53 protein-coding genes and 3 pseudogenes (1 of these 56 running past the window's edge) are annotated in these 56312 nt (G+C 57.7%); 27 read left to right on the forward strand and 29 right to left on the reverse strand.

The features are described from left to right. Window positions 1-149 precede the first annotated feature (149 nt). A pseudogene (locus tag ACZ3HH_RS26465) lies at window positions 150-374 on the reverse strand (hypothetical protein); the annotation flags it as partial. 483 nt (window positions 375-857) lie between these two features. On the opposite strand from ACZ3HH_RS26465, the gene ACZ3HH_RS26470 reads away from it, so the two are divergent. The 7 genes from ACZ3HH_RS26470 to ACZ3HH_RS26500 all read left to right on the forward strand — a co-directional run bounded on the left by ACZ3HH_RS26470 (window position 858) and on the right by ACZ3HH_RS26500 (window position 8350). Beyond that, window positions 858-1934: an LLM class flavin-dependent oxidoreductase gene (locus ACZ3HH_RS26470; RefSeq protein WP_367375521.1), complete on the forward strand. Its 1077-nt coding sequence runs from the start codon at window positions 858-860 to the stop codon at window positions 1932-1934. 27 nt (window positions 1935-1961) lie between these two features. After that, entirely contained in the window at window positions 1962-2573 is a 612-nt protein-coding gene (locus ACZ3HH_RS26475; protein ID WP_465809101.1) for a cysteine hydrolase family protein, read from the forward strand. Beyond that, window positions 2570-3625, forward strand: coding sequence for an anthranilate phosphoribosyltransferase (gene trpD, locus ACZ3HH_RS26480; RefSeq protein WP_465809103.1), 1056 nt, complete (start codon window positions 2570-2572; stop codon window positions 3623-3625). Before ACZ3HH_RS26475 ends, trpD begins: the two co-directional genes overlap by 4 nt. Then, a complete protein-coding gene (locus ACZ3HH_RS26485; RefSeq protein ID WP_367375524.1) occupies window positions 3622-4842 on the forward strand; it encodes a phosphoribosylanthranilate isomerase in 1221 nt (406 codons plus the stop codon). Before trpD ends, ACZ3HH_RS26485 begins: the two co-directional genes overlap by 4 nt. A gap of 122 nt (window positions 4843-4964) precedes the next feature. Beyond that, window positions 4965-6185, forward strand: coding sequence for an MFS transporter (locus ACZ3HH_RS26490; RefSeq protein WP_465809106.1), 1221 nt, complete (start codon window positions 4965-4967; stop codon window positions 6183-6185). Between the two features lie 14 nt (window positions 6186-6199). After that, window positions 6200-7618: a UbiD family decarboxylase domain-containing protein gene (locus tag ACZ3HH_RS26495; RefSeq protein ID WP_465809108.1), complete on the forward strand. Its 1419-nt coding sequence runs from the start codon at window positions 6200-6202 to the stop codon at window positions 7616-7618. A gap of 33 nt (window positions 7619-7651) precedes the next feature. Beyond that, on the forward strand, window positions 7652-8350 hold the full coding sequence (locus tag ACZ3HH_RS26500) for an HAD family hydrolase (RefSeq protein ID WP_367375527.1): 699 nt from the start codon (window positions 7652-7654) through the stop codon (window positions 8348-8350). Window positions 8351-8549: 199 nt separating this feature from the next. Here the strand turns inward: ACZ3HH_RS26500 and ACZ3HH_RS26505 are convergent. The 9 genes and pseudogenes from ACZ3HH_RS26505 to ACZ3HH_RS26545 all read right to left on the reverse strand — a co-directional run bounded on the left by ACZ3HH_RS26505 (window position 8550) and on the right by ACZ3HH_RS26545 (window position 15381). Further along, window positions 8550-8974: pseudogene (locus tag ACZ3HH_RS26505) on the reverse strand (hypothetical protein). A gap of 47 nt (window positions 8975-9021) precedes the next feature. Further along, window positions 9022-9306, reverse strand: coding sequence for a hypothetical protein (locus ACZ3HH_RS26510; RefSeq protein WP_367375529.1), 285 nt, complete (start codon window positions 9304-9306; stop codon window positions 9022-9024). A 304-nt stretch (window positions 9307-9610) separates the two neighbouring features. Beyond that, window positions 9611-9841 carry a hypothetical protein gene (locus ACZ3HH_RS26515; RefSeq protein ID WP_008012835.1) on the reverse strand — a complete coding sequence of 77 codons (231 nt, stop codon included), beginning with the start codon at window positions 9839-9841 and terminating at the stop codon, window positions 9611-9613. 244 nt (window positions 9842-10085) lie between these two features. Further along, a complete protein-coding gene (locus ACZ3HH_RS26520) occupies window positions 10086-10343 on the reverse strand; it encodes a hypothetical protein (protein ID WP_007900018.1) in 258 nt (85 codons plus the stop codon). 69 nt (window positions 10344-10412) lie between these two features. After that, the gene (locus tag ACZ3HH_RS26525; RefSeq protein ID WP_465809112.1) at window positions 10413-11450 is read right to left on the reverse strand and encodes a DNA topoisomerase IB; all 1038 of its coding nucleotides are present in this window, start codon (window positions 11448-11450) and stop codon (window positions 10413-10415) included. Window positions 11451-11548: 98 nt separating this feature from the next. Then, window positions 11549-12628, reverse strand: coding sequence for a molybdenum ABC transporter ATP-binding protein (modC, locus tag ACZ3HH_RS26530; protein ID WP_465809114.1), 1080 nt, complete (start codon window positions 12626-12628; stop codon window positions 11549-11551). Window positions 12629-12631: 3 nt separating this feature from the next. Then, window positions 12632-13312, reverse strand: a complete 681-nt coding sequence (gene modB, locus ACZ3HH_RS26535) for a molybdate ABC transporter permease subunit (RefSeq protein ID WP_465809116.1) — start codon at window positions 13310-13312, stop codon at window positions 12632-12634. Further along, window positions 13313-14071, reverse strand: a complete 759-nt coding sequence (modA, locus tag ACZ3HH_RS26540) for a molybdate ABC transporter substrate-binding protein (protein WP_465809118.1) — start codon at window positions 14069-14071, stop codon at window positions 13313-13315. A gap of 245 nt (window positions 14072-14316) precedes the next feature. Beyond that, window positions 14317-15381, reverse strand: coding sequence for an NAD(P)H-dependent flavin oxidoreductase (locus ACZ3HH_RS26545; RefSeq protein WP_465809120.1), 1065 nt, complete (start codon window positions 15379-15381; stop codon window positions 14317-14319). 160 nt (window positions 15382-15541) lie between these two features. On the opposite strand from ACZ3HH_RS26545, the gene acuI reads away from it, so the two are divergent. Next, window positions 15542-16525, forward strand: a complete 984-nt coding sequence (gene acuI, locus ACZ3HH_RS26550; protein WP_465809122.1) for an acrylyl-CoA reductase (NADPH) — start codon at window positions 15542-15544, stop codon at window positions 16523-16525. Between the two features lie 53 nt (window positions 16526-16578). Then, window positions 16579-17067 carry a GyrI-like domain-containing protein gene (locus tag ACZ3HH_RS26555; RefSeq protein WP_465809124.1) on the forward strand — a complete coding sequence of 163 codons (489 nt, stop codon included), beginning with the start codon at window positions 16579-16581 and terminating at the stop codon, window positions 17065-17067. Here the strand turns inward: ACZ3HH_RS26555 and ada are convergent. From ada to ACZ3HH_RS26580, 5 genes are all read right to left on the reverse strand, one after another. Then, window positions 17031-18104, reverse strand: a complete 1074-nt coding sequence (ada, locus tag ACZ3HH_RS26560; RefSeq protein ID WP_465809126.1) for a bifunctional DNA-binding transcriptional regulator/O6-methylguanine-DNA methyltransferase Ada — start codon at window positions 18102-18104, stop codon at window positions 17031-17033. The genes ACZ3HH_RS26555 and ada overlap by 37 nt on opposite strands. 87 nt (window positions 18105-18191) lie before the next feature. Then, the gene (gene alkB / locus ACZ3HH_RS26565; protein ID WP_465809128.1) at window positions 18192-18872 is read right to left on the reverse strand and encodes a DNA oxidative demethylase AlkB; all 681 of its coding nucleotides are present in this window, start codon (window positions 18870-18872) and stop codon (window positions 18192-18194) included. After that, on the reverse strand, window positions 18862-19572 hold the full coding sequence (locus ACZ3HH_RS26570; RefSeq protein WP_465809130.1) for a 2OG-Fe(II) oxygenase: 711 nt from the start codon (window positions 19570-19572) through the stop codon (window positions 18862-18864). The genes alkB and ACZ3HH_RS26570 overlap by 11 nt, the downstream gene beginning before the upstream one ends. 127 nt (window positions 19573-19699) lie before the next feature. Then, on the reverse strand, window positions 19700-19870 hold the full coding sequence (locus ACZ3HH_RS26575) for a hypothetical protein (RefSeq protein WP_465809267.1): 171 nt from the start codon (window positions 19868-19870) through the stop codon (window positions 19700-19702). Window positions 19871-19898: 28 nt separating this feature from the next. Then, window positions 19899-20201: a DUF1883 domain-containing protein gene (locus ACZ3HH_RS26580; RefSeq protein ID WP_123358511.1), complete on the reverse strand. Its 303-nt coding sequence runs from the start codon at window positions 20199-20201 to the stop codon at window positions 19899-19901. Between the two features lie 212 nt (window positions 20202-20413). On the opposite strand from ACZ3HH_RS26580, the gene ACZ3HH_RS26585 reads away from it, so the two are divergent. Then, window positions 20414-20770, forward strand: a complete 357-nt coding sequence (locus ACZ3HH_RS26585) for a hypothetical protein (protein WP_465809133.1) — start codon at window positions 20414-20416, stop codon at window positions 20768-20770. A gap of 76 nt (window positions 20771-20846) precedes the next feature. Further along, entirely contained in the window at window positions 20847-21077 is a 231-nt protein-coding gene (locus ACZ3HH_RS26590; protein WP_007935641.1) for a hypothetical protein, read from the forward strand. Between the two features lie 11 nt (window positions 21078-21088). Here the strand turns inward: ACZ3HH_RS26590 and ACZ3HH_RS26595 are convergent, their stop codons facing one another. Then, window positions 21089-21370, reverse strand: coding sequence for a hypothetical protein (locus ACZ3HH_RS26595; protein WP_465809135.1), 282 nt, complete (start codon window positions 21368-21370; stop codon window positions 21089-21091). Window positions 21371-21495: 125 nt separating this feature from the next. After that, window positions 21496-21708 carry a hypothetical protein gene (locus ACZ3HH_RS26600; RefSeq protein ID WP_050683079.1) on the reverse strand — a complete coding sequence of 71 codons (213 nt, stop codon included), beginning with the start codon at window positions 21706-21708 and terminating at the stop codon, window positions 21496-21498. A gap of 233 nt (window positions 21709-21941) precedes the next feature. Between ACZ3HH_RS26600 and galU the strand changes: the two genes are divergently transcribed. Both galU and gorA read left to right on the forward strand, forming a co-directional pair. Beyond that, window positions 21942-22781: a UTP--glucose-1-phosphate uridylyltransferase GalU gene (gene galU / locus ACZ3HH_RS26605; protein WP_465809138.1), complete on the forward strand. Its 840-nt coding sequence runs from the start codon at window positions 21942-21944 to the stop codon at window positions 22779-22781. Window positions 22782-22910: 129 nt separating this feature from the next. Next, on the forward strand, window positions 22911-24269 hold the full coding sequence (gene gorA, locus ACZ3HH_RS26610) for a glutathione-disulfide reductase (protein ID WP_465809139.1): 1359 nt from the start codon (window positions 22911-22913) through the stop codon (window positions 24267-24269). Here the strand turns inward: gorA and ACZ3HH_RS26615 are convergent. After that, on the reverse strand, window positions 24266-25285 hold the full coding sequence (locus tag ACZ3HH_RS26615; protein WP_465809141.1) for a DNA-binding protein: 1020 nt from the start codon (window positions 25283-25285) through the stop codon (window positions 24266-24268). The genes gorA and ACZ3HH_RS26615 overlap by 4 nt on opposite strands. A gap of 177 nt (window positions 25286-25462) precedes the next feature. On the opposite strand from ACZ3HH_RS26615, the gene ACZ3HH_RS26620 reads away from it, so the two are divergent. From ACZ3HH_RS26620 to ahpF, 3 genes are all read left to right on the forward strand, one after another. After that, window positions 25463-26401 carry a site-specific integrase gene (locus ACZ3HH_RS26620; RefSeq protein ID WP_465809143.1) on the forward strand — a complete coding sequence of 313 codons (939 nt, stop codon included), beginning with the start codon at window positions 25463-25465 and terminating at the stop codon, window positions 26399-26401. A 138-nt stretch (window positions 26402-26539) separates the two neighbouring features. After that, window positions 26540-27103: an alkyl hydroperoxide reductase subunit C gene (gene ahpC, locus ACZ3HH_RS26625; protein ID WP_008155117.1), complete on the forward strand. Its 564-nt coding sequence runs from the start codon at window positions 26540-26542 to the stop codon at window positions 27101-27103. Window positions 27104-27239: 136 nt separating this feature from the next. Beyond that, window positions 27240-28802 carry an alkyl hydroperoxide reductase subunit F gene (gene ahpF, locus ACZ3HH_RS26630; RefSeq protein WP_465809146.1) on the forward strand — a complete coding sequence of 521 codons (1563 nt, stop codon included), beginning with the start codon at window positions 27240-27242 and terminating at the stop codon, window positions 28800-28802. A 93-nt stretch (window positions 28803-28895) separates the two neighbouring features. Here the strand turns inward: ahpF and gloA are convergent, their stop codons facing one another. Beyond that, window positions 28896-29417 (reverse strand): lactoylglutathione lyase, encoded by a 522-nt coding sequence (gene gloA, locus ACZ3HH_RS26635; protein WP_465809148.1) that lies wholly within the window; start codon window positions 29415-29417, stop codon window positions 28896-28898. Window positions 29418-29559: 142 nt separating this feature from the next. On the opposite strand from gloA, the gene ACZ3HH_RS26640 reads away from it, so the two are divergent. After that, a complete protein-coding gene (locus ACZ3HH_RS26640; RefSeq protein ID WP_465809261.1) occupies window positions 29560-30084 on the forward strand; it encodes a DUF4946 domain-containing protein in 525 nt (174 codons plus the stop codon). Between the two features lie 174 nt (window positions 30085-30258). Here the strand turns inward: ACZ3HH_RS26640 and ACZ3HH_RS26645 are convergent, their stop codons facing one another. The 3 genes from ACZ3HH_RS26645 to ACZ3HH_RS26655 form a co-directional block, all read right to left on the reverse strand. Next, window positions 30259-30624 carry a histone-like nucleoid-structuring protein, MvaT/MvaU family gene (locus ACZ3HH_RS26645; protein WP_008075430.1) on the reverse strand — a complete coding sequence of 122 codons (366 nt, stop codon included), beginning with the start codon at window positions 30622-30624 and terminating at the stop codon, window positions 30259-30261. A 234-nt stretch (window positions 30625-30858) separates the two neighbouring features. Further along, window positions 30859-32394 carry an EAL domain-containing protein gene (locus ACZ3HH_RS26650; RefSeq protein ID WP_465809150.1) on the reverse strand — a complete coding sequence of 512 codons (1536 nt, stop codon included), beginning with the start codon at window positions 32392-32394 and terminating at the stop codon, window positions 30859-30861. A gap of 103 nt (window positions 32395-32497) precedes the next feature. Further along, complete coding sequence (locus tag ACZ3HH_RS26655; protein WP_465809152.1) at window positions 32498-33370, reverse strand: LysR family transcriptional regulator; 873 nt, start codon at window positions 33368-33370, stop codon at window positions 32498-32500. A 78-nt stretch (window positions 33371-33448) separates the two neighbouring features. On the opposite strand from ACZ3HH_RS26655, the gene ACZ3HH_RS26660 reads away from it, so the two are divergent. After that, window positions 33449-34396 carry a DMT family transporter gene (locus ACZ3HH_RS26660; protein WP_465809154.1) on the forward strand — a complete coding sequence of 316 codons (948 nt, stop codon included), beginning with the start codon at window positions 33449-33451 and terminating at the stop codon, window positions 34394-34396. A gap of 246 nt (window positions 34397-34642) precedes the next feature. Next, window positions 34643-35719 carry a 4-hydroxyphenylpyruvate dioxygenase gene (gene hppD / locus ACZ3HH_RS26665; protein ID WP_465809155.1) on the forward strand — a complete coding sequence of 359 codons (1077 nt, stop codon included), beginning with the start codon at window positions 34643-34645 and terminating at the stop codon, window positions 35717-35719. A 148-nt stretch (window positions 35720-35867) separates the two neighbouring features. On the opposite strand, the gene rarD is transcribed toward hppD, so the two are convergent. Together rarD and ACZ3HH_RS26675 are read right to left on the reverse strand one after the other, a co-directional pair. After that, window positions 35868-36755 carry an EamA family transporter RarD gene (gene rarD / locus ACZ3HH_RS26670; RefSeq protein ID WP_465809157.1) on the reverse strand — a complete coding sequence of 296 codons (888 nt, stop codon included), beginning with the start codon at window positions 36753-36755 and terminating at the stop codon, window positions 35868-35870. A 291-nt stretch (window positions 36756-37046) separates the two neighbouring features. Beyond that, window positions 37047-38060, reverse strand: coding sequence for an aldo/keto reductase (locus tag ACZ3HH_RS26675; RefSeq protein WP_465809159.1), 1014 nt, complete (start codon window positions 38058-38060; stop codon window positions 37047-37049). A 621-nt stretch (window positions 38061-38681) separates the two neighbouring features. On the opposite strand from ACZ3HH_RS26675, the gene ACZ3HH_RS26680 reads away from it, so the two are divergent. Then, a complete protein-coding gene (locus ACZ3HH_RS26680; RefSeq protein WP_465809161.1) occupies window positions 38682-39035 on the forward strand; it encodes a DUF6124 family protein in 354 nt (117 codons plus the stop codon). A 226-nt stretch (window positions 39036-39261) separates the two neighbouring features. On the opposite strand, the gene ACZ3HH_RS26685 is transcribed toward ACZ3HH_RS26680, so the two are convergent. Next, window positions 39262-40572 (reverse strand): MFS transporter, encoded by a 1311-nt coding sequence (locus ACZ3HH_RS26685; RefSeq protein ID WP_465809164.1) that lies wholly within the window; start codon window positions 40570-40572, stop codon window positions 39262-39264. A 169-nt stretch (window positions 40573-40741) separates the two neighbouring features. Here ACZ3HH_RS26685 and ACZ3HH_RS26690 point away from each other — a divergent pair, with 169 nt between their 5' ends. The 4 genes from ACZ3HH_RS26690 to ACZ3HH_RS26705 all read left to right on the forward strand — a co-directional run bounded on the left by ACZ3HH_RS26690 (window position 40742) and on the right by ACZ3HH_RS26705 (window position 46508). Continuing rightward, window positions 40742-41863 carry a sugar diacid recognition domain-containing protein gene (locus ACZ3HH_RS26690; protein WP_465809166.1) on the forward strand — a complete coding sequence of 374 codons (1122 nt, stop codon included), beginning with the start codon at window positions 40742-40744 and terminating at the stop codon, window positions 41861-41863. 287 nt (window positions 41864-42150) lie between these two features. Then, window positions 42151-43293, forward strand: a complete 1143-nt coding sequence (locus tag ACZ3HH_RS26695; RefSeq protein ID WP_465809168.1) for a glycerate kinase — start codon at window positions 42151-42153, stop codon at window positions 43291-43293. Window positions 43294-43654: 361 nt separating this feature from the next. Continuing rightward, window positions 43655-45280: a methyl-accepting chemotaxis protein gene (locus tag ACZ3HH_RS26700; RefSeq protein WP_465809170.1), complete on the forward strand. Its 1626-nt coding sequence runs from the start codon at window positions 43655-43657 to the stop codon at window positions 45278-45280. A gap of 40 nt (window positions 45281-45320) precedes the next feature. Further along, entirely contained in the window at window positions 45321-46508 is a 1188-nt protein-coding gene (locus tag ACZ3HH_RS26705; RefSeq protein WP_465809172.1) for a pyridoxal phosphate-dependent aminotransferase, read from the forward strand. Between the two features lie 141 nt (window positions 46509-46649). On the opposite strand, the pseudogene ACZ3HH_RS26710 reads toward ACZ3HH_RS26705, so the two are convergent. Next, window positions 46650-46922, reverse strand: a pseudogene (locus ACZ3HH_RS26710) (transcriptional regulator); the annotation flags it as partial. 259 nt (window positions 46923-47181) lie between these two features. On the opposite strand from ACZ3HH_RS26710, the gene ACZ3HH_RS26715 reads away from it, so the two are divergent. From ACZ3HH_RS26715 to ACZ3HH_RS26725, 3 genes are all read left to right on the forward strand, one after another. Beyond that, window positions 47182-47985: a hypothetical protein gene (locus ACZ3HH_RS26715; protein ID WP_465809174.1), complete on the forward strand. Its 804-nt coding sequence runs from the start codon at window positions 47182-47184 to the stop codon at window positions 47983-47985. Between the two features lie 90 nt (window positions 47986-48075). Further along, window positions 48076-50109: a hypothetical protein gene (locus tag ACZ3HH_RS26720; protein ID WP_465809176.1), complete on the forward strand. Its 2034-nt coding sequence runs from the start codon at window positions 48076-48078 to the stop codon at window positions 50107-50109. A gap of 211 nt (window positions 50110-50320) precedes the next feature. After that, a complete protein-coding gene (locus tag ACZ3HH_RS26725) occupies window positions 50321-52570 on the forward strand; it encodes an autotransporter outer membrane beta-barrel domain-containing protein (protein WP_465809178.1) in 2250 nt (749 codons plus the stop codon). Window positions 52571-52629: 59 nt separating this feature from the next. On the opposite strand, the gene ACZ3HH_RS26730 is transcribed toward ACZ3HH_RS26725, so the two are convergent. From ACZ3HH_RS26730 to ACZ3HH_RS26740, 3 genes are all read right to left on the reverse strand, one after another. Beyond that, a complete protein-coding gene (locus ACZ3HH_RS26730; protein ID WP_465809180.1) occupies window positions 52630-53112 on the reverse strand; it encodes a hypothetical protein in 483 nt (160 codons plus the stop codon). A gap of 261 nt (window positions 53113-53373) precedes the next feature. Then, complete coding sequence (locus ACZ3HH_RS26735) at window positions 53374-54015, reverse strand: DUF1345 domain-containing protein (protein WP_465809182.1); 642 nt, start codon at window positions 54013-54015, stop codon at window positions 53374-53376. Window positions 54016-54217: 202 nt separating this feature from the next. Then, window positions 54218-56312, reverse strand: partial view of a multidrug efflux RND transporter permease subunit gene (locus tag ACZ3HH_RS26740; RefSeq protein ID WP_465809184.1) — the 3' portion only. Its footprint extends 1004 nt past the window's final position; only the last 2095 of its 3099 coding nucleotides appear in the window; the start codon falls outside the window, past its right edge — the gene reads right to left on this strand; it ends in the stop codon at window positions 54218-54220.

Consider the following 56312-nt stretch of genomic DNA (forward strand, 5'->3'; position numbering starts at 1 on the left):
TCTCATGCAGGCCTTTGTCGTTTCTGCCACGCAATTTTCGACAGGCGCTATCCTTGATGCGGCGTCGACTGGACGCACCTGCGTGCCAACCCATCTGGTCGCTACCAGGGGCAGCGATCAGGTGAAGATGCCTTCAGCTCATAAAACAGCTACTTCTCCGTCCATTTTCCCCCACCGGTTTCGCAATCGATCCTGGCCTGCGGCAGGTTCTCGACGCTGTAGTAATACGTGATGACCTGGGCATTGTCGGGGATGTTCAGCGGTTTGCTGTTCTTGTCTTTGCTGATGGATTGAGGGTTGGCCAGCGCCTCTGCAGTCAATGTGCCCAGGCAGGTAGCCCGATAGCGATCGCCGCACTGGTGGACTTTTTTCTTGGCGAAAAACTGGACAACGTCACTCTGAGTACGTTTTCAAAAACGCTACGTATCAATTTGGAGCGCGAACTATGGGCGCGCGAAGAGCGGAAAACGCTCTTTCAGCCCAGGAGTGGCGTGACTTGCAGGCTAATAACGGGAGTGCTTTTCAGCGTTTCCCTAAGCTTTTTTGGGCATGGATGACAGGCCGGGTCTGACCTGGACTCGCCATTTTCCAGCACTCTCTTTAGTTGTCACCGCCACGCACTTATTTCCGAGAACTTGTTACCGAGTGTATCGCCGTGGTGCAAAAAAACCTTCGAGCTCATCGGCCCAAAGATCGGTTGGGTCTACTGTTTTCGTTTTTTTTTTACATTGGATCCAATGTCTTATGTGGCGTTCAGGAATTTTGGGTGCGCCCGGACGAAGGCTGGCCGCTAAATTGCATATATGTATATACAAGCCTGTACGACCACCATAGACGGACCTGAGGGGGAACACCCGATGAAGTTGGGAGCATTCATGATGCCGGCGCATCCGCGCCATCGATCTATTCGTGACGGTCATTTCCACGATCTGGATACGCTGGAGTACCTGGACCGCATTGGTTTTGAAGAAGCCTGGATTGGCGAGCATTACATGATGCCGTCAGAGCCATGTCCTTCACCCGATATTCTGATCGCACAAGCCTTACTCAAAACTAAACGCATCAAATTGGCTCCCGGAGCCTTCATGTTGCCTTTCCATCACCCGGCGGAACTGGCTCATCGCATCTGTTTGCTCGACCATATTTCCGAAGGCCGACTCATGGTCGGAATCGGGGCCAGTGGCACCAACCTCGATCTGGAAATGTTCAACATCGATCACAAGTCCGGTGCGCATCGCGAGATGACCGCCGAGTCGATCGCTATCATGACCCGCTTCTGGGAAAGCGAAGGTCCATTCGAGTATCGCGGCAAGTACTGGACGGTACGGCGGCCTGCCGACCAGATGGACAAATGTTCGGGTTACCACCTCAAGCCGCTCCAGCAGCCGTACCCACCGATTGGCGTGACCGGTCTTTCGGCCTCGTCAGCCACCTTGGGGCTTGCCGGTGCCAATGGCTGGATTCCCATCAGTTTTTGCTTCACTCCCCAGTACCTGCATACCCATTGGGCCGCCGTGGAACGCGGAGCCCTTGAGGCCGGACGCGTTGCGCCTTCAAGAGACATGTGGCGGGTGAGCCGCCCCTTCTTTGTCGCCGATACCGATAAAGAGGCATGGAGACGTTCGGTGGGGGGTGAGATGGGCCGCTATTTTCGCGAGGATTATCTGCCAATGCTGGCGGGCAACAACGCCTTGGGGTTGCTCAAGCATCACCCTGATGTGCCGGACAGTGATGTCACTGTCGAGTATGTCGCGCAGCATTGCTGGATCGTGGGCTCGGCTGAAACGGTCAGGCAGCGAATTGAGGACATGCAGGAGCAGTCCGGCGGCTTTGGCGTATTGCACATCATGTGCTTCGACCACCTGGATGACCTTGCGGCTACCCGAGACAGTTATGCCGCCCTGGCCCGGATAGTGGCCACCGATTTTGCCTGACTCACCTCAATGGAATGGAAGAGCACGATGCAATCACCTTTCACAACGGTCAAAGTCCCGCACAACATCGCGCTGGTGGTGATCGATATGCAACACGACTTTGTCGATGATGACGCACCCATCGCCTGCAAGGGCGCCAGCACCATCGTACCGCTGATCCATGAGCTGGCCGGGTTGGCGCGGACCCTGGGGATCCCGGTCATCTATACCCGCGAGTCGCACCGCAAGCAGAAAGTCGATTTCGGGCTGGAACTTGAATATGGCGAAACCGAGCATTGCGTCGAAGACACGCCAGGTGTCGAAATCATCGACGAACTGCGTCCCCATGATAGTGATTATGTCCTGGTGAAACGCCGTTACAGCGGCTTCTTTGCGACCGACCTGGATTTGCTGCTCAAGGGTCTGGGGGTCGATACGCTGGTGTTGACCGGTGTGGCCACTGACGTTTGCGTGCGTGCCACGGCTCAGGACGCCTTGCAGCTGGACTACCGGGTCTGGGTGCCGCGCGAATGCGTGGCCGGCACCAGCGAGGCGCGCCACCTGGCTGCCCTGGAACATATCGGTTATGTCCTTGGGCGGGTCCTGCCTCTGGACTCGGTCATGCAACAGATGCGTTACAGCTACGAGGTACAGGCATGAGTGCGGTGCAGGAAGCCAAAAAGCTGCCTTGTTCCGACTACCACCAGGTGATTCGTCAATTGGTCGAAGAACGCGCCGATTTGTCCAGGCTGGAAACGAGACAGGTGGTCGAGGCCATTCTCAATCGCCAGTTCAGCGATCTGCAGATCGTTGCGACGCTGGTTGCGCTCAGTCGCAAAGGCGAGACGGCGGACGAGGTAGCGGGGGCGGTCGACGCCATTTTGAGCCGCAGTACACCGCTGCAGACCGGTTTCGACAACGCGGTCGATATCGGTGGAACCGGCGGTGATCGCGCGGGCACCTTCAATATTTCCACGACGGCGGCGTTTGTGGTGGCAGCGGTGGGGGTCCCGGTTGTGAAACATGGCAACCGCAGCGTTACCAGTCGTTGCGGCAGCAGTGACATGATTGCTGCGCTGGGTGTGGATATTGAGCGCCACAGCAGTGCGCAGCAGATTCGGGCGGATCTCGCCGCGTACAACTTCGCTTTTGTGGCCACCTCCAGCTTCCACCGTTTTGCTCCGCGTATCGGTGAACTCAGGCGTGAGATCGGGGTGCGCAGCCTCTTCAACCTTGCTGGCCCCCTGGTTCATCCGGCGGGTGTCAAGCGTCAGCTGATAGGCGTTGCACGACACTCTCAGCTTGAGCTCTTGGCCCATACGCTGCTCAGGCTTGGCCGCGAAGAAGCCTTTGTGGTGCATGGAGTCGATGGGCTCGATGAGGTCAGTTGCATCGGCGAAACCCTGATCGCCCATGTTCGCCACGGCACTGTCGAGACGTTCAGCGTACACCCGCGCGACTTCGGCGTTGCGCCTTGTCGTATGGAGGACCTGGCTGGCGGTGACCCTGTTCGTAATGCACAGCTGTGCACCGCCATCATTGAAGGCGAGCGGGGGCCTCGCAGCGATGCAGTGGTCATCGCGGCGAGCGCGTTGTTGGTTTTGAGCGCCAGGGCTGACAGTTTTCTGGAAGGTGCAAGCATGGCCCGCGCGGCGATTGACAGCGGTAAGGCCTATCAGATTTTTCAAGGATTTTTGGGGCAGGGATTATGAAAACAACCGTGAAGATTTGCGGCATCACCACGCTGGAGGATGCGTTGGCGGCAGTGAATGCCGGTGCCGATGCACTGGGGTTTGTCTTCTCGCCAAGCCCGCGTCAGGTCAGTGCAGAGGTGGTGCGCGGGATCGTCGACCAGTTGCCGCCATTTATCAGCACTGTCGGCGTGTTTGTCGATGAGCCGTTGCCCATCGTGCTGGACGCGATCAAGCACTCGGGCATTTCGATGGTCCAACTGCAGGGCGACGAGAGCAATGAATACTGCCAGCAGATTGATAAACCCGTGATCAAGGGCTTTCGTGTCGCCGCTGAAGTGGATGTTGACCTGATCAATAGCTACCAGGTGAGTGCCTACTTGTTCGACACCTACGTTGAGGGCCGGGACGGTGGTACGGGCCAGCGCTTTGACTGGGAACTGCTGCGGCGCAGTCGTTTTTCACGCCCGGTGATAGTTGCTGGTGGCTTGAATGCAAACAACGTTCGGCACCTGATGGAAGCGCTGAACCCTGATGGCGTGGATGTCAGCAGTGGCGTCTCGGCAACCGCCAGCACCAAGGACAGCGTCAAGATGCACGCCTTTGTCTCGGCGGTTGAAAAGGCCGACCAGGGGCAAGGTCTGGAAAAGATCGAATTCGGCAAGATCGATATCCTGCGCGAAGCGTTCCATGACCGGCCGCTGGTGGAGGTCAACGGCAAGCAGTTTCTGATCAATTCGTTGACCGAGCAGGTACCCGCGACGCCCGCGCGGTTGTTGCGTGTGGCGGCGCAACGGGTGTGCGAGGCCGCAGATCTTTCCCCAGGGTTGAAACTGGTGGGAGAGGAGGATAAGGGCGGTGTCCTGCTTGCTGCAGTTTCCTTGCTCAGCGGCCTGCCATTCGGCATCGCGCGCTGGTATCCGTCGGGGCTCGAAGGGCAGGTCAAGGTCGGCTTCGACTGTGAGTACATTTCTGGTGAGTTGTACTTGAACGGCGTCGAGCCCGGTGACCGAGTGATCATAGTTGATGATCTGATCAGCACCGGCGGTACGCTCATCGGGCTGATAGAGGCTGTACGTCGGGCTGGTGCCCATGTCGAGCAGATTATCTGCGTGGCCGAGAAGCTGGACTATGCCGGGGTCGAGCGGGTGCGCAACGTCACCGGCCTGGAGGTCAAGACCCTGGTTCGCGTGAGGGTGTCAGGGGCAACGTCCAGCGTGGTCGATGTTGCCTATTAATACCGGCGGGTCGCTTCTCGCGACCCATTTCCAGGGGTGGCAATAGCCACTTTCGTGGTTAAACCGCAAGCAAGATCCGAGAGCAAACTGCTATGAAACCCAAAATATTTCCAGGATGGTATGTGGTGTTCGCGGCGCATCTGCTGCTGGCACTTATCTTTGGCGGCGCCTATTCGTTCGGGGCGTTTTTTTCGCACATCCAGTCCAACTTCGATGTGGGGCGTTTTTCCGTGGCATCGGTGTTTTCACTGACGGCCTTCATATATTACGCAGTCGGGGTCTTCTCCGGTTCTCTGGCGGATCGCATCTCGACCCGGATCGTGGTCTGCGTTGGCATAATCTTGCTGGCGCTGGGGTTTTTCCTCAGCAGCCTTGCCTCCGGCTCGTTGCAGTTGTTCCTGGTGTGCTTCTGTTCCCTGGTCGGGTTGGGGGTCGGTCTGGTGTATGTGCCGACGGTGACAGCGGTCCAGCGCTGGTTCGTCAAAAACCGCAGCAAGGCTTCGGGCATTGCGCTGGCGGGAACCGGTGTCGGGACTTTTGTCGGGCCGTCGGCTGCAGGGCTGCTGATGCAGTATTTTTCCTGGGAGTCGACAATGCAGATCTTCGCCGTGGCCATTCTTGTTGTTGGCCTGCTGGTGGCGTCGCTGGTCAGGAGCAATCCGCAGGAGCTGGGCCTTTCGCCGGATGGCCTCGCCCCCTCGTCTTCGAGCGCCAGGCATCAAGTGGCACCTGGCGGCATGCGTCTGGCCGAAGCCGCGAGTACAGGGCGATTCTGGTGGTACTTCGGGGCGATTTTTTTTGGCTCGGTCGGGCTGTTTCTCGCGCTTGTGCACATCAACCCCTACGCTCGCCAGTTTGACATTTCCGCCACCCAGGCCAATTTGTTGATCGGGCTTATCGGCGTCGGCAACGTAGCCGGTCGGTTGTTCCTGGGAAGCATCGGTGACCGGATGGGGGCTCGTCGCCTTCTGATCGTTTTGACCTTCGCGCTAGTGCTGCTCAATATCCTGTGGCTTGGCGCCCATACATTCATCACGCTGGCGCTGTTCGCCATTTGTTTCGGCGTGGCCAATGGTGGCTGTATATCCCTCTACCCGTCGGTGGCTGCCAGTTGGTTCGGCACGGCGAACTTGGGGGCAATCCTGGGGGCCCTGTACATTTCGGTCGGGGTGGCCGCCCTGATCGGAGGGAGCGTCGCAGGGCTGCTGTTCGACCTTTATCAGAATTACGCGGTTTCGATCATGCTGGGTGCGCTCTGTGCGCTGCTGTCAGTGGTGTTCATCCTGATTGCCGGCCGCCAGTTGCCTCAGGTTGCTGTCCCGGCCCCCTCGGCTGGTTCCTGAGCGAGGGGGCGGGTATGACTGACAACGTTGAAATTCGTGATCTTCGCTCCGCTCTTGGCGTGCTTGAGCGTCAAGGGCAAGCCTTGGAGTACATCGATACACCCATTGATCCGAACCTGGACTTGCTGAGTGACTATCAGGGTGCCTACCGAACGGCGGCCAACTCGGTGATGAGCGCCGAGCAACCTCTGAGGTTGTATCGCAAGCCGCTGACGGGGGTGTTTCCGGTGTTGCTGGGAGTGTTGGGTAGTAGAGCCAACAGCCGGATCTTTCTGGATCCCCAAGGCAGGCAGGGCAGGGATGTCTCCAATGCTGCGTTGTTGTATCGGGCGATCACGGCTCCGATTGCGCCCGTCATGGTGCACGCGTCGGCGGATCGGGTGGTCATGGAAAATCCCGACTTGCAGGCTTTGTTGCCGGCGCTCACGTGTTCGGCCGGTGATCCGGGGCCGACCATTACGCTAGGTATGGTCTATGCCCGCGATGAACGCAGTGGTGCCACCAATTGCTCGGTTCACCGCATCACGATCAAACCTTCTTCGGTCGTTATCGCGATCTATCCGGGAGGAGACCTGCAACGCCTGATCGATATCCATGCCGAACGTGGCGAGCGGTTGTCGGTTTCAGTCAACATCGGCATGGACCCGGTAATCTACATCGCCGCAGCCCTGAGCAAACCCGCGCTCGGATTTGGTGACGACGAGTTGGGGGTGGCGGGGGCGGTCCGGGGGCAAGGGGTCGAGCTTGCCCCCTGCTTTTCCAACGCCGGGCGTTTTGTCGAGCACGCCGAAATTGTCCTGGAGGCGACCCTGGGTAACGAAATGGAAGCCGAATCAGAGGTCGGCGATGCGCACTCGATGCCTGAGTATCTGGGTTACTACTCGCCATGCGGCCAGGTATCGACGCTGCGCGTGAGCGCCTTGAGCCATCGTCCGGGTGCCATCTACCAAGCGCTCTCGGGGCCAGGCAGGGAACAGTCCGAATTATTGGGCGGTGCCCAGGAAGCTTCGATTCTGCGCCTGCTCAGTGATTGGGGGATGAGCGCGTTGGTCAAGGATATCGTGGCCCAACCCGCCGGTGGCGGCCACCTGTTTACCGTGTTGCAGGTTCTCAAGTCCTGCGAAGCGGATGATCAGCGGGTAAGGCACCTCGCGCAGAGACTGCTCGAAAATATCTCCAGCACCAAGAACATCCTGTTGCTGGACGACGACGTCAATCCCTGTTCGGCCGAGGAGGTATTGTGGGCAATGTCCACTCGCTTTCGGGTGGAAATGGATATTCACAGTACTCGACCGTTGCCTGGCACACCGCTCGACCCGACCCTGTCGAGTCTTTACCGCACGGGGCAGCGCAATGGCGTCGCCCCTAAAAGCATCTTCGATTGCACGGTGCCGTTCGCCTTGCGTTCAAGGTTCCGTCGGGCGTTTGCCTGACTGGTATTTGCCCACTTGAGTGATCCATGGTCTATGCACTATCGCACCCTGCTGATTGATTTCGATGGCACCCTGTTCGATACCCGCAATGCGATCCGCAAAACCCTTGAGGTTCTGGCCAGTCGCCGTGGTGTACAGCCTTTTGCTCCGGACTTGATCGACCATGTGATCGACCAAGGACTCACGTTGGTTGAAATGTTGGGTGTGTTGCTGGGCGTCGGCGATTTGCCTGAGTTGCCGGTGTGGGTCGCCGACTATCGACAGATTTACAACGGGGGGTTGGGCGTCGCCCAAAGCGTGCCTTATCCAGGTGTCGAAGAGGTTGTGCAACGGCTGCATGACGCGGGTAGCGAGCTGTTTGTTGTTTCCAACAAGGGAGAAGTCTCGATCATGGCCAGTCTTGAACAGTATCGTCTGGGTTCCTGCTTTCGCGGGGTAGTGGCTGCTGTCGGCGAACGAGCGCCGAAGCCGGCCCCGGCCAGCTTTTTTGAGCAGATCAAGCCTCGGATGCGTAACGCCGACAGGACGCAGGTACTGGTGGTCGGGGACACCGAGATCGATCTTGGGTATGCCCGCAATATTGGCGTAGCGAGTTGCTGGGCCGCTTACGGGTATGGGCAACCGCAGCGCTGCGAGGTGCTGGCGCCGGATTTTGTCATTCGCTCGGCGACTGATCTGCTGCGGTTGGAGGACTGCCGTGGGTCTCGGATGCACTCGAGTACCGGGAGTTAGTCTTCGATTCCGGCTTCGGCGCCATATTTTTCAAAGGCCTGCATGAGGTTTCTCATGCAGGCCTTTGTCGTTTCTGCCACGCAATTTTCGACAGGCGCTATCCTTGATGCGGCGTCGACTGGACGCACCTGCGTGCCAACCCATCTGGTCGCTACCAGGGGCAGCGATCAGGTGAAGATGCCTTCAGCTCATAAAACAGCTACTTCTCCGTCCATTTTCCCCCACCGGTTTCGCAATCGATCCTGGCCTGCGGCAGGTTCTCGACGCTGTAGTAATACGTGATGACCTGGGCATTGTCGGGGATGTTCAGCGGTTTGCTGTTCTTGTCTTTGCTGATGGATTGAGGGTTGGCCAGCGCCTCTGCAGTCAATGTGCCCAGACAGGTAGCCCGATAGCGATCACCGCACTGTGCAACTTTGGTCTTGGTGCTGGTCAGCATTTCCTTGCTTTCGTTGCTGCAGGACCAATCAATAGAGTCCACGGCATGCCTTCATACTCATAGCAGGAGTGTGTTTCGATCACCGGAACTGAAGGGCTTTGGGATCGGGTTTTGACGTCGCACCCTTGCGCCATCACCCACGAGGGGCACAGGCAGACGATCAGAAGCAGAAGAAGTCTGTTCATCGGTATTTCCTCTCCTATAGCGCCCCATGCAGGGATCCGGGAGTCAACTACACGAATGGCTGGCCGGTAAAACCACGCGGCAGTCTTTGCAAACCGGGCATTTCGATCAGTCGCTGGGTCCAGGCTGCGCGCCAGTCAGTAACGGTGTGGGCGACTTTGGCCTTGCGTGCGGCGCGACGTGCAGCGTTGCGTTCGGCTTTGCGTGCTTCTTTGAACGCATCGGTGTTGCGGCAGCTTCTGCATTTCACGCGGGTCAGTATGCTGCTTGAAGTCAGGTTGCTACCTTTGTGTCCGCAGGCCAGGTGCCCGCCGACTTTGAAGTGAGTGACCATGGGGCATCTCCTTCTTGATGTGTAATCGTTCGACAGGCAGGCGAGGGCGTTCGTTCGTTATACAACAGGCAAAAAAAGGCCCGCATGCGGGCGGGCCAGGGGGATTTCTTGAAAGGAGTGGATGCACTGTAGGGGCTGAGTTGTGAAGGCGGTGTGAAATGTGGAAAGAGCACAAACAAAAAAAGCCCGGCAAATTTGGCCGGGTTGGTATGTAGCGCAGACAGGTATAAGCCTGGTGACGATGAAGTCACCGCTCAGGCGTCCTGACTCGGGCTCTGTCCCTGACTTGAGTACCTTGGTCGACTCATCTGAAACGAGGCAGCGGCGGCTCGACAGGTTTGAGCGAAGAGAGCGCGCTGCGAATCTGCGGCGTGTCTTTCTCGATGTCGTTCAGACGATCGCGAATCCTGAGGGCTGTCGGATGCCCCCCTTGATTATCAACCCAATCGGCGATTTCCTTGCACGCGGCGGCAAGGCGCGCCTGACGGGAGTCAAGCAGGGTGAGCAGGGTGGTGATGGACTCTTTCTCGGACATGACATACACCTCCGTTCAAAGAAATCGGGTAAAGGGCAACAAAAAGCCCGCGAGGAGCGAGCTTTCTGCCGGTGGGTCGCTGATCCTTCAGCTCCTTTAAGTATAGACCCGGAAATAAAACAGGTCAGCTTCAGGCGCCAGACACAAGACCTGTGGTGAGAGGGCTTCTGTGGCGAGGGGGCTTGCCCCCGTTGGACTGCGAAGCAGTACAGAAGCTCCTAGCCTTGGTTCTGCACTGACTGGCTCAGGCCTGCCGGGACTTCGGCGAGCTGACCGCGTTAAGCCGCCGACATTCGCGCGCGGCGTCCTCTTCAAGATCGAAGCCGTCACCGATGAAGCCGCGAGTGCGGGTATCGGTGATGCGATACCAGACGGCAGCGTCGGGTGGCGGGTGATCGGGTTCTCCGGCCCGGCGGCCATGAATGATGATCTTGTTGCAGCGTTTCACAACGAAAATGTCTTCCATGGCGTCACCGAAGCTATTCGTATTCAGATCAAGCATAGAAGCCGTTTGCAATCACGCAAAAAAAGGGCAGGTCAGTTCGTCGGTTTAGTTAGCCTCGAAGAAATCTCACGGTGTTTCGGCCGTCTCGATAAGTTTATCCAGAAGCACAGCCAGCGCGACTTCTTCTGCCCTCAACCTTTTACGTCCCCTCGACCGCGGCAGTTCGGATAATGCGCCCTGCATGAAACCATCGACGACCGCCGGATGGATGTAGCACTTGCGGCAAACCGCCGGGGTGTTGCCGAGCTGTCGGGCGACGTTCTTGACCATTTCCACCACATGCCGCTTTGCGTCGGCTTCCGATTCCCACTGCAACTCGCACAGCACCGCCAACGCCAGTGCACTGCCGGCCCAGGTGCGATAGTCCTTGGCGGTGAAATCGGCGCCGGTCAGCGTCTGCAAATAGGCGTTGACGTCGGAGGAACTGATGGTGTGCCGCTCGCCGTTTTCGTCCAGATACTGAAAGAGGTTTTGCCCGGGGATTTCCAGGCAACGTTTGATAATTCGCGCCAGGCGCCGGTCTTTGACGGTGATCTGGTGCTCGATGCCGCTCTTGCCGCGAAACTGGAACAGAATCGCGCTGCCATTGACCTCGACGTGACGGTTGCGCAGGGTCGTCAGGCCATAGGAGCGATTGTCCCGGGCATATCGGGTATTGCCGACCCGAATGAGCGTCGCATCGAGCAAGGTAATCACCGTGGCCATGACCTTGTCGCGGCTGAAACCGGGCGCGGCCAGCAGCGTTTCCAGCTGTTTGCGCAGTTTTGGCAGGGCCTGGCCGAAGTCCCGCAAGCGCGAGTATTTGTCGGCATCGCGCACTTCCCGCCAGCGTGGGTGATAACGGTATTGCTTGCGGCCACGAGCGTCACGACCGGTGGCTTGCAGATGGCCACGCGGATCGGGGCAGATCCATACATCGGTGTAGGCGGGCGGCACCGCGAGTGCATTGATGCGTTTGATTTCATCCGGATCGGTAATGCGCTGACCCGCCGGGTCGAAGTAGCAAAACTTGCCGCGCAGGAGCTTGCGGGTGATGCCGGGCTGGCTGTCATCGACGTAATGCAGGTCGGGCGGCAGAACATCAGGCAACGCGGTATCTGGCATGGCGGGCAATCCTGGGCGACGAATCATGGGGCGTTAAGCCATTGACCGCGCGCTATCGTCGGGGTGCCTAGAGACTGCCTAGAGAGTGCCGACAGATTTTATGCCAGCACCGCCACCGCTTTGATCTGCGCCCAGAGCTGCTGTCCGGGGTGCACGCCCAGTTGATCCCGGGAATAGCGGGTGATTCGCGCCAACAGCGGTGTACCGGCTGCGTTCAGGCGAATCAGTACGTGAGCGGCGTTATCGGCGCCGATTTCACTGATCACCGTGACCGGCAGGCGATTGAGGATGCTGCTTTGCTCGACGCCTTGCAGGCTCAGGCTGACATCTCGCGCCTGGACCTTGCAGCGCAGCGCCTGGCCTTCAGCCATCGGCGAATGGGCGACTCGAATGCTCAGGTCCGTGTTGGGCAGTTGCAAGGTTAACAACTGATAGTCGGCGTCATAGGCACTGACGTGTCCTTCGATCACCACGCCAGCGTCGTCACCGAGCGCCAGCGGCAGATCGAGACGGGCCAGGGTTTCGCCGATCGCGCCGCTGGCTAAAGCGTTGCCATTGCTGAGCAGGACGAGGTGGTCGGCGAGCCGCGCGACTTCATCCTGAGAATGGCTGACGTACAGCACGGGGATGTCCAGCTCATCGTGCAGCCGTTGCAGATACGGCAGGATTTCGTTCTTACGCTGGGTATCGAGCGCTGCCAGCGGCTCATCCATCAGCAACAGTTTCGGGCTGGTGAGCAGGGCGCGAGCGATGCCGATCCGCTGGCGCTCACCGCCAGAAAGGTTCTGCGGATCACGATCGAGCAAATGGCCGATCCCCAGCAACTCAGTGGCATGCGCCATGTCGACCCGGCGCTGTTGACGAGGGATACGTCTGAGGCCGAACTCCAGATTGGCCCGCACCGATAAATGTGGGAACAGGCTGGCTTCCTGGAAGACATAACCCACAGCACGTTTATGCGGCGGGACAAAAATCCCCTTGTCGCTGTCTTGCCAGACTTCGTCGTTGACCTGAATAAAACTTTGCTCGGCCTGTTCCAGGCCGGCGATGCAGCGCAGGCAGGTGGTTTTGCCCGAACCGGAATGGCCGTAAAGCGCCGTCACTCCGCGGCCGGGCAGTTGCAGGTCCACATCCAGGGTGAATCCCGAATAATTCAGTTTCAAGCGCGTATGAATCATCGATCAGCTCCAGACCGCTTTGGTTTTACGGCTGGAGTAGAGCGCCAGCAATACCGCAAAGGAGAACACCAGCATTGCTCCGGCCAGCCAATGAGCCTGGGCGTATTCCATGGCTTCGACGTGATCGTAGATCTGCACCGAGACCACGCGGGTCTTGTCGGGAATGTTGCCGCCGATCATCAGCACCACGCCGAACTCGCCGACGGTATGGGCGAAACCGAGAATGGCCGCGGTGATAAAACCGGGGCGGGCCAGCGGCACAATCACGCTGAAGAACGTGTCCCAGGGATTGGCGCGCAAGGTTGCAGCCACTTCCAATGGGCGAGTGCCGATGGCGGAAAAAGCATTTTGCAGTGGTTGGACCACGAACGGCATCGAGTACAGCACCGAGCCGATCACCAGCCCTGTAAAACTGAAGGTCAGGGTGCCGAGGCCCAGTGATTGGGTGAACTGACCGATCCAGCCGTTCGGGCCGAGCGCCAGCAACAAGTAAAAGCCGATCACTGTGGGCGGCAGCACCAGGGGCAGGGCGACGATCGCCCCGATCGGGCCGCGCAGCCAGGAACGGGTGCGCGACAGCCATAACGCAATCGGAGTGCCGATGACCAACAGGATCACGGTCGTCAGGGACGCCAGTTTCAGGGTCAGCCAGATGGCGGAATAATCGGCACTCGATAGCGTCATTTAGAGTTGGTAACCGTAGGATTTGATAACAGCGGCGGCTTTCGGACCTTTGAGGTAGTCAACCAGCGCCTTGGCGGCCGGGTTGTCCTTGCCCTTATTGAGGATCACCGCGTCTTGTTTGATCGGGTCATGCAGATCGGCGGGGACGATCCAGGCCGAACCGCTGGTGACTTTGCCGTCTTTGTAGATCTGCGACAAGGCCACAAAACCGAGTTCGGCATTACCAGTGGAAACGAACTGGTAGGCCTGGGTGATGTTCTGACCTTCGACGATCTTGTCTTTGACTTTGTCGGTCAGGCCCTGCTTGGCGAGCACCTGAGTGGCGGCCAGGCCATACGGGGCGGCTTTCGGGTTGGCGATGGACAAGTGTTGATACTGATTGTCGCTCAGCACCTTGCCCTTGGCGTCGACGTAACCGTCCTTGGCCGACCACAGCGCCAGGGTGCCGATGGCGTAAGTGAAGCGCGAGCCTTTGACGGTGTCGCCTTCGGTTTCGAGTTTTTTCGGGGTGGTGTCGTCCGCCGAGAGGAATACTTCGAACGGCGCACCGTTCTTGATCTGGGTGTAGAACTGGCCGGTTGCACCAAAGGAGGTGACCAGTTTGTGCCCGGTGTCTTTCTCGAAATCGGCTGCGATGGCCTGGATTGGCGCGGTGAAGTTGGCAGCAACAGCGACCTGGACTTCATCCGCCTGGGCGGAGCCGAAAGCGAACACGGTGAACAGGCACGCGGGGGCAATACGTGAGGCACGAATGATCATGAAACGGCTCCGTGGTAGGCGAGATGAAACGCTATATAGATGAATATATAGCGAATGACCTGTAAACGGAACTTGTCGGATGCAAAGCGCAGGTTGGCAGCGGATTTGTGGCTAGGGGGCTTCCTGTGGCGAGGGAGCTTGCTCCCGCTGGGTCGCGAAGCGGCCCCAAAAGCTTCACGACCGCTTCGCAGCCGAACGGGAGCAAGCTCCCTCGCCACAGGCAAGCCCGCCCACAGGGTCTGCGCCTAACGGTGGGGTACCTTTGCTAACCCTTCCTCAGCCAAACGCCGGGTCAGCTCTGCTGAGGTCATTTCAACCCCCAGCGTGAACGCCTGACCAGCCCAAAGACTGCTGAAATCCGCCTCTGCTTTCGCTCGCAATGGCATCAACGCACCGCCCGCCAAGGGGAAGGCCGGCGCTTTGGCGCTCATCGGCCCCAGCTCACGCATCACTCGATTGAGAATCCCCCGCGCCGGGCGTCCGGTGAAAATGTTGGTGACCGCCGTCTCGCTTTCTTTGGCCGTGCGCAACGCCTTCTGGTGAGAAGCGCTGACCTTGGCCTCCGGCGTGAACAAATAAGCCGTACCCACCTGGACCGCCGAAGCGCCCAGCAGAAACGCTGCCGCGACGCCCCGCGCATCTCCAATCCCGCCTGCCGCAATTACCGGCACTTTCACCGCATCGACGATTTGTGGCACCAGGGCAAAGGTCCCCACCTGGCTGCTCAGGTCATCACTGAGAAACATTCCCCGGTGGCCGCCAGCCTCGTAACCCATGGCGATGATCGCATCGCAACCATGCTGTTCCAGCCAGACGGCTTCTTCGACCGTAGTCGCCGAGGAAAGAATTTTCGCCCCGGTGGCTTTTACCCGATCCAGCAGGGACTTTTCCGGCAAGCCGAAGTGAAAACTCACCACTTCAGGACGAAATTCTTCGAGTACTTCGCAGGCCGCATTATCGAACGGTGCGCGATTGGACACCGGCGTTGGTGCGTCGAAATCGACTCCCAATTCCCGATAGTACGGTTCCAGCAGGTTCTTCCAGTCCTGGGCGCGCTGCTCATCGGGCGGCGGAGGTTGATGGCAGAAAAAATTGACGTTGAACGGACGCTGGGTGTGTTGGCGAATCGTTTTCAGCTCCTCACGCAACTGCTCGATGCTCAGCATCGCGGCGGGCATCGAGCCCAAGCCGCCAGCATTGCTTGCCGCAATCACCATGGCCGAAGTCGTCGCGCCGGCCAGGGGCGCCTGGATGATCGGCAGTTCGATCCCGAGCAGGTCAAGAATGCGGGTGTCTGGCCATTGACTCATGTGCAGTGTTCTCCGACGTCGGTAGAAGCGAATTTGTATCAGTAATGACTGACCCAAGGCCAGTCGAGTTTGAGGATTGGCTTAAAGTCGGCTACGGCGATGTGTTTTCATGTGTTATTTCAACAGCACGACAACTGAGCGAATCCATCGGGAGGCAGTGATGTTCAAAGGCATTTTGATCGACAAGGACGACCGCGGTTACCGGGCCACGCTGCAAGAGATCAATGACGATCAATTGCCTGAAGGCGATGTGACCGTGCGTGTGGCGTACAGCACGCTGAACTTCAAGGATGGCCTGGCGATCACCGGCAGCAGCCCGGTGGTGCGCAAATTCCCGATGGTGCCGGGGATCGATCTGGCGGGCACTGTCGAAGTCAGCGGTCATCCGGACTACAAGGTCGGTGATCAAGTCCTGCTCAATGGCTGGGGTGTGGGTGAAGGACATTGGGGCGGATTGGCGCAGAAAGCTCGATTGAATGGCGACTGGCTGATCCCGTTGCCCAAAGCATTCACCGCCGCGCAAGCGATGGCCATCGGCACGGCCGGCTATACGGCGATGCTGAGCATCCTGGCGCTGGAGCACAACGGCGTGAACCCCGAGCAGGGCGAAGTGCTGGTGACGGGCGCCAATGGTGGCGTAGGCAGTTTCGCCATCGCGCTGCTGAGCCAACTCGGCTATCGCGTGGTGGCATCCACTGGGCGCACTGCCGAGCACGACTACCTAAAGCAATTGGGTGCCAGCGAAATCATCGATCGCGCCACGTTGTCGGAGCCGGGCAAACCGTTGGCCAAGGAACGTTGGGCGGCGGTGATCGACTCGGTCGGCAGCCACACGCTGGCCAACGCTTGCGCGAGCACACGGGCCAACGGCACCGTCGCTGCTTGCGGCTTGGCACAAGGCATGGACTTTCCAGCCTCCGTCGCGCCGTTCATTTTGCGCGGTGTGACCCTGGCCGGTATCAACAGCGTGACCCAGCCCAAAGCCAGGCGGATACTGGCCTGGAATCGCCTGGCCAAGGATCTGGACTTCGCCTTGCTGCCGCTGATCAGCCACGAAATCGGCTTGAGCGAAGCCATCGACGCCGCGCAGCGCCTGCTTGCCGGCCAGTTGCGCGGTCGGGTGGTGGTCGACGTCAATCGTTGATCGTCTTGGCGCCAATCAATCAAACAAACTGTAGAAACAAGGAAATAGCGACAATGGATGTAAAGCTGCGTGAAGTGCTGCCCTTTAGCGTCTCGGGGTTGCAAGTGCGAACCCTCAATGCCGCAGAACAGCAACCAGAGACCGCGTGCATCGGCCCTATGTGGGAACAATTTTTCGTCGAGGACGTTTTCGACAAGATCGCCCACAAACAGCCGGATTCGTTTATGTATGGCGTCTATTCCAACTACGAGTCCGATGCTTCGGGCCACTTCGATGTGACCGCGGGTGCAGCGGTCACCGCGCCCTCCGAGGACTTTGCGCAGATTCAGGTTGAGGGCGGTGATTACCTGGTGTTCAGCGCCAAAGGGCCGATGCCCGACAGCGTCATTCAGACGTGGGGCCTGGTCTGGGCTTACTTCGAGGATAACCCGCAGGTTCGCCGCAAGTTCGCCACGGACTTCGAGGTCTACACCGGTCCGGAGTCCGTGGCGGTCTACATTGGCATTCAGGATTCAGCCGCGTTTTCGCGCTCCAGCAACTGACGCTTGCGCTCCACACCCCAGCGATAGCCCGACAGGTTGCCATCGCTGCGCACCACGCGATGGCAAGGGATTGCCACCGCCAGGCTGTTCGCGCCACAGGCCTGGGCCACGGCGCGCACGGCTTTCGGTGCGCCGATGCGCTGAGCGATATCGGCATAACTGGCGGTGCTGCCGGCAGGAATCTCCCGCAGGGCTTGCCACACTCGTTCCTGAAACGCCGTGCCGCGTACGTCCAGCGGCAAGTCCAGGCCGAGCGCCGGGGCTTCGATAAAGCCCACCACTTTAGCGATCAACTGCTCGAACTCATGATCGGCGCCAATCAGGTTGGCACGCCGAAATTTGTCCTGCAGATCACAGACCAATTGATGCGGATCGTCCCCCAACAGAATCGCGCAGACGCCGCGCTCACTTTGCGCCACCAGAATCGCCCCGAGGGAACACTGGCCGACGGCAAAACGAATGTCGTTGTTCTGCCCGGCCGCACGGTAATCGCCGGGCTTCATGCCCAGCAGTTGATCCGCAGCCTCATAAAATCGGCTGTTGGAGTTGAATCCTGCGTCATACAGCGCGTCGGTGACCGTGCCGCCGTCCGCCAGACGCTCGCGAACCTTGCGTGAGCGATGGGCGGTGGCATAACCCTTGGGTGTCAGGCCGGTAATGGCCTTGAACACGCGATGGAAGTGGAAACTGCTCAGGCCGGCCGCGTCGGCCAATTCATTCAATGGCGGCAACGTCTCGGCGGATTCGATGTGACGGCATGCAGCGGCCACGGTCGTGGCGTGCTGTGCGGCGACGTCGCTTTGATCCTTCGCGGCTCGTTTGCTGGGGCGATAACCCGCCGCCTGGGCTTGCTCGGCGGTGTCGAAGAATTCGACATTCTGCGGCTTCGGCAAACGCGCCAGGCTGCTGGGGCGACAATAGATGCCGGTGGTTTTCACCGCATACACAAACTGCCCGTCGGCGCGGGGATCGCGCGCGACCACGGCGGCCCAGCGAGGATCATTCTCGGTAGCGATTTTTGTCGATTGAGTTGTCATGGCTTCATGTCCGTTGACCCGTTTCATGCAGATTAACCAGCCGGCAGGGTCGCCACACTCCGGGTCTTGCGGTCGAATTCAACGGTTTCATCCTGCGGTACGAAAGGTGAAGTTGATTCGTTGTTCGCCCAACTGAGGGTGATAACCCTCCTTGATCGGCAATACGCCGTGATAACGCAAACGGTCCACGCCGCCCCAGACCACAATATCGCCATGCAACAGCGGCACCCGCTGGTTTTTTGCACTGCGTTCGAAGCCACCGAACAGGAACGTCGCCGGCAAGCCCAAGGACACCGACACAATGGGCGCAGCGTAGGACCCTTCGTTTTTGTCCTGATGCAACGACATTCTGGCACCGGGAATATAGCGGTTGATCAGGCAGGAATCCGGTACGAAATCCATAAAACCTGCCTCTCGCGCCGCCGCTTGCGCCAGCTCGAAAAACACCTCGGGCATTTCAGGCCAGGGCAGGCCGGTCTGTGGATCGTTGCGGGTGTACTTGTAGCCGCTGCGATCGGTGGTCCAGCCCCAGGTGCCGCAACTGCTCAGTGCCACTGACATGGTAAAGCCGCCAGGCGTGACCATCTGCCGAAAGGGCGCCGCTGCCAGTACCGACTCCAGTGCCGGCAGCAACCGGTCGAACCACGGCAGGGCGAAGCCTCTAAGAACGTAGGATTGTTCGCCGATTTGCTCGCGCCTGGGTTGTTGCTCGGGTTCGGCGTCGGCAAACAGATCGAAGGTGATCGGGCTCATGGGGTCATAGCGCATCGTGAAAGATGATTCCAAGGGTATGCCGTTTTCCACTGTGCAGGCGACTCACCCCGTGACGCATGGTCACTCGGTAATAGCCGCGAACACCTTTTACCGGGCGCTGATTCACGGCAAAAATCAACGCGTCACCTTTCTTCAGGCCGATGACTTGTGGGCGTGACTGCATCCGTGGACGTTGTTCGGTCAGCACAAATTCACCGCCGGTGAAATCTTCCCCCGGTTCTGACAGAAGAATCGCCACTTGCAGCGGGAAAACGTGTTCGCCGTACAGATCCTGATGCAAACAGTTGTAATCCTGTGGGCCGTATTGCAGCAACAAAGGTGTCGGGCGTTCCTGACCGGCGGCATGACAGCGTTGCAAAAACGCTTCGTGCGATTCGGGGAAACGGGTCGGCAGGTCCATCGATTCGTACCAACGGTTGGCGATCGGAACCAGTCGAGGGTAGAGCGCGCTACGCAACCGGGCCACCGGATCCGGCAGCGGGTACTTGAAGTATTTGTATTCACCACGGCCAAAACCGTGGCGAGCCATCACCACTTTCGAGCGAAAGGGTTCGGACCGGACGTACAGGGCGCTTATGTCATCGCAGGTCTCAGGGCTTAAAAACGACCTGATGACTGCGCAGCCATCCTGATCGAGTTGCTGCGCAAGCAGAGCCCAGTCGAGGGCGTCGTTGTGAATCGGGTCGGTAAACAAGGGTTCTGACTCCTTGACCAAAAGGTCGAGGTGGCCAGTTTAGTGAGCGTTGCGGGAGTGGACACTCCGGCGCTTGCGGTCGAATTCGAAAGGGGAGCAGACGTCCATGTTGTCGCTCCAGATCGCTTTACAGCGCTTTGCTCACGCTGATCTCACTGATGACATCTTCAGTCTGGCCATGAATAACGTCCAGTGCAGCCCTGGCTTCTTCTTCGGTGCCATTCTCAAGCTGGGCAAATTCGAAGCGGCGCTCGCCGTTTAGTTTGTATTTGATGACGTATTTGGTCTTCTGAGCCACGGTCATACCTGCCTGTTTTGGTGTGGGCTCAGCTCAGTTTCGAGCTGGAGCGGCGAATAATCTTGATCGAGTGCGTCAGGGTCGGTTTGCGGGTCACGCTGATCGGCCGGCGGGTGACCATGTCGATGGTGATGTTCCAGAAACCGGTGCTCGGCGCAGTGATCCGGGCCGGGAAGGTGTCGAATGCGCCGCCGTGGTAGGTATGACGGCCGCCATTCTTGAAACTGCGGAAATTGGCGTCGTTCATCAAGCGGATGTTGCACATTTGGGAGCACTGGATGACGACGATGTCGTCTTCGTTGAGGTGCTCGCGCTGGTGGATAAATTTCATGAGGCGCCTCCAGAAGGGCTTTTTCTACAAAATCAAAACGATAGCATGGGCGATTGGCGCAGTTTATCAGCCCGAACAGGTTATTATCCGGCTGTCGGGGTGCGCTTTGACAATTAAAAACAGTTATCCGGAATTCTATGAGCGATAAAAGCAGTGAGCCTCGGAGAAAACCAGTATTCGAACTGTCGGAAAGTCTTTATCGGAGGTTTTGTATGAAGTGGGGTGTTCTGGTCATGCCGTTGGCATTGGCAGTGGGTGGATGTGCGAGTGTCGCGGACATCAATGAGTCGTTGCCCACTATGAGCGTGATTTCAGGCAAAAAACCCCATGAGTACGCGCAGTGCCTGGTCGAAAAACTGGCCGATAGCCGTGGTGCCCTGCAAGTCGAGCCGCACAAGGATGGCGTGCGGGTTATCGTGCCGCAGAAGTTCTCGTCGGGGCCGGCAGCGGTATTTGAAATTGAAGACCGCTCTGGCGGCAGCAGCATCAAGCTGCACGAACGCATCTCCAATGTGCCTTTGCGCCCATGGGATGTGCGTAATGCTGCCACCGCGTGCATATCCGGCTGATAAACTACTCCCAGTCAGCATCGATGCCGTCAAAGTCGCGCTTTGACGGCATTGTCATTTCTGGAGTTTAGTAAGCATGAAGCGAGAGCAGGTGCGGGAGCGCCATGCAGAGGGTCATATCTCTGCCACCCACGTGATTCAGAACCCGGCGAACCCGGGGGAGTGGATCGTGTTTTTCAAGAAAAGCGCCGGGCGCAGTTTTTTCCTGGTGGATGACAACGATGAAGTCGAGTCCTTCAGTCGCCTCGACGATTTGATCGAGACTGTGCGCGGGCTCGGGATCAAATTCGCCGAAATTCACATGTAGGGCAGAGCGCCTTACTTGCAGACCACCACTACGCTGCGGTTTTTGTAGTTGCCGACGTCGACGCCCAAAGTCTTTTCGCTTTCCTGGGTCGAAGGTGTGCCGTCGGTACCGACAATCCGATAGCCGGTGCCGGCGCAAGAGGCATCGGCTTTTTCGTAGCAGGTCGCCCAGGAATTGGCCTCGCCGGAGCAATCGATGGTCAGCCCCTGTTCACCATTGTCCAGGTAGGTTTTTTCAGCCGAGGCACAGCCCGCCAAGGCCAGAACTGCAAACAGCGCCGGTATCGTTTTCATGAAATCAGTCATCGGGAAGGGAAGGGCTGGCGCGAGGGTATAGCGAATGGCCATTTCGGTACAGGTAAACCCATCACCGAGTCCCCGTTCAATGCTCGAACGGCATTTGCCGGGGCCGGTCCTGGTCATTTCTTGCGGCGGGGGCTCCGAGCTGGCGCTGCTTCACGGGGTGCGGCCGGGGCAGAGCGGTCGTCCTGGAACACCGCAGCCACTTCCACCGCCATCGCCTTGCTGGGCAATGGGCCGGCGACCTGTTCGCCGTGGTAATTGACTATCCACCACTGACCGTCCTCGTCCTGGCTGACCGAATAACCGTTTGCGTTTTGTGCTGCCGACATATAACTGCCTCGTTGGCGGGATCAAGGCGGCCATGATACGTCAAATGCACGCAAACGGCGCTCATGGGCGTAGAGTGGGAACGCTCGATCCGTCGAACCGGATGGCGATTGAACTATTCGCCGGTTTATTTCTCTATGATGGCATCGGTTAGCCAGTGCAGGGCATTGTAAGGTGCCCGCCGCCTGATTAGACTGCGCCAAAACTCGAACACACAGCCCTTTCAAGGACTTATATGATCAAGAAATGCTTGTTCCCAGCAGCCGGTTACGGTACTCGCTTCCTGCCAGCGACTAAAGCCATGCCCAAAGAAATGCTGCCGGTGGTAAACAAGCCACTGATCCAGTACGGCGTCGAAGAAGCACTGGACGCCGGGTTGACCGAAATCTCCATCGTCACCGGTCGCGGCAAACGCGCCCTGGAAGACCACTTCGACATCAGCTACGAGCTGGAAAACCAGATCAAGGGCACCGACAAAGAGAAATACCTGGTCGGCATCCGCAAGCTGCTCGACGAGTGCTCGTTCTCCTACACTCGCCAGACCGAAATGAAAGGCCTGGGCCACGCGATTCTGACTGGCCGCCCGCTGATCGGCGACGAACCCTTTGCCGTAGTGCTGGCGGACGACTTGTGCGTCAACCTTGAAGGCGACGGCGTCCTGACCCAAATGGTCAAGCTGTACAAGCAGTTCCGCTGCTCGATCGTTGCCATTCAGGAAGTCGATCCGCAAGAAACTCACAAGTACGGCGTGATTTCCGGTGAGATGATCCGTGACGACATCTACCGCGTTCACAGCATGGTTGAAAAACCAAAACCTGAAGATGCGCCGTCGAACCTGGCGATCATCGGTCGTTACATCCTGACCCCGGACATCTTCGACCTGATCGAACAGACCGAGCCAGGCAAGGGCGGCGAAATCCAGATCACCGACGCCTTGATGAAACAGGCGCAAAACGGCTGCGTCATGGCCTACAAGTTCAAGGGCAAGCGTTTCGACTGCGGTGGCGCCGAAGGCTACATCGACGCGACCAACTTCTGCTTCGAGAACTTCTACAAGACTGGCAAGGCTTACTGATAGCGCCTGAGCTGCTTGTACTGAAAAGCCACCTTCGGGTGGCTTTTTCATTTTCCGGCCCCACATAGTTGTCAACGCTTGCCCAAAGGCCACCCGCAGGTATGCTGGTCGCCTGCCGAGGAGATAGAAATGGCCTACGATTTTGACCTATATGTGATTGGTGCCGGTTCTGGCGGTGTACGGGCTGCACGGTTTGCGGCCGGTTTCGGCGCGAAAGTCGCCGTGGCCGAGAGCCGCTATCTGGGCGGTACGTGTGTGAACGTCGGCTGCGTGCCGAAAAAATTGCTGGTCTACGGGGCGCACTTCGCCGAAGACTTCGAGCAGTCGCAAGGTTTTGGCTGGACCCCGGGTGAGGCGAAGTTCGACTGGGCGACGCTGATCGCCAACAAGGATCGCGAGATCAATCGCCTGAACGGCATCTATCGCAATCTGCTGGTCAACAGCGGCGTGACCTTGCATGAAGGCCACGCGAAAATCGTCGATCCGCATACCGTCGAGTTCGATGGCAAACGCTATACCGCCAAGAACATCCTGATTGCTACCGGTGGCTGGCCGCAGATCCCGGAGATTCCGGGGCACGAGCACGCAATTAGTTCCAATCAGGCGTTCTTCCTTAAAGAGCTGCCCAAGCGCGTTCTGGTGGTCGGTGGTGGTTACATTGCGGTGGAGTTTGCCGGGATTTTCCACGGGCTGGGTGCCGCGACCACGCTGCTGTACCGCGGTGATCTGTTCCTGCGCGGCTTCGACGGTGCGGTGCGCAAACATTTGCAGGAAGAGCTGACCAAGCGCGGCATGGACCTGCAATTCAATGCCGACATCGAGCGCATCGACAAGCAAGCCGATGGCAGCCTGAAAACCACGCTCAAGGATGGTCGCGTACTGGAGGCGGACTGCGTGTTCTACGCCACTGGCCGGCGTCCGATGCTCGACAACCTGGGGCTGGAAAACACCGGCGTCAAACTCGATAAGAAAGGTTTTGTCGAGGTTGATGAGCAATATCAAACCGCAGAACCATCGATCCTGGCCCTTGGCGATGTAATCGGTCGGGTGCAGCTCACGCCGGTCGCGCTGGCCGAAGGCATGGCCGTGGCGCGGCGTTTGTTCAAGCCCGAGCAATATCGCCCGGTGGATTACAAGATGATCCCGACCGCCGTGTTCAGCTTGCCGAACATCGGCACTGTCGGCCTGACCGAGGAAGAGGCGCGAGAGGCCGGGTACGATGTGGTGATCTTCGAAAGCCGTTTCCGGCCGATGAAGCTGACCCTGACCGAATGCCAGGAGCGCACCTTGATGAAGCTGGTGGTGGACGGCAAGACTGACAAGGTCCTGGGCTGCCACATGGTCGGCCCGGAGGCTGGCGAGATTGTTCAGGGGTTGGCAATTGCTCTGAAGGCGGGCGCGACCAAGCGTGACTTCGATGAAACCATCGGCGTGCATCCAACGGCCGCCGAAGAGTTCGTCACCATGCGTACGCCAGTCGCGGGTTAATCGTCCTTGCGCGAGGCTGATGCGTCTGGCCCTGTCGCAACGACAGCGGCCAGGCGCGCGCTTTCATCCAGGCTTGCCTGCAACTTGATCAGTTCAACTTCCAGCGCTTTATTGATGTGCGATTGCTCATCGATGTTCTGTTTGAGTGACTGGCTTTCCAGCAAGGCAATGCGCAAGCGTTCCTGGAGGAGGGTGCGTTCGCTGTCGATGCGGTTGACCTGTTCCAGCAGCTGATCCTGTCGGCTGTTGGTGTGCTTGAGTTGCTCTTGCGACAGGCTCAGCTCGCGCAGCGTTCCGCGGTTTTCCGTCAGTAAGCGCTCGTTGTCGCGATGCAACTGGGTGATTTCATCCTGGCGAACCAGTGCGCTTTGCTGCGCCTGGCGTAATTCCATCTGAATCTGCTGCACCTGACCTTCGTGGCGGCGCTGCTCCTGTTCGCGCTGGTCTTTGACGGCATTGCGGTAGTGTTCCAGTGCCTCGCGGGCGTGCAGGTGCTTTTCTTCCAGTGAGCGGATCTGCTCGTCCTTGTCCTGCAAGCGTAATTCGAAATCTGCCAACGCCTGGTTCAGCCCGGCGTTGCGGGTTTGCTCGCTTTGCAGCATGGAGCGGATGTCATGCAGTTCTGCTGATTCCTGGGTCAGCGCCAAGCTTTGAATTTCGTATTGCTGCTGCAATTCGGTATTGGCCTCGCCAGCCTCGTGCAGCTGCGTTTCCAGTTCTTTTCGTTGTTGCTCGAACTGTGCGCGTGCCTGGTCGATGGGTTCTTGCGCCTGTTCCTTCAGGCGTTGCGCCAGCCGCGACACCAGGTTCGCCAGCTCATCGTCGATAGGCTCGGAAGGTGCTTGCGCGGGTTCGGTGCCGTCATCGAGCTCCTTCATATAGCGATGGATTGTGGTTTTTGAACCGGTATTGCCCATCTCTATCCGCACCGCATCGATGCTCGGATGTTCGCCTCGGGCGAGGATTGCCGAGCGTGCCGCCTGCACCAGTGCCTTGTTTACGCCGCCACGTGCCATGTGTTCTCCTACGATTTGATACTGTGGTACGTACCACTAATATGCGCAATGTACCACGACAATAACAAAGTTAAAATCTTGCAATTTTTCATGCGGGATATACTGGTATTACCCCGTGTGATGCGCTGTAATCCGGGTTTCACCCGCCAGAGCGGTACGTTTTCGAGAACTGAGCCCATGACCGAACTGGATCGCTACCTGCAAGCCGCCACGCGCGACAACACCCGTCGCAGCTATCGCGCGGCCATCGAGCATTTCGAAGTCAGTTGGGGCGGGTTCCTGCCGGCGACCGGCGATAGCGTGGCGCGCTATCTCGTGGCTCATGCGGGCGTGCTGTCGATCAATACCCTGAAGTTGCGCTTGTCTGCGTTGGCGCAGTGGCACAACAGTCAGGGGTTCGCCGATCCCACCAAGGCGCCTGTGGTGCGCAAAGTGTTCAAGGGCATTCGTGCGCTGCACCCGGCACAGGAAAAACAGGCCGAACCGTTGCAGCTTCAGCATCTTGAACAAGTGGTTGCCTCGCTGGAGCAAGAAGCGAAAACCGCCAAGGCGCAGGGCGATCAACCGGGACTACTGCGGGCCCGACGCGACACGGCGTTGATCCTGCTGGGCTTCTGGCGTGGTTTTCGTAGCGATGAATTGTGCCGCGTGCAGATTGAACATGTGCGGGCCAGCGCCGGCACCGGCATCACCCTCTACCTGCCTCGCAGCAAGAGCGACCGCGAGAACCTCGGCCAGACATACCAGACGCCAGCCTTGCAGCGCTTGTGTCCGGTGCAGGCCTATATCCAATGGATCACTGAAGCGGCGTTGGTCCGCGGGCCGGTGTTCCGGGGTATCGACCGCTGGGGCCATTTGAGCGAGGAGGGCTTGCACGCCAATAGTGTGATCCCGTTGTTACGCCAGGCACTGGAGCGCGCCGGTATTCCGGCTGAGCACTACACCAGTCACTCCTTGCGGCGTGGCTTTGCCACTTGGGCTCATCAAAGCGGTTGGGACTTGAAGTCGTTGATGAATTATGTGGGCTGGAAGGATATGAAGTCCGCCATGCGCTATGTTGAAGCCAGCCCGTTTCTCGGGATGACCCGAATCGCTGAAAAGCCATTGGCACCGTAAATCACGTTTTCTTCTATTAATACTGTCGGCTAATAGCGAAAACCAATCAGCAGCATCAGGTTTGCCAATGAGCCAACCGGCGATCGGGTGGGTAGGATTCACTTCATCAACTTCTTAACCCCTGACGGAGAGTCATCGATGCCTATCATCAACAGCCAAGTTAAACCGTTCAAAGCTACCGCCTACAAAAATGGCGACTTCGTACAAGTGTCGGACGCTGACCTGAAAGGCAAGTGGTCTGTCGTGTTCTTTTACCCAGCCGACTTCACCTTCGTTTGCCCGACCGAACTGGAAGACCTGGCTGACAACTACGACGCGTTCCAGAAACTGGGCGTCGAGATCTACAGCGTTTCCACCGATACCCACTTTGCCCACGCTGCCTGGCACAACACTTCGCCAGCCATCGGCAAAATCCAGTACACCATGATCGGCGACCCGACTCACGCTATCTCCCGCAACTTCGACGTACTGATCGAAGAAGCTGGTCTGGCTGACCGTGGCACCTTCGTGATCAACCCTGAAGGCCAGATCAAAATCGTTGAACTCAACGACGGCGGTGTAGGTCGTGACGCTTCCGAGCTGCTGCGCAAAATCAAGGCTGCTCAGTACGTTGCTGCTCACCCAGGCCAGGTTTGCCCAGCCAAGTGGAAAGAAGGCGAGGCCACTCTGGCTCCGTCCCTGGACCTGGTCGGCAAGATCTAAGTCTGTGACGCGCTTCATCAGGGCGGCACTCCGCACCTCCTAAGTAAGCTGCACCGCCCTTAAAAAACGCCCGGGCGAGATTCGCTCGGGCGTTTTTTTTCGACTTCTTTTTATCAAATACATGGAAATCGCCCGTATGTTGGACGCCAATCTTAAAGCCCAGTTGAAATCGTACCTGGAACGGGTCACCCAGCCGATCGAGATCGTTGCCTCCCTCGACGACGGTGCGAAATCCCAGGAAATGCTCGCATTACTCAAAGACGTTGCCAGTCTTTCCACCCAGATTACGTTGCTCGACAACGGTGACGATGCGCGCAAACCATCGTTCTCGATCAATCGCCCAGGGGCCGATATCAACCTGCGTTTCGCCGGTATCCCGATGGGCCACGAATTCACTTCGCTGGTGCTGGCCCTGCTGCAAGTCGGTGGCCACCCTTCGAAGGCCAGTATCGAAGTGATCGAACAGATCCGCTCGCTCAAAGGCGAGTTCAACTTCGAGACTTACTTCTCGCTGTCCTGCCAGAACTGCCCGGACGTGGTCCAGGCGTTGAACCTGATGGCGGTGCTGAACCCGAACATCCGTCACGTCGCCATCGACGGCGCGCTGTTTCAGGCTGAAGTCGACGAGCGCCAGATCATGGCCGTCCCAAGCCTCTACCTGAACGGTGTGAACTTCGGCCAGGGCCGCATGGGTCTGGAGGAGATTCTCGCCAAGATCGACACCAGTGGCATCGAGCGCCAGGCCGAGAAAATCAGCGCCAAAGAAGCCTTTGATGTACTGGTCGTTGGCGGTGGCCCGGCCGGTGCTTCGGCGGCGATCTACGCTGCTCGTAAAGGCATTCGCACCGGTGTGGCGGCTGAGCGTTTTGGTGGTCAGGTGCTCGACACCATGGCCATCGAGAACTTCATCTCGGTGCAGGAAACCGAAGGGCCGAAACTGGCCGTGGCGCTGGAAGAACACGTCAAGCAGTACGACGTGGACATCATGAACCTGCAACGCGCCGACAAGCTGGTGCCGGGCAAAAATGGCGAGCTGCATGAAATCCATTTCGCCAGCGGCGCCTCCTTGAAAGCCAAGACCGTGATTTTGGCGACCGGCGCCCGGTGGCGTGAAATGAACGTTCCGGGTGAGCAGCAATATCGCAACAAGGGCGTGGCGTACTGCCCGCACTGTGATGGTCCGCTGTTCAAAGGCAAGCGTGTGGCGGTGATTGGTGGCGGTAACTCCGGCGTCGAAGCGGCCATCGACCTGGCCGGTATCGTGTCTCACGTGACGCTGCTGGAATTCGACGTACAGCTGCGCGCCGATGCAGTGTTGCAGCGCAAGCTGCACAGCCTGCCGAACGTCACCGTGATCACCAGTGCGCAAACCACTGAAGTGACCGGCGATGGCCAAAAGGTCAACGGCTTGCGCTACAAGGATCGTCAGTCGGACGAGCTGCGCACTGTCGAGCTGGAAGGGATCTTCGTGCAGATCGGTCTATTGCCTAACACCGATTGGCTCAAAGGCACCATCGAGCTGTCGCCACGAGGTGAGATCATCGTCGATGCCCGTGGTGAAACGTCGATGCCCGGTGTGTTCGCGGCCGGTGACGTGACCACCGTGCCGTACAAGCAGATCGTGATAGCGGTGGGCGAGGGCGCCAAGGCTTCCCTGAGCGCATTCGATCACCTGATCCGCACCTCGGTGCCTGCATAAACGCCGACGCTGAAAACACAAAACCCCATGAGTGATCATGGGGTTTTTTGTGTCTCATACATTCCCGCTCCCACAGGGGATATGCGGTGGGGCTTACATCGGTGCTGGCTGAATGATCTCGACCCAGTAACCATCCGGGTCCTTGATGAAGGCCAGGCTCTTCATGCGACCGTCGTTCAGGCGTTTCTGGAAATCGCAGCCCAGCGCTTCAAAGCGTTCGCATGCCGCACGAATGTCCGGTACCGAAATGCAGATATGGCCGAAGCCGCGTGGGTCAGTGTTGCCATTGTGATAGGCGAAATTCGTGTCGTTCTCGGTGCCGTGGTTGTGAGTCAGCTCGAGAATGCCGGGGATCGATTTCATCCACTCGGTGCGAGCCGCGGCATCGGCCGGGATCTGGTTTTTATCGACCAGCGCCAGGAAATACAGGCTGAACTCGGCTTCCGGGAAGTCGCGTTTTTCCACCAGCGAAAAACCCAGGACGCGGGTGTAGAAATCCAGCGACTGGGTGATGTCCTTGACTCGCAACATGGTGTGGTTGAAGACGAACTTCTGGGTGGCGGTGTCGGGCTGGGCGGTCACGCCGGGAAATGTATTGAGTTCATGCAGGCTCATGGGCCCTCCGGCAAATGTATGGGGCTAAGAATACTCACAATGATACGCAAGGGCTCCGGCATCGCCAAACCAAAACCGCAGGCTTGCCTGACAGCCAGGCGAGGCTCAGACTTTACGGCTCAATTCGTGAGTGTTCGCTGCAATGATCCGATTCTGTCAATCGATGTTCGTCCTGATGTATCTGCTTTCAGGAGTTACCCCTGCTTATGCAGAGTCTCCGGTCATGATCTGGCCAAACGGATGGACCGTCGAGGCTGTTCCGCAAGATGACGCCAAACCGCAGGTTTCCCGGCAGCGCGCGGTAAAAAACGATCAGGATGGTACGCCGGTGATGGTGATGGAGTTGACCATGACTCAGGTCGAAAACGGTCACCAGGTGAACCTTCAGGGTGTATTGCTGGAAATGCGCAAGTCAGTGCAGAAGGACTTTTTTCAGGGGGGGTATCAGAGCGTCTGCACCAAAATTCACGAGACTACGTTGAGCCGGCTATCGGCGCTGGAAACTACCTGCACGATTACGCAGAATGGTCGACATGTGCTGTCTCAAACATTGGTCGCTGCGGTAGACGCCGATAAGGCCTATGTTCTTTCCTATGCGGGGCAGGCAGAGGTTTATAAGGCAAGTCAGGACGACATAGCGGCTGCTCGAAACAGCTTGAAACTTTAGTTTGAGGTTTGCGCATCAGTAGATTTCAGCGTGTTCTGAATTTTTTAGATAGCCAAAGGGATTAAGCATAAAGTTGAGCGATATGTAACGAGTTGATCGACGACTATCGTTACATTTAGACGCCACCCATGAAAAAGCCCTGCATTGGCAGGGCTTTTTCATGACCGTGAGTGCTTAGCCTCGCAGCCAGGAATCAACGGTGGCGGCACCGTATTGTTCCTTCCAGGCTTTCAGGCCGCGGTGGTTGCCGCCCTTGGTTTCAATCAGTTCACCGGTGTGCGGGTTCTGATAGACCTTGACCACGCGAGCGCGGCGGGTTTTAGGCGCTGCGGCCTGCTGCAGGCCGGATTTTGCCGGGTTAGGATCGAGGATGGCGATGATGTCGCGCAAGCTCTTGCCGTAGGTTTTCATCAGCCCCTGGAGCTTTTCTTCGAATTCGATTTCTTTCTTGAGCCCGGCATCGTTCTTCAGCGATTCCAACTGCTTGAGCTGTTCTTGAAGGGCCTTTTCAGCTGCACGGAATTCAGCGAGTCTGGACAATATCTTTACTCCAATAGTGTGTTTGGCTGATACCAACCGCAAACAAAGCTATAAGCCAAGAGCCTTGAAGCGACTCGGTGATAATGGCGCACCTGCCAGTTCTGCTCAGGTGTGAAAAATTGTAGTAGTTAATTGGCCAAGAGTAAATCCTGACTTTTTCTTCATGTAACAAGAGTAGTCTCTTGATTCAATTTGGTGCGCATCTTCGTGGCTTCGATGCTTAAAAGTGGTTAGTTAATGACCACTTAATGCTTTAATGAATTCTGCGCCGGGCATCGGCCGACCAAACAGATAACCTTGCAGAAAGTTCACGCCGTGGGCTGTCAGATAGTCACTTTGTTCCGCCGTTTCCACGCCTTCGGCGACGATACCCAGATCGAGTTTGGCCGAGAGCTCAATGATGCTGTCCAGAATGTGCCGGGAGAGGGCGTCGACACCGATCATGGCGACAAAGCTCTGATCGATCTTCAGGAAATCCACATTGAACTGACGTAAATAACCCAGGCTTGAGTGGCCAGTGCCGAAGTCATCGATCGCAATCATTACGCCCAACCCGTGAAGCTGTTCGAACAATTGCAGGGTGATGGCTGTCGGCTCGATGAGTTCGCGTTCGGTCAGTTCCAGTACCAGGTTGACGCTGCCCGGGGCGAAAGTGCTGAGAAATTCGCGGCAGTCCTCGACCAGTTCCAGATCCCGGCAGTGACTGGCGGTGATGTTGATGCCAATGTGAAACGGCCCGTCGAACGATGCCGACAAGGGCGCCAGCCATGCGGCGGTCTGTCGCATCAAGGAGCGAGTCATCGGCACGATCAGCCCGGAATGTTCGGCAAACGGGATGAACAGATCAGGGCGCACCAAGCCTTCCTTGGGATGTTGCCAGCGCATCAAGACCTCGGCGCCGGACCACTGCTTATTGTCGCCATGTACCACGGGCTGAAAGTAAGGGATGAACTCTGCGGCCTCCAGCGCACGTTGCATTTCACGGCTGGGCGACGTCGAGCGCTTCTGCAGGACGTGGCCGATCGAGCCTGACACCACACCGAAGAACATCAGCAGACTGAACAGCGGCGGGTACTCACTGCGCATGTAACGCCAAGTCTCTCCTTCGGGGAAGCCGGCAGCTACCGTGAAGGCATATCGCGCAGACGTCAGGGTGTTTTGCGCCACCGGCAAGATGGGCAGGGCGTTGTCGTGGACTTTGCCATCGGCGGACAACCAGTGGGGGCCGACTTGCAGCAACAATAATGTTTGGCGACCAATCAGGCGCAGCACGTTACTCAAGTGATAACCGTCCAGGGTGGACAATGCGCCCCGGTTTCCTTCGCTAAGCCGATACACCAACAACGCAGTATTGGGCGTGACCGGATTGCCGCTCATAAGCCATAGCTGGCCTTGGGTGTAGTCGCCGGGAATGATCTTTTCCTGATATTCACCGAACAACGAACTGCAATAGAGGTTGTTGTCCCACACAAGGTTGGTCGAGCGCACGAACGGCCGGCGGGTGACTTGTTCACGCAGGGCCAGTTTGACGTCGTTGCAGTTTTGGCCGGCCAGCGGCAATAGCTCTTGCGCCGCTTGCGCGGTGTTGTCGAGCATCAATTCGAACTGGCGAATGGCTTCTTCGCCAGTCAGTTCAGTGCTTTGCTTGAGGGTACGTTCAGCCTGCAGATAGAGAATGACGACGCCCAGCAGTACCGGAAGCAATCCGCTCAAAACAGTCACAGCGATCCGGGTGCCACGCTTGCGGCGGCTTTTGACGTTCAGTGGCATTCGCAAATCCATCGCGATAAAAGAGGGCTCTCAAAGGCTGGCACGGCGACACGCCTCCCAGAAGAGTTCAGCCATGATAGTTGGCGGACAGCACTTATGTCGTTCAATGATCATTCAGGCTCGAAGCCAGTTTGATAAAGGCCAGCGTCGCAGGTGATGACTGACGCTGATCGAGCACCGCCAGCCCGACTTGGCGGCTGATGGGTGGCGACAGGGGTTTTTTCACGTAGCGGCTGTCGTTGTCGTCAGGTAAAGAGCCTTCGGCAACAACGGTCAGGGCATCGCCACGACCGATGGTGTCCAGCGTGCTGAGCAACTGCGAGCAGCGATAGCGAATGTTCGGCGTCAATCGCGCTGCATTGAATAAGCGCGACACCAGTTCCGAAGACCCGGCTTCGGTCAGCACAAAAGGGTCGTGGCACAAATCGCTCAAACTCAAACTGTCGTGACCGGCCAGCGCATGGCCGGCTGGCAGCAGTGCGACCATCTGGTCTTCGATCAGCATAAAAGTGTCGAAGCGCTCCTGGGGCAACACCACGAAGCCGATATCGATACGCCGTTCTTCCAGCCACTGGATAACCTGGCGATCCGGCCCTTCGTCGATATGAACCTCGATGCCTGGGTGTGCGGCGCGGTAATGCTGCAGGATTCTCGGCAGCAGTTTGATCGATGAAGTCGGACCGAACGAGCCAATGCGCAGGGTGCCGCGTTTCATTCCGCGAGCATCGGCCGCTTCCTGGCGCAACGTGTTGGCCAGCCCGAGCATCGCCCGAGCGCGCAGCAATAGCTGCTGGCCGATATCACTCAGCTCGACCTGGGACTGATGCCGGCGCAGCAGTTCAACGCCCAATTCCTGTTCCAGGGACTTGAGCGCGTGGGACACCGCGGACTGGGAAATCTCCAAACGATGGGCCGCCGCCGTGAAGCCGCGCAGTTCGGCCACCAGCGAGAAAATCTCGAGTTGAGTCAGAGTCATGAGTATTTACTCATTTTACGATGATCGGATATTAGTCGAATGATACGCCATGTGCCCGATTTCTGATGGTGGAGACTTATGACTACGTGTGAACAGACCTTGGCGAATTCCTCGGATGTACCGGTCTATCTGAAACTGGCTGCGGTCACCATGATTTGGGGCGGAACGTTCGTTGCCGGGCGATTTCTGGCCGACAGCCTCAGTCCGCTATTGGCCGCGAGCCTGCGGTTCTTGCTGGCGAGCGTGGCGTTGCTGCTGTTTCTGTTGCTGGCGCGCGTGCCTTTGGTGCGTCCCAGCCCTCGGCAATGGATGCAACTGACGCTACTGGGTTTTTTCGGGATCTTCTTCTACAACCTGTGCTTCTTTTACGGGCTGCATTACATCAACGCCTCGCGGGCGTCATTGATCGTGGCACTGAACCCGGCCGTGATCGGCGTGGCGTCGTGGCTGTTGTTCAAGGAGCGGCTGAGCGGAGCGAAAGTGGCGGGTATTGCGATCTGCATTGCCGGCGCCAGCCTGGTGATCGTCAGCCGCAATCCGCAATTGCTGGCCGGCGGTACTGATGCCTGGATCGGCGATCTGTTGATCTTCGGCTGCGTGCTCGGCTGGGGTATTTATTCGCTGTTCTCCAAAGGCCTGAATCAGACGCTGGGGCCGGTGCAGACAGTGACTTACTCGATTCTATTGGGCACGCTGATGCTCTGGATGACCAGTGCCGTGCGCGGTGAGCTGAGTGTCGCGGCGCTGGCCGAACTCGGCACGCAACAATGGTTGAGCCTGATGTACCTGGGCGTGCTGGGGTCGGCATTGGCCTATATTGGTTATTACGACGGTATCCGCAAAATCGGTGCGACGCGTTCGGGTGTGTTCATCGCCTTGAACCCGCTGACTGCCGTTCTGTTTGGCGCGTTGTTGCTGGGCGAGCAATTGACCCTGGTGATGTGTCTGGGCGGCGGGCTGATCCTGGCGGGGATTTTTCTGTGCAACAAACCGCTTGCACAGGCTGCGAAAAGGGGGATTTTATAAGAAGGATGGACAACTGATTTACGCTGTGTAGAATCCGGTTACGCATATAAGAATAATCGTCTTCTGGCAGCAGAAGCCTCGCCCGTAATAGCCTTGGGTCGACAATGAAGATATTTGGGTTTCAATTGATCTACGGTGACTTCCTCGCCCGCAGCGTGCGGGGCATCTCCTGTGCGCCACCCGCCGGTCTCAGCATTGCTAGCAACTAACGATCCGTTAATTGATAAGAAATGATGAGGCGCCAAAATGGCAGATTTATACGAAAACCCAATGGGCCTGATGGGCTTTGAGTTCATCGAATTCGCATCGCCGACCCCTAACACCCTGGAGCCGATCTTCGAGATCATGGGCTTCAGCAAGGTTGCGACCCACCGTTCCAAAGACGTGCACCTGTATCGCCAGGGCGCGATCAACCTGATCCTCAACAACGAACCCAACAGCGTGGCGTCGTACTTCGCGGCCGAGCACGGTCCGTCGGTATGCGGCATGGCGTTTCGCGTCAAGGATTCGCAAAAGGCCTACAAGCGTGCCCTGGAACTCGGCGCCCAACCGATCCACATCGAAACCGGTCCGATGGAACTGCACCTGCCGGCGATCAAAGGCATCGGCGGCGCGCCGCTGTACCTGATCGACCGTTTCGGCGAAGGCAGTTCGATCTACGACATCGATTTCGTATTCATCGAAGGCGTGGACCGCTACCCGGTCGGGGCCGGCCTGAAGATCATCGATCACCTGACCCACAACGTGTATCGCGGTCGCATGGCTTACTGGGCCAACTTCTACGAGAAGCTGTTCAACTTCCGCGAAATCCGTTACTTCGACATCAAAGGCGAATACACCGGCCTGACTTCCAAGGCCATGACCGCGCCGGACGGCATGATCCGTATCCCGCTGAACGAAGAGTCGTCCAAGGGCGCCGGGCAGATCGAAGAGTTCCTGATGCAGTTCAACGGCGAGGGCATCCAGCACGTGGCCTTCCTGTCCGATGACCTGATCAAGACCTGGGATCACTTGAAAAGCATCGGCATGCGCTTCATGACGCCGCCGCCAGACACCTACTACGAAATGCTCGAAGGCCGTTTACCGAACCACGGTGAGCCGGTCAACGAATTGCAAGCGCGGGGCATTTTGCTGGACGGTTCGTCCGAGTCGGGCGACAAGCGTCTGCTGCTGCAGATCTTCTCGGAAACCCTGATGGGCCCGGTGTTCTTCGAATTCATCCAGCGTAAAGGTGACGATGGTTTCGGCGAAGGCAACTTCAAGGCGCTGTTCGAATCCATCGAACGTGATCAGGTTCGTCGGGGTGTGCTGTCCACTGACTAATCCATGACACGATGAAAAAAGCCCGCCCGGCATCACTGCCGGGCGGGCTTTTTATTGATTGATGCAAAATCCTTGTAGGAGCGAGGCTTGCCCGCGAAGGGGACCTTGAAGACGCTAAAAGCTTCGCGGGCAAACCTCGCTCCTACAATTACATCGGCCGGCGTCGTTGCCGGACCAGGTGCTTGAACCCTTCAAACACCAACACCACCACCGCCAGCCAGATCGGAATGTAGGTCAGCCATTCGCCGGGCTTGATGCTTTCCCCCAACAGCAACGCGACGCCAAGCAACAGCACCGGCTCGACGTAACTCAACAACCCGAACAGGCTGAACGGCAGCAAACGGCTGGCAATGATGTAGACCACCAGCGCCGAAGCGCTGATCACGCCCAGCAGCGGAATCAGCAGCGACAGCCACGGATACTGGTCGAAGACGCCAAAACCTTGTTCACCGCCCTGCACGAACCAGAATGCCACTGGCAGCGTTAACGCCATGTCCAGCCATAAACCGCCAAGGTTGTCTGCGGCCAGACGCTTGCGCAGGATGAAATACATTGGATAGCCGATGCAAACCAGCAAGGTTGCCCAGGAAAAACCACCGACCTGATACACCTCATTGATCACGCCGAGGCAGGCAAACATCACGGCAATTTTTTGCAAATAGGAGAGGCGCTCGCCATAGGCGATCCGCCCGGTCAGCACCATGGTCAACGGCAACAGGAAATACCCAAGCGATACATCCAGACTATAGCCGTTGAGCGGCGCCCACATGAACAGCCAGAGCTGCACACCTAGCAAGGCCGAAGAGGCGATCAGGCCAGCCATCAATTTCGGATGGCCAGCAATGCGCCGAAAAATTTCGGCAACGCGTTTCCATTCGCCGGAAACCACCATGAATATGGTCATGCAGGGCACGGTCAGCAGCATTCGCCAGCCGAAAATTTCGACGCCGCTCAGGGGAGTGAGCAACGATGTGTAGTAATACATGACGGCAAACAGCACCGAGGCAGTGACTGATAGAGCGATACCTTTATGCAAACTGCCCTCGCGTGACATTGATTGAGCGTGAAGCGGGCGCAGAGGATACGTGGTTTTACAGCCGAATATTGTCCGGTCGATCAACGCCGACCCATTGTGGGGGCGATGTCGTACACAATATTGCACTCGACACATAATCCTGTGGGAGCGGGCTTGCCCGCGAAAGCGGTCTGCCAGCCAACATCAATGCTGAATGTGAAACCGCTATCGCGGGCAAGCCCGCTCCCACAGTAGACCGTGATCGCCAATAGATCTTGTGATCGACGGGAGCGAGCCTGCTCGCGAAAAATCTCAAGCCGTACGCGGTTTACGCCCCGACACAAAATGGCTCACGTCATTGAACCCCGGTGTCGATGCATGCCCTGGTGTCACCAGCGAATCAATAAATGCCTCGTCTTCAGTCGTGATCTTCACCGCCTGCGCCTTGGTGTACGCATCCCACTGTTGCTCAGTCCGAGGCCCTACGATGGCCGAAGTCACAGCGCCGTTGTTCAGCACCCAGGCAATCGCGAACTCGACGATGCCCACGCCACGGCCCTGAGTGTATTCCTGGATCTGTTGGGCAATGCGCAGCGACTCAACCCGCCATTCGGTTTCCAGAATGCGTTTGTCCTGACGGCCCGCGCGACTGTTGGCGTCCGGTGTCACGTCGGGCGCGTACTTGCCGCTGAGCACACCACGCGCCAGCGGACTGTACGGCACAACACCGAGGCCATAGTTTTGCGCGGCGGTGATCTGCTCGGTTTCCGCCTGACGGTTGACGATGTTGTACAGCGGCTGGCTGATGACCGGTCTATCGACACCGAGTTTGTCGGCCACACGAATCACTTCAGCGATACGCCAGCCACGATAGTTCGACAGGCCCCAGTAGCGAACCTTGCCCTGGCGGATCAAATCGCCAATGGCCGACACCGTGACCTCCAGCGGCGTGTCATGGTCTTCGCGGTGCAGGTAATAGATGTCCAGATAATCGGTGCCCAACCGCGTCAGGCTGGCGTCGATGCCGTTGAACAGGTGCTTGCGGCTCAGGCCGCTGCGGTTCGGCACACCGTCCACCGGGCCGAAACCGACTTTGGTCGCCAGCACCCATTCGTGGCGGTTGCCGGCGATCGCTTCGCCGACGATCTCTTCGGAGCGGCCGTTGGTGTACACGTCCGCGGTGTCGATGAAATTGATGCCCTGATCCCAAGCCTTGTCGATGATTCGCAGGGAATCTTCGGTGCTGGTCTGTTCGCCGAACATCATGGTGCCCAATGTGAGGGTCGACACCTGTAAACCCGAATGACCCAGCGTGCGATAGCTCATGACGAAATCCTTTTACCGGTCAGAAAGCCCTAATCAAATACCAGAACCGTGACTGGGAGCAATCGGAATTATCAGCTCAATACCCTCTGTGGGAGCAGGTCTGTGGCAAGGCGGCTGTTGTGGCGAGGGGGCTTGCCCCCGTTCGGTTGCGAAGCAGTCGTAAACTCGTTACATGCGGTTTACCTTTGAAATGCCGGGGCCGCTTCGCGACCCAACGGGGGCAAGCCCCCTCGCCACAGGTCCGATCCCACACTGGATAAGTGGCAATAAACGGCAATGTTTAAATGGCGTCGATGGATGCTCTCAGAGGCTACACATCCTTGCGCCGTAGCCTACGACTACGCCAGAATCCGCCGGCTAGTGCGCCTTGTGCCCGGGTTGTATCGTTTCCGTGTCGCTGAATAACAGCGATCGGGTTTGGTAGCCCGGTTACCTGTCGCATAACGCAACGTAATGCAGAGATTTTTTTCGTCTTCTGTTTTATGGCGGTCATGCGTAGGGCGTCCTCGGATGCGCCGGGTTTTGCACCAGGTAACCGGTCTACCAACCTGCGTATGGCCGCCACCCTTCGCTTGGTAGCGAGGGTGATGGCTCCTTAATGTCTTACCTGGAGCTTCATCTATGTTCAAACCAACACCCAATCCACCGGAATCAGATCCGACATCCCCCTACGAATCCCTCGATTCAAAAAAACTTAACGAAGCCGCAGACCGCGCCCTCGATCATTACCTCAAGCCACCCAAAGAACCTGCCCGCAAACCCAGCAAAATGTTTATCGTCGCACCTGGCGTCGATTCGGAAAGCCTGCTGGCCCACGCCTGCGAATCCATGGCGTCGGCGAGCGTGATGCTCAGTGATTTCGCCACATTGGTGGGCGAACCCTATCGCAGTACGATGCTCGGGATTCAACAGGTCGTGATGAACGGTGAGCTGGCGGTCAATCGAGTGCTGGATAATCTCGATCCGCAGGGTTAGCGCAGATCTGTGGTTCGGAGCTTGCCTGTGGCGAGGGAGCTTGCTCCCGCTCGGCTGCGCAGCAGTCGTAAAACCAGCGAATGCGGTTTATCTGATGCAACCGGGTTGAATGATTTTGGGGTCGCTGCGCAACCCAGCGGGAGCAAGCTCCCTCGCCACAAAAGCAATTGTGCGTCCGTGAAATGAGAAACGGCTCGAAAGGGCCGTTTCTCATTTTCGCTGAACCTTAAGCCCGCAACGTCCGCGTCATGCGCAACGCCAACAAACTCCCACAAACAATCACACCCGCCAGCAGATACAGCGCCGCATCGGTCGACCCGGTGCTGTCCTTGACCCAACCCACCAGATACGGACTAAGAAAACCCGCCATCTGCCCCATGGAGTTGATCAACGCCAAACCACCCGCCGCAGCGCCTGCACTCAGCATTGCGGTCGGCACAGGCCAGAACATCGGCAGGCCGGTGAGGGCGCCCATGGTTGCGATGGTCAGCCCAAGAATGGCGATGGCCGGGTTGGCGGCGAAGTTCACCGCGATCAACAGACCCACCGCGCCCATCAGCATCGGCACCACCAAGTGCCAGCGGCGCTCTTTGCGCAGGTCCGCCGAGCGGCCGACCATCAACATGAACACCGCCGCCAGCAGGTACGGAATCGCACTGAGCCAACCAATCACCAGGTTATCGCTGAAACCGAGGTTCTTGATGATCGACGGCAGCCAAAAGTTGATCGCGTAGACACCGCTCTGGATGCAGAAATAAATCAGGCCGAAGGCCCAGATCGCCGGGTTCTTGAACACCGCCAGCAGCGAATCAGTAGCGGTTTTCGGTTTGCTGGCCAAGTCTTCAGCGTGATCGGCCTCAAGCACCGAACGCTCGTAAGGGGTCAGCCATTTGGCGTTGGCGTAACTGTCGCTGAGCAGGAAGTAGGCGAGGGCGCCGAGGATAACGGTCGGAATACCTTGCAGCAGGAACATCCACTGCCAGCCGGCCAAACCGGCTTGGGCCGCGCCGAAGTGATTGAGAATCCAGCCAGAAAACGGACTGCCGAGCAAGCCGGACACCGGGATCGCCGACATGAACAGCGCCATGATGCGGCCACGACGGAACGTCGGGAACCACTGCGAGAGATAAAGCACCACGCCCGGGAAGAACCCGGCTTCGGCCGCACCGGTAAACAGGCGCAGGGTGTAGAACTCCGTCGGTGTGGTGACGAACAGCAGGCAAGTCGACAGCGTGCCCCAAGTGATCATCATCAGCGCGATCCAGCGTCGCGGGCCGAATTTGCTCAGGGCCAGGTTGCTCGGTACGCCGCAGAGTACGTAGCCGATAAAGAAAATCCCGGCACCGAGGCCGTACACGGTTTCGCTGAATTTCAGTGCGTCGAGCATCTGCAGTTTGGCAAACCCGACGTTCACCCGGTCGAGGTAGTTGAACAGGTAGCAGATGAAAATGAAGGGGATCAAACGCAGGGTAATGCGTTTGTAGACGGCGTTTTTGTCGTCAGCGGTGGCCAGGGTAGCTGCGGCGCTCTGTGACATGGCGGGCTCTCTCTTTATTATGATTTTTTGCGATGCACGGGTAACGTTGATCGCCCGATGAGTCTCGGCCACCCCTTGGGTGGTTGTCTTTGTGCCTGAGCACAGGGTTTACGACCAAGGCCTGTGCGGGTGAACAACCCGTTCCATCACGTTTTCAAGGAACCGCGCTATGTTCGAACTCGATCACGACCTGGCCCAGGACATCGTCGACCGGGCGATGGCCATCCTGCCGTACAACGTCAATGTCATGGACAGTCAGGGGTTGATTCTCGGCAGCGGCGAACCGGAACGCATCAACACCCGTCACGAAGGCGCGCAATTGGTGTTGGCCAACGGGCGCGTGGTGGAGATCGACGCGCAAACCGCGATTCACCTCAAAGGCGTGCAACCGGGCATCAACCTGCCGCTGTTGCTCGATCAGCGTTTGATTGGTGTGCTGGGCATCACCGGCGAGCCTGAGCAATTGCGCACCTACGCCGAGCTGGTGCGCATGACCGCCGAGATGCTGGTGGGCCAGCGCAATCAGCAGGCCGAGCAGCAATGGCGGCGCCAGCGTTGCGATGATCTGCTGGCGCTGCTGCTCAGCGAGGCGGGGGATTCGCCGCGGTTGCTGGACGAAGCGCAGCAACTGGGGCTCAAACCGCAATTGACGCGGGTGCCGTACCTGTTCGAGTTGGGCATGGAACACGGCCCGGGCCAGACCGTCGAAGCGCTCAGCGCCTGGTTGATGTCGCGTTATCCGGACAGTTGGTGCGTGAGCTCGGCCAAGTCTTCGTTGCTGTGGTGCCGACCGGCGACGCCGGCGATCGAGAACGAGCGGTTGCTGGAGAAGCTCGATGGCCTCGGCTGGAATATTTTGCGCATCGCCGTGGGCGGGCAGGCCGATGGATTGTCGGGATTGCGCCGCTGCTATCGTCGGGTCGGTGATTTGCTGGCCTACGGGCGTGATGTGTTGCCTCATTCGCGCTTGCTGACGCTGAACCGCTATCGGCTGCCGGTGATGCTCTGGCGGCACCGCAACGACGATGCGCTGGATGAACTGCTGCGCCCGCTGCACAAAGTCATCGCCAAGGATGGCAACGGCCAGCTGCTGGCGACCCTGCGCAGTTGGTGCGAACACGACGGTCAGAGCCAGGCCTGCGCCGATGCCTTGGGTATCCATCGCAACAGTTTGCGTTACCGCATGGAACGAATCGCCGAACTCAGCGGCGTCGACCCGCTAAAACTGGACGGAATGCTCGCGCTCTACCTCGGCGTCCAGCTGCTCCCCCAGGCAGACACCACCCCATGAATCACACAATTCCTTGTGGGAGCGGCGGTGCGGCGATCCGACTTGCCCGCGAAGAGGCCATCACATCCAACATGCAGGGTGACTGACACACCGCCATCGCGGGCAAGTCGGATCGCCGCACCGCCGCTCCCACAGTGATTTGTGGTGGTGCACAGAGTTGTGAACGGCGCCGCTCCCGCCGGGTTTTGTGAAAATGAACAATAATCCTCTTGGCCGCTTGTGCAGCGGACCGGCGTTATTGTTCATGGCGGCTGGCAGCATGGACGCATTGGAACTGGAGAATTCGCATGAAAATCGTCATCGCCCCCGACTCGTTCAAGGACAGCCTCAGCGCCCAAGGCGTGGCTGATGCCATCGCGCTCGGACTGGCCGAAGTCTGGCCGGATGCACAATTGCTCAAGTGCCCGATGGCTGACGGTGGGGAAGGCACGGTCGAGTCGATTCTTGCCGCGTGCGACGGCGAACTGCGCCGCACCCATGTTCGCGGGCCGTTGGGCGCCACGGTCGATGCCGCGTGGGGCTGGTTGCCACACAGTCACACCGCGATCATCGAAATGGCCGAGGCCAGTGGCCTGCAACGGGTTCCGCCGAACCTGCGCGATGCCTGCACCAGCAGCACCTACGGCACCGGTGAATTGATCCGCGCCGCGCTGGATGCCGGCGCACAACGGGTGATCCTGGCGATTGGCGGCAGCGCCACCAACGACGGCGGCGCCGGAGCGATGCAAGCTTTGGGCGTTAAGCTGCTGGACGCCCAAGACCAAACCCTGATCCCGGGCGGTCTCGCCTTGGCGCAACTGGCCCGCCTCGATTTGAGCGAGATCGATCCGCGTCTGGCCAAGGTGCGCTTCGACATCGCCGCCGACGTCAATAACCCGCTGTGCGGCCCTCATGGTGCCTCAGCGATTTTCGGCCCGCAGAAAGGTGCGTCGCCCGAGCAGGTCGAGCAACTGGATCAGGCCCTCGGTCACTTTGCCGAACTCTGCGCGCAAGCGCTGGACAAAGACGTGCGCGACGAACCGGGCAGCGGCGCGGCGGGCGGCTTGGGGTTTGCCGCCAAGGCGTTTCTCGGCGCGCAATTTCAGGCCGGGGTGGAAGTGGTCGCCGAATTGGTGGGGCTGGCTGAGGCGGTCAAAGGCGCCGATCTGGTGATCACGGGCGAAGGTCGTTTCGATGCCCAGACGTTGCGCGGCAAAACTCCGTTTGGCGTTGCGCGCATTGCGCGGCAACACGGCGTGCCGGTTATCGTCATCGCCGGCACCTTGGGCGAGGGGTATCAGGCGCTGTACGAGCATGGCATCGATGCGGCCTTTGCCTTGGCCAGCGGCCCGATGACATTGGAGCAGGCCTGCGCCGAAGCACCGCGTTTGTTGCGCGAGCGCGCCCGTGATATTGCGCGGGTGTGGCGGGTGGCGGCCGACAAGGACTGACTCAATCCTCAGCAGAAAAAATCCCTGTGGCGAGAGAGCTTGCTCCCGCTGGGCTGCGAAGCGGCCCCAAAGAATTTACGGCTGCTGCGCAACCGAGCGGGAGCAAGCTCCCTCGCCACAAAAGCTATTGCGCAAAGCCGATCTCCGCGCAGCATCTGTTTCACCGTTGAAACACTCCTGCCTCCCTCGAAAAATATTTCTCCAACCCCTGCAAAAAACCTCAACCCCGGCCGATACAGCTAACAGGCGCACACAAACCAACTACAACAGTGGCGCCAAGCTGAAAGGCGCGCGCGCCATCGCCCGCCCGAACAGTGATCCCCGCAAGGATGCTCGCCGCCTCAATTACCGAGATCATCCTATGTCACTGCGTAATCTGAAAATCGCGCCTCGAGCTTTCCTCGGTTTCGCCTTCATTGCCTTGCTGGTGATCGTGCTGGGTGTGTTTGCCGTGAACCGCATGTCGATCATCCGCCAGGCCTCTGTCGATATGGAAATGACGCAGTTACCCAGCATCGGGTTTCTGGGTAACGTGACGGAAAACGTCCTGCGGCTGCGGATTCTCTCGTTCCGCGTACTGGTCAACCGTGATCCGGCGGCGTTGCAGGAAGCTCAGACCCGCATCGGCGTGCTCGTCGACAAGGTGCGCACTTCCCAAACAAGCTATGCCGCCTTGCCGGCCGGCCCTGAAGAAGCGGCGCTGTACAAAACCTTCGCGACTACCCTCGACAGCTATATGCAAGCCCAGAGCCAGATGCTGGAGCTGTCGCGGCAGAACAAACTGGATGAGATGCGCACCCTGATCAACACACGGATCAAGGAAGGCACCGATCAGATGGGTGAGCAACTGAACAAACTGGTGGCGCTCAACACCGCCGATGCCAAAGCCGCGTCGGCCAAGGCGGGCGAGCACTACAGCGAAGCCTTTACCGGCATTGTGACGGTGGCGGTAATAGCTTCGCTGCTGACCGTGCTGCTGGCCTGGCTGCTGACCCGCAGCATCCTCACGCCGCTGAACCGTGCGGTGCTCGCGGCCGAAACCATTGCTGGTGGCAACCTGAGCAAGGTTATCGAAGTCGACGGTAACGACGAACCCGCGCGTTTGCTCGGCGCCTTGTCCGCCATGCAGACCAACCTGCGCAAAACCATCGAACAAATCGCCGGCTCCGCAACACAACTGGGCGCCGCCGCGGAAGAACTCAGCACTGTGACGCAAGAAGCGTCCCGCGGCCTGCAACAGCAAAACAACGAAATCGAACAGGCGGCCACCGCCGTCAACGAAATGACTGCCGCCGTGGAAGAAGTAGCGCGCAACGCGGTATCGACCTCCGAAGCTTCTAACCAGTCGACCCAAGCGGCCCGCGAAGGTCGTGACCGTGTGGTGGAAACCGTCGACGCGATCCAGACCATGACCCACGACGTACAAAACACCGCGTTGATGATCGAGGGCCTGGCCGCTCAGGGCCGCGATATTGGCAAAGTGCTGGACGTGATCCGTGCCATTGCCGAGCAGACCAACCTGCTGGCCCTCAATGCCGCGATCGAAGCGGCCCGTGCCGGGGAAGCCGGGCGTGGCTTTGCGGTGGTGGCGGACGAGGTTCGGGCGTTGGCCCATCGCACCGCGCAGTCGACCCAGGAAATCGAGAAAATGGTCGCCGGCATCCAGAACGGCACCGGTGAAGCGGTCTCGTCGATGCAGCAAAGCAATCAGCGCACCCAAAGCACCCTGGAAATGGCCCGTGCGGCGGGTATCGCCCTGGAGCAGATCACCCAATCGATTCAGTTGATCAACGAACGTAACCTGGTGATCGCCAGTGCCTCGGAAGAACAGGCTCAGGTGTCCCGTGAAGTCGACCGTAATCTGGTGAACATTCGCGACCTGGCCACTCAGTCCGCCGCCGGTGCCAACCAGACCAGTGCCGCCACCCACGAATTGTCGCGATTGGCGGTTGATTTGAACGCGATGGTGGCGCGTTTCGTGATTTGAGATAGGGTTGAAACTGGACCTCGCGCGTTAGGAGAAGTACATGCGCTATTCAGCCTTGACCCAGCGAATCGCCGGTGACGGAGCAGCGGCCTGGAAGATTCACGATCGAGCGCTGGAATTGCGCGAACAGGGCGTCGACGTGCTGTTGCTGTCGATCGGCGATCCGGATTTCGATACACCGTTGCCCATCGTCCACGCTGCCATCGATAGCCTGTTGGCGGGTGACACCCACTATTCGGATGTACGCGGCACCCGAACACTGCGCAGCAGCATCGCCAGCCGTCATCAGCGGCGCAGCGGTCAGGAGGTGGATGCCGACCATGTGATCGTGCTGCCCGGCGCGCAGTGCGCGGTGTATTCGGTTGCCCAATGCCTGCTCGATCCCGGCGATGAAGTGATCGTCGCCGAACCGATGTACGTGACTTATGAAGGTGTGTTCGGCGCCTGTGGCGCCAGCGTGGTGCCGGTGGCGGTGTGTCCGGAGAACGGCTTTAGGGTTGAACCGGCCGATGTCGCGGCGCTGATCACCCCGAAAACCCGCGTCATCCTGCTCAACAGCCCGAACAATCCCTCCGGTGCCAGCCTGTCGTTAAAAAGCTGGAAGGCGCTGGCGGCGCTGTGTGTGCGGCATGACCTCTGGCTGATCAGCGACGAGGTCTACAGCGATCTGTTGTATGAGGGCGAGCACATCAGCCCGGCCAGCCTGCCGGGCATGGCCGAGCGCACCGCGACCCTCAACAGCTTGTCCAAATCCCACGCCATGAGCGGCTGGCGAGTGGGCTGGATGATCGGCCCGAAACCGCTGGCCGAACACTTGATGCATCTGTCGTTGTGCATGCTGTTCGGCCTTCCGGATTTCGTCCAGAAAGCCGCGCAAGTGGCGCTCGATAAAGACTTGCCGGAAGTGGCGCTGATGCGCGAGGAATATCGCCAGCGTCGCGATCTGGTGTGCGCGAGGTTAAGCGGGTGCCCGGGCATCCGGGCGATCAAACCTGATGGCGGGATGTTCGTGATGGTCGATGTGCGCCAGACCGGGCTCGGTGCTCAGGATTTTGCCGAGCGGCTGCTTGAAGTGTATGGCGTGTCGGTGCTGGCCGGCGAAGCCTTCGGGCCGAGCGCGGCGGGGCATATTCGCATTGGCCTGGTGGTGGATCAGATGAGGTTGGCGGATGCGTGCCAGCGGATTGCGTCGTGTGCGGCCGAGTTGCTGCAGGTGCGGCGTGCCTGAAGGATGTGAGCTTAATTTGATGGCCCTTTCGCGGGCAAGTCGGATCGCCGCACAATCAACCGCGCCGAAAAATTCAGCATCTGTACCGCCCCCTCATCGCCGTGCAGTCGCTTGAGCAAACATTCAAGCGCACTAGCACCAAATTTCGCGATGCAATTCGCTTAGCTCATCCAGGTGATGGCTGAGGGTGTTCACGATCAAGCCTTCGATGTTGTACGAGCGCAGCAGCGTCAGGTGCTGACGTTCCTGCTCGTCGTCGCGTTCGGTGTTGCACACCACCAGGCTGTAGCCGTGCGCGCGGCAAGTGGTTTCCACCCCGTGCATCACGGCAATCGAATGGTTGCGGATATCGGCCACCAGCATGCCGATCGGGCGAGTGCGGCCGCGTTTCAGGCCTCGGGCCGGCGTATTCGGCAACATCGAGCATGGTGACGCGGCTGCGCTGGGCGGCGAAAAGTCGTTCATCGATGAACCTTGTTGTTATTGGAATAGCACTGAAACCGGCTTCAGTGGGGCCGGTTTTCGGCGAAGTGCTTTTATTTAAGTGCATCGGATTTTTCCGACAGACGGACGCTTTACCTGTCAGATCTGACAGTAGGCACGTTGGCGGAAAGGACGTTTAATCTTTTCTGAGGATTTTAGTTAATTTCAAAGCATCTAAGAGGACTCGTTAATGTCGAGCCAAGGGCAACAGGCTTTTAATCCACCCAAAGTGATAGGGGTGGAAGATCCAGATGTTGATCCGGAAGGCCATATTCCGCTGGAGCTGCTGGCAGCAGGAATTGAGGTCGTCATTCCTCTGTGGCCCGATTATGCAACGCAGCCGGATGAAAGAGATGTTTTGATTGTTTATTTTAAATTGCCGGGGCAACCGATCGTTGAAATTAGAAATGAGTATAAGGCTGAGGATATTCAGCCTGAGTTTATTATCCCCATTGCTGCCAATTATTTGCAGCTGAACGGTGTAGGGGAGTTATGGTATCTAGTGCTGGATAGTGCTGACAACCCTTCACCTTCAAAACACCGTAATCTGACAGTCGATCACACCCCCATTCCAATCGACCTTGAAGAGTCTCGTTTTTCGGATGCGAACTTACATGGATATCTGAACTGCAACACTGTCCCACCCTTGTGGGAGGGTGTTCGACTATTTATTCCTCCCTTATCAGGGTTCAGCGTTGGAGATCGCGTTGAATTGCTCTGGAAAGGTTATCCCAGTTTGAACGGTAGCGGTCCGGAATATATAGGCGCCCAAAAGAAAGTCACTCGTCCGGCATTGAGCGATACGGACATAAAAGAGGGGTATTCTTTGGTAATCGAGCCGTACGATATTCATATAAAGCCCATGGTCGAAAAATCGTCGGCCACTGTACAGTACCGGATATACCGAGGTCGCAGACTGGTGGGCGTGTCCCAAGTTGGCTTGGCAAAAATAGATAGAATCATACCCGGCACAGAACTACCGTGCGGGCCATAGAGAGCATGGAGAAAAAGAAGTGGTGGCGATAGGTAATAAATGACTTTGTTTAGAGTGAGTTCGACAATACCATAAAGTATGGAGGCGATTATGAATGCAATAGTTGAAAAAGCCGAACTGTCCAGGCGGGCAGCGTTTAAAACAAGAGTGACGCCGGATAACAGTATTAATGCGGATCCTCCGAAGGCGGCTACATTTCCTGCGCAGGAATTGCTCCCCGACGTGCGGATTCCGGAAAAGTATCTCTCGGCAGACTTGGATTATCTCGTTCCAAAGCCGTTGATTGAACATGACGATGATGCTTTTCAACCGCAGATCCGGAAAAAGGGCAACGTCGATTGGATGTATATCCTGAAGGAGGATGAATTCATTGAGCCAGGTCCGGTAGCTGACCGAGACTGGACCGTACCGTACCAGATTCCAAACTGTTTTCTCATAGAAGAAACCACGCCCGAAGCTCCAACTGAATGGGAGTTTCGGTATATCTTTTTTGCCGGAGGAGGGAATGATGCTGGATCGGATATCTCCACCTTCGGGATCGACCGCACGCCTCCTTACAAAGTCAAAGATCCACTCTCTGACCGAACACCAGGAGCACCTACATGGCCTGCGGATTTGAGTCCAGCTGTACCTATCGATGAGACCTACCTCGAAGGAAAAACCGGCATCCTCGTGAAGCCTTTGATTCCTGCGAACTACGAGACTACGGACGTTTACAGGTTTTACTTTGGACCTGCGCCGGACCCAGGTCGGGACACCCCCGTATACGAAAATTCCCTCTCGGCGGCTCGGGAGGCGGAAATTCCCGTCGCCGTCTTTAGAGGTGCTGCCGATGGTCCCAATCAACTCATCTATGTATCAACGGATTTGACGGGGAATAAGGGGCGTCAGTCGACCCCCAGCCTGCGCACCGTCGCCCATGCGAAGGATCCGGATCCTATAACGGTCAAGCCCCCGGTCGTAACCTTGGCGAACGGTACGGACGGCGATGACTTGATCGATCTGGCTGACACTCAAGTTGATCCCCTGGGTGTGGAGTTCAAAGTCACAGTGCCTACCCCCAATGCTAATTCCGATACGATAGTTGGCTACTGGGGTGATCAACCGGTTGGTGCCGAACAGCGAGTAGGCAATGAAACTGAATTAACGTTCTATGCCCCCTACAGCCTTGTAAAACAAGTGTATGGCGAAACCGATGGTATCGTTGTGACAAATGTAAGCTGGAAAATGTTTCGTGGTGCCAATAGAGAGCTCGCAAAATCGGATATTGATATTGATGTTGATATTTCCTTTATTGGTCCGGACCCAATTACGATTGGATTGGAACCACCGAGACTTACAACAACCAAAGGCAATACTGACGAGATCAAGGAAGAGGATTTTGATGACACCGGAATCACGGTCCATATCGATATTTTCGATGCGCCAGCCACAGAAGAAGGTTGGTTTATTAAGTGGTTCTATGACGACATGGAGATTGGCCTCCCTATTCCGTTGACAACAGGGCAAGAGGGCACCACGATTGATCGTATTCTTCCTTGGGCTACTGTCGAAGCGCAACGGAGTGGAACAAAGGTGTTGCGTTATATGCTGTATACTCCAGCAGGACGAAACCCAACGCAGTCGAGAACAAAAGACATTCCTGTCGAGGAGTTTCCAATTGAGATGGTTGCGCCGCAAGTCATTAAACTTTCTGGTCCGCGAAGGAGAATCGGCTGCGCCACATTAAACTTTCCTACAGCCACTATTCCAAGTGATGGTACTGAGAGGAGAAATATGCTTGTACGTATATTGCCCAATCAATACACAGTCGATGGCGAGACTATTACCTTGAAGTATGAGGCATTTACCATGGCAGATCCGCCGGTGGCTATTCCCAATACTGATGCTGAAGCCACCTATCCAATCATTGGTGCATTCCCTGCGGATGGCGTCATTATTGAAATTGGCGATTATGATGAAGATTTCAAACCAGCACATGCGGCAAATGGCAAGCTGACTTATTCGATTTCTCGCGGAGGAGCAGGAAACAATCCTACACCAGAGTCACTGCCCGCTATCCATCAGTTGGATCTGGTTTACAGTCAAGGGCAATACTGTGAGGAGTACGTGCCCACACCATAAGTTGTTTTATATCAAGGGGCGGGGTGAGCAGGAGGCGCGCCGCCGCCCCACCTTTCTGTAATTTTGGAACCAGGCTCGTCGAGTCTGAAGGAGTTTTCGTGCGCTTAGCTAGGATAAGTCCTACAGAAATTTGTAGGTCTTCCCTATAGCCTTGCGACCCTCAAAGGCTGGCTGCAATGGCCATCACTCAAAGTAAAAATAGGTATTCACTATGCGGAGTAAATCACTATCGGATTCAAACCGTATATTTCGTTACATCGTTTTAAGTCCGTCGCTGCTGACACTCTGCACTTCTTTCGTTAGCGCTGCCCCAGTTGTCGGAGGGCAGGAAACTGTAAATGGTGGCACGCCGGAGCGATGGGAACTGTCTCAAGACGCCACGTTGACAGTCAACGGTGCGCAAACGCTCGGCATCACTTCTGACAACTCTACGCTTATCGTAAACGCGGGTAGCACGACTCAGCAGATAACGGCTCGTAACGGGTCAACGGTCAGTCTGAGCGGCGCAACCGTTTCAGGTGTCGGTGGTCTGGCGGCGGTCTTTTTGAGCAACACCAACGCCTCGATCGACAACAGTACGATTACCGGTAATCGCGTAGGACTACAGCTGGTTCGCGATGCGAGTACCCAGATCGGTTCTCGCGTTACAGTGACAGGTAACAGCACGATCAGCGGAAATTCGGGTGGGGCGCTCGTCACTGCCTACAGCATCCTGAACGTCACCGATTCAACACTTCTCGGGACAGGTGCCAACAGTTATGGACTTCGATTGAGCAGTGGCCAGGCGACAGCCAAAAACAGCACGATTGTCGGCGGCAGGGAAGGTGTAGTCGTCGACCTTGACTTGAATGAAGTGCAACCTGCCATCTTGAACCTTGAAAACACCACGGTGCAAGGTAAAACCGGCACCGCAATACTAGTCGACTTTGCCAATGCCTCGAACTCGAATGCATCCATTTCATTGGCCAATTCCCGCTTGCTGGCGGGCAATGGCACTCTGTTGGAGGTGAAGGGCGGTGCCAATACCTCTCTGGTTGTCAATGACAGCAGTCTGACAGGTAATATCGTTACGGAGCAGGGAAGTACCACACACCTGACTTTGCAAAACAACTCCACACTGACCGGTAACCTGCAAAACGTGTCCAGTGCCACGATCAACGACACTTCCAAATGGGTACTTGCAGGCAACGGCAGTATTGACCAGCTCACGCTGAACAACGGTGGTTCCGTGGTTTTCGGTGCCAGCGATGCGTTCTATCAACTGAACGTGAACTCATTGTCCGGCAATGGCCGCTTCGTGATGGGAACCGACTTCTCAACGGGCGAGACTGACATGCTCAATGTCACCGGAACCGCGCATGGGGCACATGAACTGTTGATTGCCAGCAGTGGTGTTGAACCTGCTGCGGGACAACCTATCCGCGTGGTGCAAACAACGGGAGGCGACGCACAGTTTTTCTTGAGCCGCGATGTCAATCTGGGGGCGTATTCCTACGGTCTGGCGAAAAGCGGGAACGACTGGATACTTGATCCCAGTACTCGAACCGTCAGTCCGGGTGCGCGCTCGGTGCTTGCGTTATTCAATACGGCATCGACCGTCTGGCTGGGCGAGTTGACCTCACTGCGCACCCGCATGGGGGAGCTGCGTTTTAATGGCGGTCAGGCTGGCGCTTGGGGACGTACTTATACCAACAAGTACAACGTCGCCGATGGCACGGGTGTGGGATATCAGCAACGTCAGCACGGTTTCACCCTGGGCGCGGATGCACCGCTGCCTCTGGATGACGGTCAATGGTTAATCGGCGTAATGGCGGGTCAAAGTCAATCCGATCTCGACCTCAGTGCCGGTACTTCGGGTAGCGTGGACAGTTACTATCTGGGCGGCTACGTGACCTGGCTGGATTCGCGGACCGGTTATTACTTCGATGGGGTATTGAAGGCTAATCGCTTTCGTAATGATGCAAAGGTGGGTCTGAGCGACGGTACTCGAGCCAAAGGAGCTTATGACAACTCCGGGATCGGTGGCTCTGTGGAGTTTGGCAAGCACATCAACCTCGCTGATGGAAACTTCCTGGAACCCTACACTCGATGGTCTGCCGTGGTCATCGAAGGCAAGGATTATTCTCTGAGTAACGATCTACAGGCAGAAGGGGATCGTACACGTTCACTTATCGGGACGGTGGGCGTTACAGCTGGCCGAAACATTGAGTTGGATCAAGGACGTGCAGTGCAGCCCTACGTACGTCTTGCATGGGCTCATGAATTTGCAAAGAACAACGAAGTGCAAGTCAATAACAATGTTTTCAATAATGACCTTTCAGGTTCTCGTGGAGAATTGGGAACGGGCGTGGCTGTAGCCATGGCGAAAAATTTCAGTGTGCATGCAGACTTCGAGTACAGCAATGGTCAATATATAGAGCAGCCTTTTGGCGCCAGTATTGGCTTGCGCTATATGTGGTGAAAAAATGAGTTAATTAAAAAGGAAGCGCTAGCTTCCTTTTTAATTTTCAGGTCAATCAGTTACGCAGCGTTACGCTGCGTCGCGATAGCCCCCTTTGCTGAAAACGTAACATCAAGCGTCAGTTCTTTTTGTAGGTCATCGTCTCGATTCTCGACGATGACCTTTTTCAAGGTTCCTGAAAAAATACCGGTAACATCATCATATACAAGGTCAGCCGTTCCCGAACGTTGAGTATAAATGATGGGTTTGGTTGGGTCGCTGTTGTCGGCGAATGTCAGACGAACCTCATGCGAACTCGGTGTCAACTCGTAGCTACCGTTGGTCAAACCTTGGGAGAACGAAAGCGTAAGCTCTTTTGTCGTGTATTCCGGTGATGGTTTACGTTGACGGGCAAACATCACATGGGCCTCACCGTGAGGCGGTGGGAAAGCCTGCCCCGAAAGTTCCACCAGGCCGGCGCTGAATGGTTCTGTGTTATCTATTGTCCCTACACACTGACCTGCGCCCACGGCACTTCTAAGTTTTTGCGTGTTGATGCTCATTAATACGGTCTCCATAGTCATGACGAGATATCCCGCTATAAAGGAAACTTCCGGGATGAGCTATCAGACCGCTAATGCGGGTGACTGTAAACTGTCAGACCTGACAGTTTACAACTCGCTATAAGTGTGATTTTTTCAAGCCCGGCAATCAACGTGATGTCACCTTCCTATGAGTCAAGGAGATGGGCAAGCCGCCCGTTGCAGAGTTGCTTGATGCCTCGGCGTGAATTCCATGAATGTATTGAAATAAAAATACAGTGATCAACCAAACAACCCCGCCGCAATATTGATCGAAAACCCCAGAATCGCCGTATTGAACACAAACCCGATCAACGATTGTGCCAGCACGATCTTGCGCAAGTCCCGCGTGGCGACGCCCACATCGGCGGTCTGCACGGCCACGCCGATGGTGAACGAGAAGTACAGGAAGTCCCAATAATCGGGAGTTTTCAAATCTTCGGCAAACCGCAGCGCTGGTTCCTTGCCGCTCCAGGTGTAATACAGCCGGGCATAGTGCACGCAGAAAATCACCCCGATCAGCAGCCATGAGCCGATTACCGTCAGCGCGGTGAAACCGTAGCGCAGCAGTTTGCGGGCGGTTTCCAGGTCCCTGCTGCCGGCGAGTTCGAAGGTGATGGTGCCAAGGCTGGCCAGTGCCGCGATGCACACCAGCAGCAACACCAGGCCGGCGTTTTCATCTTCGACCTCGGCAATGCGTTTGACGTCCGGGGCCTTGGCACGCATGGTGAGCCAGAGCATCAGCGCCAGATACGTCCAGACCCCGGCGTTCCAGCCGATGAGGATTTTGCCGAGGATCGAATCGGCCGGAGCCAGAATGCCCACTGCGACGCCGAATGTGGCGGCGGCGGACAGGCGCGGGTGGGTGCGGGCGAGTAGGGGCATGGAGGCTCGTTGTGTTGGGGTTTCAACACCTTAGCCTAGCGTGGTCGGTTGGGACCACAAGCAGCAGGCTGACGATTCTCCTTGTTGGAGCGGGCTTGCCCGCGATGGCGGCGTATCAGCCAACACCGTTGTTGAATGTGATGGCCCTTTCGCGAGCAAGTCGAATCGTCGCACCGCCGCTCCCACAGTGATTGGTGTTCGGTTAGTTATCTTTATGGCGTTTGCGCACCAGTTTCATCACCACCACAAAAAACACCGGTACGAACACCACTGCCAGGGTCGCGGTGATCATTCCGCCGATTACGCCAGTGCCGATGGCTTGCTGGCTCGCGGAGCTGGCGCCGGTGGCAATCGCCAGCGGCACCACGCCGAGGATGAACGCCAACGAGGTCATCACGATGGGGCGAAGTCGCAGGCGTGCGGCTTGCAGGGTGGCGTCGATCAAGTCATGGCCTTCGTCGTACAGGCTCTTGGCGAATTCGATGATCAGGATCGCATTCTTCGCCGACAGACCGATGATGGTAATCAGCCCGACCTTGAAGAACACATCGTTGGGCATTCCGCGCAAAGTCACGGCCAGTACTGCACCGAGCACACCCAGTGGCACCACCAGCAATACCGACGTTGGAATCGACCAACTCTCGTACAGCGCCGCCAGACACAGGAACACGATCAACAGCGACAGCCCGAGCAGAATCGGTGCCTGGCTGCCGGACAAGCGTTCCTGCAACGACAGCCCGGTCCATTCCTGACCCAACCCCGCCGGGCCTTGCGCCACCAGCCGTTCGATTTCCGCCATGGCTTCGCCGGTGCTGTAACCGGGCGCCGGTTCGCCGGAAATGCTGATGGCCGGGTAGCCGTTGTAACGGGTCAACTGCGCCGGGCCCTGGGTCCAATTGGCCCGGACGAAAGACGACAATGGCACCATTTTCTCGGCGCTGTTGCGCACGTTGATCTTCATCAGATCGGCGACCTGACTGCGTTGATCGCCTTCGGCCTGGACCACCACCCGTTGCATCCGTCCCTGGTTGGGGAAGTCGTTGATGTAGGCCGACCCGACGGCAGTGGACAACACGTTGCCGACGTCGGCAAAGGACACACCCAAGGCGTTGGCTTGCTTGCGGTCCACGATCAGTTGTACTTGCGGCGCTTCGGCCAGAGCGCTTTCGCGCACATTCATCAGGACCGGGCTCTTCTCGGCGGCGGCGAGTAATTGGCTGCGCGCCTGCATCAGCGTGGCATGGCCGAGACCGCCACGGTCTTGCAGGCGGAACTCGAAACCGCTGGAAGTCCCCAGGCCGTCGACCGGAGGCGGCAACACCGCAAAGGCCATGGCGTCCTTGATCTGACTGAGCGCGATGTTGGCGCGGTCGGCAATCGAACTCGCCGAGTCATCGCTGCCCCGATCCGACCAATCCTTGAGCGTGGTGAACGCCAGTGCGGCGTTCTGCCCGCTGCCGGAGAAGCTGAAACCGAGAATCACCGTGCTGTCGCCAACGCCCGGTTCGGTGGCGTTGTGCGCTTCGATCTGCTCGACCACCTGCACCGTGCGGTTCTTGCTCGCGCCCGGTGGCAGTTGAATGTCGGTGATGGTGTAACCCTGGTCTTCCACCGGCAGGAATGAGGAGGGCAGGCGACTGAAGCACAATCCCAGACCGATCAGCAGCACGCCGTAAATCAACAGGTAACGCCCGGTGCGTTTCAACGCATAGGCGACCCAGCCCTGATAGCGCTCGGTCAGTTGCTCGAAACGACGGTTGAACCAGCCGAAAAATCCGCTTTTTTCATGATGTTCACCTTTGGCAATCGGTTTGAGCAGCGTCGCGCACAGCGCCGGGGTCAAGGTCAGGGCGAGGAACGCCGAGAACAGAATCGACGTGGCCATCGACAGCGAAAACTGCCGGTAAATCACTCCGACCGAGCCCTGCATGAACGCCATCGGAATGAACACGGCCACCAGCACCAGGGTGATGCCGATGATTGCCCCGGTGATCTGTTTCATCGCCTTGCGCGTCGCGTCCTTGGGCGACAGGCCTTCGGTGGCCATGATCCGCTCGACGTTCTCCACCACCACAATGGCGTCGTCCACCAGAATACCGATGGCCAGCACCATGCCGAACATGGTCAGCACGTTGATCGAGAAACCCAGCAAGAGCATGGTCGCGAAAGTGCCCATCAATGCCACTGGCACCACCAGCGTCGGAATCAGCGTGTAGCGGATGTTCTGCAGGAACAGGAACATCACCGCGAACACCAGCACCATCGCCTCGACGAGGGTGTAGACCACTTTGGTGATC

The organism is Pseudomonas sp. PME37.24/025 (assembly GCF_055556615.1).

Bases quoted from the DNA above. Each gene is read 5' to 3' on its own strand.
- ACZ3HH_RS26470 (WP_367375521.1), top strand. From the start codon at position 858: ATGAAGTTGGGAGCATTCATGATGCCGGCGCATCCGCGCCATCGATCT.
- ACZ3HH_RS26475 (WP_465809101.1), top strand. From the start codon at position 1,962: ATGCAATCACCTTTCACAACGGTCAAAGTCCCGCACAACATCGCGCTG.
- trpD (WP_465809103.1), top strand. From the start codon at position 2,570: ATGAGTGCGGTGCAGGAAGCCAAAAAGCTGCCTTGTTCCGACTACCAC.
- ACZ3HH_RS26485 (WP_367375524.1), top strand. From the start codon at position 3,622: ATGAAAACAACCGTGAAGATTTGCGGCATCACCACGCTGGAGGATGCG.
- ACZ3HH_RS26495 (WP_465809108.1), top strand. From the start codon at position 6,200: ATGACTGACAACGTTGAAATTCGTGATCTTCGCTCCGCTCTTGGCGTG.
- ACZ3HH_RS26500 (WP_367375527.1), top strand. From the start codon at position 7,652: ATGCACTATCGCACCCTGCTGATTGATTTCGATGGCACCCTGTTCGAT.
- ACZ3HH_RS26510 (WP_367375529.1), bottom strand. From the start codon at position 9,306: ATGGTCACTCACTTCAAAGTCGGCGGGCACCTGGCCTGCGGACACAAA.
- ACZ3HH_RS26515 (WP_008012835.1), bottom strand. From the start codon at position 9,841: ATGTCCGAGAAAGAGTCCATCACCACCCTGCTCACCCTGCTTGACTCC.
- ACZ3HH_RS26520 (WP_007900018.1), bottom strand. From the start codon at position 10,343: ATGCTTGATCTGAATACGAATAGCTTCGGTGACGCCATGGAAGACATT.
- ACZ3HH_RS26525 (WP_465809112.1), bottom strand. From the start codon at position 11,450: ATGCCAGATACCGCGTTGCCTGATGTTCTGCCGCCCGACCTGCATTAC.
- modC (WP_465809114.1), bottom strand. From the start codon at position 12,628: ATGATTCATACGCGCTTGAAACTGAATTATTCGGGATTCACCCTGGAT.
- modB (WP_465809116.1), bottom strand. From the start codon at position 13,312: ATGACGCTATCGAGTGCCGATTATTCCGCCATCTGGCTGACCCTGAAA.
- modA (WP_465809118.1), bottom strand. From the start codon at position 14,071: ATGATCATTCGTGCCTCACGTATTGCCCCCGCGTGCCTGTTCACCGTG.
- ACZ3HH_RS26545 (WP_465809120.1), bottom strand. From the start codon at position 15,381: ATGAGTCAATGGCCAGACACCCGCATTCTTGACCTGCTCGGGATCGAA.
- acuI (WP_465809122.1), top strand. From the start codon at position 15,542: ATGTTCAAAGGCATTTTGATCGACAAGGACGACCGCGGTTACCGGGCC.
- ACZ3HH_RS26555 (WP_465809124.1), top strand. From the start codon at position 16,579: ATGGATGTAAAGCTGCGTGAAGTGCTGCCCTTTAGCGTCTCGGGGTTG.
- ada (WP_465809126.1), bottom strand. From the start codon at position 18,104: ATGACAACTCAATCGACAAAAATCGCTACCGAGAATGATCCTCGCTGG.
- alkB (WP_465809128.1), bottom strand. From the start codon at position 18,872: ATGCGCTATGACCCCATGAGCCCGATCACCTTCGATCTGTTTGCCGAC.
- ACZ3HH_RS26580 (WP_123358511.1), bottom strand. From the start codon at position 20,201: ATGAAATTTATCCACCAGCGCGAGCACCTCAACGAAGACGACATCGTC.
- ACZ3HH_RS26585 (WP_465809133.1), top strand. From the start codon at position 20,414: ATGAAGTGGGGTGTTCTGGTCATGCCGTTGGCATTGGCAGTGGGTGGA.
- ACZ3HH_RS26590 (WP_007935641.1), top strand. From the start codon at position 20,847: ATGAAGCGAGAGCAGGTGCGGGAGCGCCATGCAGAGGGTCATATCTCT.
- ACZ3HH_RS26595 (WP_465809135.1), bottom strand. From the start codon at position 21,370: ATGAAAACGATACCGGCGCTGTTTGCAGTTCTGGCCTTGGCGGGCTGT.
- ACZ3HH_RS26600 (WP_050683079.1), bottom strand. From the start codon at position 21,708: ATGTCGGCAGCACAAAACGCAAACGGTTATTCGGTCAGCCAGGACGAG.
- galU (WP_465809138.1), top strand. From the start codon at position 21,942: ATGATCAAGAAATGCTTGTTCCCAGCAGCCGGTTACGGTACTCGCTTC.
- gorA (WP_465809139.1), top strand. From the start codon at position 22,911: ATGGCCTACGATTTTGACCTATATGTGATTGGTGCCGGTTCTGGCGGT.
- ACZ3HH_RS26615 (WP_465809141.1), bottom strand. From the start codon at position 25,285: ATGGCACGTGGCGGCGTAAACAAGGCACTGGTGCAGGCGGCACGCTCG.
- ACZ3HH_RS26620 (WP_465809143.1), top strand. From the start codon at position 25,463: ATGACCGAACTGGATCGCTACCTGCAAGCCGCCACGCGCGACAACACC.
- ahpC (WP_008155117.1), top strand. From the start codon at position 26,540: ATGCCTATCATCAACAGCCAAGTTAAACCGTTCAAAGCTACCGCCTAC.
- ahpF (WP_465809146.1), top strand. From the start codon at position 27,240: ATGTTGGACGCCAATCTTAAAGCCCAGTTGAAATCGTACCTGGAACGG.
- gloA (WP_465809148.1), bottom strand. From the start codon at position 29,417: ATGAGCCTGCATGAACTCAATACATTTCCCGGCGTGACCGCCCAGCCC.
- ACZ3HH_RS26640 (WP_465809261.1), top strand. From the start codon at position 29,560: ATGATCCGATTCTGTCAATCGATGTTCGTCCTGATGTATCTGCTTTCA.
- ACZ3HH_RS26650 (WP_465809150.1), bottom strand. From the start codon at position 32,394: ATGCCACTGAACGTCAAAAGCCGCCGCAAGCGTGGCACCCGGATCGCT.
- ACZ3HH_RS26655 (WP_465809152.1), bottom strand. From the start codon at position 33,370: ATGACTCTGACTCAACTCGAGATTTTCTCGCTGGTGGCCGAACTGCGC.
- ACZ3HH_RS26660 (WP_465809154.1), top strand. From the start codon at position 33,449: ATGACTACGTGTGAACAGACCTTGGCGAATTCCTCGGATGTACCGGTC.
- hppD (WP_465809155.1), top strand. From the start codon at position 34,643: ATGGCAGATTTATACGAAAACCCAATGGGCCTGATGGGCTTTGAGTTC.
- ACZ3HH_RS26675 (WP_465809159.1), bottom strand. From the start codon at position 38,060: ATGAGCTATCGCACGCTGGGTCATTCGGGTTTACAGGTGTCGACCCTC.
- ACZ3HH_RS26680 (WP_465809161.1), top strand. From the start codon at position 38,682: ATGTTCAAACCAACACCCAATCCACCGGAATCAGATCCGACATCCCCC.
- ACZ3HH_RS26685 (WP_465809164.1), bottom strand. From the start codon at position 40,572: ATGTCACAGAGCGCCGCAGCTACCCTGGCCACCGCTGACGACAAAAAC.
- ACZ3HH_RS26690 (WP_465809166.1), top strand. From the start codon at position 40,742: ATGTTCGAACTCGATCACGACCTGGCCCAGGACATCGTCGACCGGGCG.
- ACZ3HH_RS26695 (WP_465809168.1), top strand. From the start codon at position 42,151: ATGAAAATCGTCATCGCCCCCGACTCGTTCAAGGACAGCCTCAGCGCC.
- ACZ3HH_RS26700 (WP_465809170.1), top strand. From the start codon at position 43,655: ATGTCACTGCGTAATCTGAAAATCGCGCCTCGAGCTTTCCTCGGTTTC.
- ACZ3HH_RS26705 (WP_465809172.1), top strand. From the start codon at position 45,321: ATGCGCTATTCAGCCTTGACCCAGCGAATCGCCGGTGACGGAGCAGCG.
- ACZ3HH_RS26715 (WP_465809174.1), top strand. From the start codon at position 47,182: ATGTCGAGCCAAGGGCAACAGGCTTTTAATCCACCCAAAGTGATAGGG.
- ACZ3HH_RS26720 (WP_465809176.1), top strand. From the start codon at position 48,076: ATGAATGCAATAGTTGAAAAAGCCGAACTGTCCAGGCGGGCAGCGTTT.
- ACZ3HH_RS26725 (WP_465809178.1), top strand. From the start codon at position 50,321: ATGCGGAGTAAATCACTATCGGATTCAAACCGTATATTTCGTTACATC.
- ACZ3HH_RS26730 (WP_465809180.1), bottom strand. From the start codon at position 53,112: ATGAGCATCAACACGCAAAAACTTAGAAGTGCCGTGGGCGCAGGTCAG.
- ACZ3HH_RS26735 (WP_465809182.1), bottom strand. From the start codon at position 54,015: ATGCCCCTACTCGCCCGCACCCACCCGCGCCTGTCCGCCGCCGCCACA.